Annotated in this window: 50 protein-coding genes (1 of these 50 running past the window's edge); 30 read left to right on the top strand and 20 right to left on the bottom strand. The window is 62.4% G+C overall.

Features of this window, described 5'->3' with window-relative positions:
- The 3 genes from serS to purF form a co-directional block, all read left to right on the top strand.
- Positions 1–1,025 carry the 3' portion of a serine--tRNA ligase gene (gene serS / locus AB5Y51_RS02975; RefSeq protein ID WP_039039009.1) on the top strand. Its footprint begins 271 nt before the window's first position, so 1,025 of the gene's 1,296 nt are visible here — the last part of the coding sequence; its start codon lies off the left edge, out of view; it ends in the stop codon at positions 1,023–1,025.
- A 175-nt stretch (positions 1,026–1,200) separates the two neighbouring features.
- Positions 1,201–1,692 (top strand): CvpA family protein, encoded by a 492-nt coding sequence (locus AB5Y51_RS02970; protein WP_324049474.1) that lies wholly within the window; start codon positions 1,201–1,203, stop codon positions 1,690–1,692.
- Positions 1,693–1,710: 18 nt separating this feature from the next.
- Complete coding sequence (gene purF, locus AB5Y51_RS02965) at positions 1,711–3,231, top strand: amidophosphoribosyltransferase (protein ID WP_041215287.1); 1,521 nt, start codon at positions 1,711–1,713, stop codon at positions 3,229–3,231.
- 102 nt (positions 3,232–3,333) lie between these two features.
- On the opposite strand, the gene AB5Y51_RS02960 is transcribed toward purF, so the two are convergent.
- Positions 3,334–4,764 carry a 6-phospho-beta-glucosidase gene (locus AB5Y51_RS02960; protein WP_368178042.1) on the bottom strand — a complete coding sequence of 477 codons (1,431 nt, stop codon included), beginning with the start codon at positions 4,762–4,764 and terminating at the stop codon, positions 3,334–3,336.
- Between the two features lie 31 nt (positions 4,765–4,795).
- Positions 4,796–6,250, bottom strand: a complete 1,455-nt coding sequence (ascF, locus tag AB5Y51_RS02955) for a PTS cellobiose/arbutin/salicin transporter subunit IIBC (RefSeq protein WP_323893066.1) — start codon at positions 6,248–6,250, stop codon at positions 4,796–4,798.
- A gap of 253 nt (positions 6,251–6,503) precedes the next feature.
- Here ascF and AB5Y51_RS02950 point away from each other — a divergent pair, with 253 nt between their 5' ends.
- Positions 6,504–7,514, top strand: coding sequence for a LacI family DNA-binding transcriptional regulator (locus AB5Y51_RS02950; RefSeq protein ID WP_167825498.1), 1,011 nt, complete (start codon positions 6,504–6,506; stop codon positions 7,512–7,514).
- A 93-nt stretch (positions 7,515–7,607) separates the two neighbouring features.
- The gene (miaE, locus tag AB5Y51_RS02945; protein ID WP_042016277.1) at positions 7,608–8,366 is read left to right on the top strand and encodes a tRNA-(ms[2]io[6]A)-hydroxylase; all 759 of its coding nucleotides are present in this window, start codon (positions 7,608–7,610) and stop codon (positions 8,364–8,366) included.
- 138 nt (positions 8,367–8,504) lie between these two features.
- On the opposite strand, the gene AB5Y51_RS02940 is transcribed toward miaE, so the two are convergent.
- The 6 genes from AB5Y51_RS02940 to pspF form a co-directional block, all read right to left on the bottom strand.
- Entirely contained in the window at positions 8,505–9,290 is a 786-nt protein-coding gene (locus tag AB5Y51_RS02940) for an ATP-binding cassette domain-containing protein (RefSeq protein ID WP_201997397.1), read from the bottom strand.
- Between the two features lie 82 nt (positions 9,291–9,372).
- Complete coding sequence (locus AB5Y51_RS02935) at positions 9,373–10,371, bottom strand: oligopeptide/dipeptide ABC transporter ATP-binding protein (RefSeq protein WP_010674529.1); 999 nt, start codon at positions 10,369–10,371, stop codon at positions 9,373–9,375.
- Positions 10,372–10,450: 79 nt separating this feature from the next.
- A complete protein-coding gene (locus AB5Y51_RS02930) occupies positions 10,451–11,344 on the bottom strand; it encodes an ABC transporter permease subunit (RefSeq protein WP_010674530.1) in 894 nt (297 codons plus the stop codon).
- 89 nt (positions 11,345–11,433) lie between these two features.
- Positions 11,434–12,393, bottom strand: a complete 960-nt coding sequence (locus AB5Y51_RS02925) for an ABC transporter permease subunit (RefSeq protein ID WP_010674531.1) — start codon at positions 12,391–12,393, stop codon at positions 11,434–11,436.
- A 61-nt stretch (positions 12,394–12,454) separates the two neighbouring features.
- Positions 12,455–14,050 (bottom strand): ABC transporter substrate-binding protein SapA, encoded by a 1,596-nt coding sequence (gene sapA / locus AB5Y51_RS02920; protein ID WP_010674532.1) that lies wholly within the window; start codon positions 14,048–14,050, stop codon positions 12,455–12,457.
- A 136-nt stretch (positions 14,051–14,186) separates the two neighbouring features.
- Entirely contained in the window at positions 14,187–15,233 is a 1,047-nt protein-coding gene (gene pspF, locus AB5Y51_RS02915; protein ID WP_368178041.1) for a phage shock protein operon transcriptional activator, read from the bottom strand.
- A gap of 196 nt (positions 15,234–15,429) precedes the next feature.
- Between pspF and pspA the strand changes: the two genes are divergently transcribed.
- The 12 genes from pspA (at position 15,430) to hutW (ending at position 26,587) form a co-directional block, all read left to right on the top strand.
- On the top strand, positions 15,430–16,110 hold the full coding sequence (gene pspA, locus AB5Y51_RS02910; protein ID WP_010674534.1) for a phage shock protein PspA: 681 nt from the start codon (positions 15,430–15,432) through the stop codon (positions 16,108–16,110).
- Positions 16,111–16,113: 3 nt separating this feature from the next.
- The gene (gene pspB, locus AB5Y51_RS02905) at positions 16,114–16,350 is read left to right on the top strand and encodes an envelope stress response membrane protein PspB (protein ID WP_005300084.1); all 237 of its coding nucleotides are present in this window, start codon (positions 16,114–16,116) and stop codon (positions 16,348–16,350) included.
- Positions 16,351–16,456: 106 nt separating this feature from the next.
- Positions 16,457–16,861 (top strand): envelope stress response membrane protein PspC, encoded by a 405-nt coding sequence (pspC, locus tag AB5Y51_RS02900; protein WP_010674535.1) that lies wholly within the window; start codon positions 16,457–16,459, stop codon positions 16,859–16,861.
- A gap of 72 nt (positions 16,862–16,933) precedes the next feature.
- A complete protein-coding gene (locus AB5Y51_RS02895; protein WP_368178040.1) occupies positions 16,934–18,340 on the top strand; it encodes a YcjX family protein in 1,407 nt (468 codons plus the stop codon).
- A gap of 49 nt (positions 18,341–18,389) precedes the next feature.
- Complete coding sequence (locus AB5Y51_RS02890; protein ID WP_368178039.1) at positions 18,390–19,433, top strand: YcjF family protein; 1,044 nt, start codon at positions 18,390–18,392, stop codon at positions 19,431–19,433.
- 166 nt (positions 19,434–19,599) lie between these two features.
- Complete coding sequence (gene phhA, locus AB5Y51_RS02885; RefSeq protein WP_128314133.1) at positions 19,600–20,394, top strand: phenylalanine 4-monooxygenase; 795 nt, start codon at positions 19,600–19,602, stop codon at positions 20,392–20,394.
- A gap of 41 nt (positions 20,395–20,435) precedes the next feature.
- Complete coding sequence (locus AB5Y51_RS02880; RefSeq protein WP_010674539.1) at positions 20,436–20,774, top strand: 4a-hydroxytetrahydrobiopterin dehydratase; 339 nt, start codon at positions 20,436–20,438, stop codon at positions 20,772–20,774.
- A 142-nt stretch (positions 20,775–20,916) separates the two neighbouring features.
- Positions 20,917–22,464, top strand: coding sequence for a transcriptional regulator TyrR (gene tyrR / locus AB5Y51_RS02875; protein WP_049637169.1), 1,548 nt, complete (start codon positions 20,917–20,919; stop codon positions 22,462–22,464).
- 198 nt (positions 22,465–22,662) lie between these two features.
- On the top strand, positions 22,663–23,205 hold the full coding sequence (locus AB5Y51_RS02870; RefSeq protein ID WP_323135246.1) for a YfiR family protein: 543 nt from the start codon (positions 22,663–22,665) through the stop codon (positions 23,203–23,205).
- A complete protein-coding gene (locus AB5Y51_RS02865) occupies positions 23,202–24,443 on the top strand; it encodes a diguanylate cyclase (RefSeq protein ID WP_368178038.1) in 1,242 nt (413 codons plus the stop codon). Before AB5Y51_RS02870 ends, AB5Y51_RS02865 begins: the two co-directional genes overlap by 4 nt.
- A gap of 33 nt (positions 24,444–24,476) precedes the next feature.
- The gene (locus AB5Y51_RS02860) at positions 24,477–24,965 is read left to right on the top strand and encodes an OmpA family protein (protein WP_010674543.1); all 489 of its coding nucleotides are present in this window, start codon (positions 24,477–24,479) and stop codon (positions 24,963–24,965) included.
- A 275-nt stretch (positions 24,966–25,240) separates the two neighbouring features.
- The gene (hutW, locus tag AB5Y51_RS02855; protein ID WP_368178060.1) at positions 25,241–26,587 is read left to right on the top strand and encodes a heme anaerobic degradation radical SAM methyltransferase ChuW/HutW; all 1,347 of its coding nucleotides are present in this window, start codon (positions 25,241–25,243) and stop codon (positions 26,585–26,587) included.
- A 74-nt stretch (positions 26,588–26,661) separates the two neighbouring features.
- Here hutW and xseA read toward each other — a convergent pair whose 3' ends face one another.
- The 5 genes from xseA to AB5Y51_RS02830 all read right to left on the bottom strand — a co-directional run bounded on the left by xseA (position 26,662) and on the right by AB5Y51_RS02830 (position 31,145).
- On the bottom strand, positions 26,662–28,026 hold the full coding sequence (xseA, locus tag AB5Y51_RS02850; RefSeq protein ID WP_368178037.1) for an exodeoxyribonuclease VII large subunit: 1,365 nt from the start codon (positions 28,024–28,026) through the stop codon (positions 26,662–26,664).
- Between the two features lie 106 nt (positions 28,027–28,132).
- On the bottom strand, positions 28,133–29,041 hold the full coding sequence (locus AB5Y51_RS02845; RefSeq protein WP_368178036.1) for a DMT family transporter: 909 nt from the start codon (positions 29,039–29,041) through the stop codon (positions 28,133–28,135).
- Positions 29,042–29,179: 138 nt separating this feature from the next.
- Positions 29,180–29,602 (bottom strand): biopolymer transporter ExbD, encoded by a 423-nt coding sequence (locus tag AB5Y51_RS02840; RefSeq protein WP_042881928.1) that lies wholly within the window; start codon positions 29,600–29,602, stop codon positions 29,180–29,182.
- A complete protein-coding gene (locus AB5Y51_RS02835) occupies positions 29,602–30,357 on the bottom strand; it encodes a MotA/TolQ/ExbB proton channel family protein (protein WP_368178035.1) in 756 nt (251 codons plus the stop codon). The genes AB5Y51_RS02840 and AB5Y51_RS02835 overlap by 1 nt, the downstream gene beginning before the upstream one ends.
- Before the next feature lie 2 nt (positions 30,358–30,359).
- Positions 30,360–31,145 (bottom strand): energy transducer TonB, encoded by a 786-nt coding sequence (locus AB5Y51_RS02830; RefSeq protein ID WP_323902079.1) that lies wholly within the window; start codon positions 31,143–31,145, stop codon positions 30,360–30,362.
- 466 nt (positions 31,146–31,611) lie between these two features.
- Here AB5Y51_RS02830 and AB5Y51_RS02825 point away from each other — a divergent pair, with 466 nt between their 5' ends.
- From AB5Y51_RS02825 to AB5Y51_RS02800, 6 genes are all read left to right on the top strand, one after another.
- Complete coding sequence (locus tag AB5Y51_RS02825) at positions 31,612–34,818, top strand: alpha-amylase family glycosyl hydrolase (protein ID WP_368178034.1); 3,207 nt, start codon at positions 31,612–31,614, stop codon at positions 34,816–34,818.
- 816 nt (positions 34,819–35,634) lie between these two features.
- Positions 35,635–36,270, top strand: coding sequence for a YitT family protein (locus AB5Y51_RS02820; protein ID WP_010674548.1), 636 nt, complete (start codon positions 35,635–35,637; stop codon positions 36,268–36,270).
- A 264-nt stretch (positions 36,271–36,534) separates the two neighbouring features.
- Entirely contained in the window at positions 36,535–37,998 is a 1,464-nt protein-coding gene (gene guaB / locus AB5Y51_RS02815; protein WP_010674549.1) for an IMP dehydrogenase, read from the top strand.
- A gap of 84 nt (positions 37,999–38,082) precedes the next feature.
- A complete protein-coding gene (gene guaA / locus AB5Y51_RS02810) occupies positions 38,083–39,672 on the top strand; it encodes a glutamine-hydrolyzing GMP synthase (protein ID WP_010674550.1) in 1,590 nt (529 codons plus the stop codon).
- A gap of 728 nt (positions 39,673–40,400) precedes the next feature.
- Complete coding sequence (locus AB5Y51_RS02805; RefSeq protein WP_368178033.1) at positions 40,401–40,961, top strand: hypothetical protein; 561 nt, start codon at positions 40,401–40,403, stop codon at positions 40,959–40,961.
- A 113-nt stretch (positions 40,962–41,074) separates the two neighbouring features.
- Positions 41,075–42,775 carry an AIPR family protein gene (locus AB5Y51_RS02800; RefSeq protein WP_368178032.1) on the top strand — a complete coding sequence of 567 codons (1,701 nt, stop codon included), beginning with the start codon at positions 41,075–41,077 and terminating at the stop codon, positions 42,773–42,775.
- A 361-nt stretch (positions 42,776–43,136) separates the two neighbouring features.
- Here the strand turns inward: AB5Y51_RS02800 and AB5Y51_RS02795 are convergent, their stop codons facing one another.
- From AB5Y51_RS02795 to AB5Y51_RS02775, 5 genes are all read right to left on the bottom strand, one after another.
- Positions 43,137–43,964 carry a bifunctional transcriptional activator/DNA repair enzyme AdaA gene (locus AB5Y51_RS02795; protein WP_151028021.1) on the bottom strand — a complete coding sequence of 276 codons (828 nt, stop codon included), beginning with the start codon at positions 43,962–43,964 and terminating at the stop codon, positions 43,137–43,139.
- Positions 43,965–44,015: 51 nt separating this feature from the next.
- Positions 44,016–44,780, bottom strand: coding sequence for an SDR family oxidoreductase (locus AB5Y51_RS02790; protein WP_323897925.1), 765 nt, complete (start codon positions 44,778–44,780; stop codon positions 44,016–44,018).
- 391 nt (positions 44,781–45,171) lie between these two features.
- Positions 45,172–45,543, bottom strand: coding sequence for a DUF6616 family protein (locus AB5Y51_RS02785; protein WP_069651162.1), 372 nt, complete (start codon positions 45,541–45,543; stop codon positions 45,172–45,174).
- Positions 45,540–46,322, bottom strand: a complete 783-nt coding sequence (locus tag AB5Y51_RS02780; protein ID WP_368178031.1) for a HEAT repeat domain-containing protein — start codon at positions 46,320–46,322, stop codon at positions 45,540–45,542. Before AB5Y51_RS02780 ends, AB5Y51_RS02785 begins: the two co-directional genes overlap by 4 nt.
- The gene (locus tag AB5Y51_RS02775; RefSeq protein WP_045524764.1) at positions 46,319–46,849 is read right to left on the bottom strand and encodes a MarR family winged helix-turn-helix transcriptional regulator; all 531 of its coding nucleotides are present in this window, start codon (positions 46,847–46,849) and stop codon (positions 46,319–46,321) included. The genes AB5Y51_RS02780 and AB5Y51_RS02775 overlap by 4 nt, the downstream gene beginning before the upstream one ends.
- 260 nt (positions 46,850–47,109) lie before the next feature.
- Here AB5Y51_RS02775 and AB5Y51_RS02770 point away from each other — a divergent pair, with 260 nt between their 5' ends.
- A complete protein-coding gene (locus tag AB5Y51_RS02770; RefSeq protein ID WP_368178030.1) occupies positions 47,110–48,480 on the top strand; it encodes a leucine-rich repeat-containing protein kinase family protein in 1,371 nt (456 codons plus the stop codon).
- A 110-nt stretch (positions 48,481–48,590) separates the two neighbouring features.
- The gene (locus AB5Y51_RS02765; RefSeq protein ID WP_368178029.1) at positions 48,591–49,238 is read left to right on the top strand and encodes a thiopurine S-methyltransferase; all 648 of its coding nucleotides are present in this window, start codon (positions 48,591–48,593) and stop codon (positions 49,236–49,238) included.
- 284 nt (positions 49,239–49,522) lie between these two features.
- Here AB5Y51_RS02765 and AB5Y51_RS02760 read toward each other — a convergent pair whose 3' ends face one another.
- Positions 49,523–52,297, bottom strand: a complete 2,775-nt coding sequence (locus AB5Y51_RS02760; RefSeq protein ID WP_368178028.1) for an insulinase family protein — start codon at positions 52,295–52,297, stop codon at positions 49,523–49,525.
- A 162-nt stretch (positions 52,298–52,459) separates the two neighbouring features.
- Between AB5Y51_RS02760 and sixA the strand changes: the two genes are divergently transcribed.
- The 3 genes from sixA to AB5Y51_RS02745 all read left to right on the top strand — a co-directional run bounded on the left by sixA (position 52,460) and on the right by AB5Y51_RS02745 (position 54,373).
- The gene (gene sixA, locus AB5Y51_RS02755) at positions 52,460–52,927 is read left to right on the top strand and encodes a phosphohistidine phosphatase SixA (protein ID WP_041215262.1); all 468 of its coding nucleotides are present in this window, start codon (positions 52,460–52,462) and stop codon (positions 52,925–52,927) included.
- 133 nt (positions 52,928–53,060) lie between these two features.
- A complete protein-coding gene (locus tag AB5Y51_RS02750; RefSeq protein ID WP_005324080.1) occupies positions 53,061–53,267 on the top strand; it encodes a DUF1107 domain-containing protein in 207 nt (68 codons plus the stop codon).
- Between the two features lie 185 nt (positions 53,268–53,452).
- Complete coding sequence (locus AB5Y51_RS02745; RefSeq protein ID WP_041215261.1) at positions 53,453–54,373, top strand: DMT family transporter; 921 nt, start codon at positions 53,453–53,455, stop codon at positions 54,371–54,373.
- Positions 54,374–54,434: 61 nt separating this feature from the next.
- Here the strand turns inward: AB5Y51_RS02745 and AB5Y51_RS02740 are convergent, their stop codons facing one another.
- Positions 54,435–56,051 (bottom strand): peptide ABC transporter substrate-binding protein, encoded by a 1,617-nt coding sequence (locus AB5Y51_RS02740; protein ID WP_010674562.1) that lies wholly within the window; start codon positions 56,049–56,051, stop codon positions 54,435–54,437.
- Between the two features lie 145 nt (positions 56,052–56,196).
- On the opposite strand from AB5Y51_RS02740, the gene AB5Y51_RS02735 reads away from it, so the two are divergent.
- Together AB5Y51_RS02735 and fbp are read left to right on the top strand one after the other, a co-directional pair.
- Entirely contained in the window at positions 56,197–56,439 is a 243-nt protein-coding gene (locus tag AB5Y51_RS02735) for a hypothetical protein (protein WP_139739434.1), read from the top strand.
- Positions 56,427–57,461, top strand: a complete 1,035-nt coding sequence (gene fbp / locus AB5Y51_RS02730) for a class 1 fructose-bisphosphatase (RefSeq protein WP_029314452.1) — start codon at positions 56,427–56,429, stop codon at positions 57,459–57,461. Before AB5Y51_RS02735 ends, fbp begins: the two co-directional genes overlap by 13 nt.
- The last annotated feature ends 210 nt before the right edge of the window (positions 57,462–57,671 follow it).

Genomic DNA, 57,671 nt, shown 5'->3' with positions numbered 1-57,671 from the left:
CCCTGCTGGCCCAGCTCAAGGGGATCGCCGACGCCATCCCCAACCTGCCGAGCGAGACCACCCCGGTGGGCCGTGACGAGAACGACAACGTGGAGGTCCGCCGCTGGGGCACTCCCCGTGAGTTCGATTTCCCGGTACGCGATCACATCGATCTGGGTGAGGCGGCCAAGGGGGTCGACTTCAAGAACGGCGTCAAGCTCTCCGGCGCCCGTTTCGTGGTGATGAAGGGTCAGATTGCCCGTCTGCACCGCGCCCTGGCCCAGTTCATGCTGGACCTGCACACCCTGCAGCACGGCTACACCGAGTGCTACGTGCCCTATCTGGTCAACCCGGACAGCCTGTACGGCACCGGTCAGCTGCCCAAGTTCTCCCAGGATCTCTTCAATACCGGCATCGAAGGGGAAGGGGAAGACGAAGGCAAGGTGCGCAAGTTCTCCCTCATCCCGACCTCCGAAGTGCCGCTCACCAACATGGCCCGTGACGAGATCTTCGACGAGCAGGAGCTGCCCATCAAGATGACCGCCCACAGCCCCTGCTTCCGCTCCGAAGCGGGCTCCTACGGTCGTGATACCCGTGGCCTCATCCGTATGCACCAGTTCGACAAGGTCGAGATGGTGCAACTGGTGCACCCGGAAAAATCCTGGGATGCCCTGGAAGAGATGGTGGGTCACGCCGAGAAGGTGCTGCAACTGCTGGAGCTGCCGTATCGCGTGATGGCGCTTTCCACCGGTGACATGGGCTTCTGCGCTGCCAAGACCTACGATCTGGAAGTGTGGCTGCCGGCCCAGAACACCTATCGCGAGATCTCCTCCGTCTCCAACTGCACCGACTTCCAGGCGCGCCGTATGCAGGCTCGCGTGCGCATCGACGGCAAGCCGCAGCTCATTCACACCCTGAATGGTTCCGGTCTGGCGGTGGGTCGTACCCTGGTGGCCGTGCTCGAGAACTACCAGCAGGCAGATGGCCGCATCGCCATCCCGGCTGCGCTGCAATCCTACATGGGCGGCCTGACCCACATCGGGTAAGCGCTCGTTGCAGACGACAACGCCATGGCATGCCATGGCGTTGTGCATTCTGGGCCCGGGAAACCCGCCGCAAGGGGAAGGGATAGCTCCCTTCGGGCCTGTAACACAATTTTATCAAGCATTGCGCAATCGTTTTTGTTAGACTGCGCCGCAATTTCGCAGGACATCTTTTTCTATGGTCTGGATTGATTACGCCATCATCGGCATCGTCGGTTTCTCCGCCCTCATCAGCCTGGTGCGCGGCTTTCTCAAGGAGGCCATGTCTCTGGTCACCTGGTTCGTCGCCTTTTTCATTGCCAGCCATTTCTATCCCGATCTCGCCGTCTATTTCACTTCTTTCTCCGATGCCATGGTTCGCAACGGTCTGGCCATCGCCGCCCTGTTCGTGGCGACCCTGATCCTCGGCAGCGTGGTGAACTACGTGGTGGGCCTGCTGGTGGAAAAGACCGGGCTTTCCGGCACCGACAGGGTGCTCGGGGTCTGTTTTGGCGCCATTCGCGGGGTGCTGATCGTCAGCGCCCTGCTGTTTTTCATGGATACCTTCACCAGCCTCTCCCAGAGCGACTGGTGGGGGGCGTCCAGGCTGGTGCCGGAGTTCAAGCCGGTGATCCAGTGGTTTTTCGGGTTCATGATGAACTCGTCCAGTTTTCTTCAACAGGTACAGTGACTTCGAGGTAGCAAAGACATGTGCGGTATTGTCGGTATAGTTGGCACCACCCCCGTCAATCAGGCCCTCTACGACGCCTTGACGGTGTTGCAGCACAGGGGACAGGATGCCGCCGGGATCGTGACCATTGACAGTGGAAACTTCCGGCAACGCAAGGCCAACGGTCTGGTGAAGGATGTGTTTGAAGTGCGCCACATGCAGCGCCTGAAAGGGAATATCGGCATCGGACACGTCCGTTATCCCACCGCAGGCAGCTCCAGTGCGGCAGAGGCGCAGCCGTTTTACGTGAACTCCCCCTACGGCATGGTGCTGGCCCACAACGGCAACCTCACCAATGCCAAGGAGCTCAAGGAGCAGCAGTTCAAGGTGGCCCGCCGCCACATCAACACCACCTCGGACTCCGAAGTGCTGTTGAACGTGCTGGCCCACGAGCTGGACTTGTGCGACAAGATGGCGCTGCGCCCGGAAGATATCTTCTCGGCGGTGCGCAAGGTGCACCAGCAGATCCGCGGCGCCTATGCCGTGGTCTCTCTGGTGATCGGTCACGGCCTCATCGGCTTTCGCGACCCCAACGGCATTCGCCCGCTGATCCTGGGTCGCCGGGTCGACGAGCAGGGGCAGGTGGAGTACATGCTCGCCTCCGAGAGCGTGGCCCTCGACGCCATCGGCTTCGAGACGGTGCGTGACGTCGCCCCGGGCGAGGCCATCTACATCACCGAGCAGGGCCAGCTCTTCTCCGAGCAGTGTGCGGAAAGCCCGCAGATGAACCCCTGCATCTTCGAATACGTCTACTTCGCCCGTCCCGACTCCTTCATCGACAAGGTCTCCGTCTATGCCGCCCGCCTCAACATGGGTCGCAAGCTGGGCCAGAAGATCGCACGGGAGTGGGACGATCTCGACGTGGACGTGGTCATCCCCATCCCCGAGACCTCCTGCGACGTGGCGCTGGAAATCGCCCACACCCTGGGCCTGCCGTACCGTCAGGGCTTCGTGAAGAACCGCTACATCGGCCGTACCTTCATCATGCCGGGCCAGACCCAGCGCAAGAAGTCGGTGCGCCGCAAGCTCAACGCCATCAGCTCCGAATTCAAGGGCAAGAAGGTGTTGCTGGTGGACGACTCCATCGTGCGGGGCACCACCTCCGAGCAGATCATCCAGATGGCCCGTGAAGCGGGGGCCGCCAAGGTCTACTTCGCCTCGGCCGCGCCGGAAATTCGCTTCCCCAACGTCTACGGCATCGACATGCCCACCGCCAACGAGCTCATTGCCCATGGCCGTGAAGTGGAAGAGGTGTGCAAGCTTATCGGTGCCGACGGCCTCATCTTCCAGGATCTGGAAGATCTGGAAGAGGCGGTGCGGGAGATCAACCCCGAGCTGCGCCACTTCGAGACCTCGGTCTTCAACGGTCACTATGTGACCTCCGACGTGGATCAGGGGTATCTGGACCACCTCAATGCCCTGCGCAGCGACGACAACAAGGCGGTGCGCGAGTGGCAGGAAGGGACCAGCAACCTCGAGATCTTCAACGAAGGCAGTTAAACGTTTTCAGATTGCCAGCGCGATGAAAAAAGATGGGGGCCTAGGCCCCCATCTTGTATTCGTGCACTCGGCGCAGCGCCTGGACAACCCACACAAGGGTCCTCAGGCCAGATCCTCCCCGTTGCTCGCGATCACCTTTTGGTACCACCAGAACGACTTCTTGCGCCGGCGGGCCAGGGTGCCATGGCCGGCGTCGTCCCTGTCCACGTGGACGAAGCCATAGCGCTTGCTCATCTCGCCGGTGGAGGCGGAGACGAGATCGATGCAGCCCCAGCTGGTGTATCCCATCAGGGGCACGCCGTCCTCGATGGCATCCCCCATGGCCTCGATGTGGGCGCGCAGGTAGGCGATGCGGTAGTCGTCCTCTATCTCCCCTTGCTCGTTCACTTCGTCCACTGCACCCAGGCCGTTTTCCACCAGGAAGAGGGGCTTCTGGTAGCGATCGTGCAAGGTGTTGAGGGTGATGCGAAGGCCCAGGGGATCGATGCCCCAGCCCCACTCGCTCACCTCGATGTGGGGATTGCGCAGGGACTTGACCACGTTGGCCTCGCTGGTGTTGCCCGCATTCATGTCGGCGGCGGCGCAGCGGGAGGCGTAGTAGCTGAAGGAGACGAAATCTACGGTGTGCCTGAGGATCTCGTCATCTTCCGGCCCCTTCACCAGGGTGACCCCCTTGTCACGAAACACCCTCTGCGCATAGGCCGGATAGGCGCCCCTGGCTTGCACGTCGATGAAGAGGAGGTTCTCCCGATCTTTCTGGAGGGCGGTCCAGACGTCGGCGGGCTTGCAGGAGTAGGGGTAGAAGTTGCCCCCCGCCAGCATGCAGCCCACCTGGTTGGCCGGGTTCACCTCGTGGGCGATCCGGGTCGCCAGGGCGCTGGCCACCAGCTCGTGGTGGGCGGCCTGATACTTCACCTGATCCTGGTGCTCCCCTTGCTCGAACACCAGCCCCGCCCCGGAGAAGGGGCTGTGCAGCAGGATGTTGATCTCGTTGAAGGTGAGCCAGTACTTCACCAGGCCGTCGAACTGCTCGAAGCAGGTGCGGGCGTAGCGGGTGAAAAACTCCACCATCTGGCGGTTGCGCCAGGAGCCGTACTCGGTCACCAGGTGCATGGGCACATCGAAGTGGCACAGGGTCACCAGGGGCTCGATGTTGTACTTTCTGCACTCCTCGAACACCGCGCGGTAGAAGGCGATGCCCTCGGCATTGGGCTCGCGCTCGTCCCCCCTGGGGTAGAGACGGGCCCAGGCGATGGAGGTGCGAAACACGGTGAAGCCCATCTCGGCCATCAGGGCGATGTCCTCCCGATAGCGGTGATAGAAATCGATGGCTCCGTGGCTTGGGTAGAACTCGTCATCTTGCAGGGTGATGCGCTTCTCCTGGCCGAGTTTGACCGCCATGCGGCGCGGGCCATGGGGGATCATGTCTACCGTGGTCAGCCCCTTGCCCCCCTCGAGATAGCCGCCCTCCGCCTGATTGGCGGCCAGGGCACCGCCCCAGAGAAAGCCCTCGGGAAATCTTGTTAACGACATTGGTTACCTCTTGTCATGTCTGAATGGGGTGTCACAGTCCGGCCTGCGCCTGGCTGGTGGCGACGGGTTGCACGGGCTCGGCGCGGGGGGCCGGGCTCTCGACCGGAATGTCCTCGAACCCCATCACCAGGGTCAGCACGAAGGAGAGCACCACGGAGAGGGCCATCACGCCGAACACCCAGGCGATGGTCATGGGGTTGGCCGGATCGAAGAACTGCACGCTGGTAAAGAGCCCGGGGGCGGCCATGGAGTGGCTGGCGAGCCCCGCCATGCCGGCGACGGCGCCGCAGACAAAGCCGCTGATGAGGCTTGCGATGAGCGGACGCTTGAGGCGCAGGGCCACACCGTAGAGCGCGGGTTCGGAGATCCCCGCCATGATGGCGGAGGCGGCCGCCGCGAGCGCCGTCTGGCGCAGTTCCGGGTTACGGGTGCGCCAGGCCACCGCCAGGGACGAGCCGCCAAGAGAGAGATTGGCGCCGATTTCGGAGGGCATGACCATGCCTTCCTTGCCGGTCTCGGCGATGGTCTGGATGATGGTCGGGGTGAAGACGCGGTGCATGCCGGTCATCACCAGCAGGGGCCAGAGCGCCCCCATGATGGCCACCGACAGCCAGCCCAGGTAGTCGTGGACCGTGTAGACCAGGCCGGAGATGGCGGTGCCAATCCAGATGCCGACGGGGCCGATGAAGAGGATGGCGAGCGGTGCCGCGATCAGCACGATCAGCATGGGCTTGAGGAAGTTCTTGGTGACCGCCGGGGTGATGCGGTCGACCCAGCCCTCGATGTAGGAGAGGCACCAGGTCATCACCAGGGCCGGAATGACGGTGTAGGTGTATTTGACCGCGGTCACCGGGACCAGGGCGAAAGTCACCTGCTCCCCTTCGGCGGCTCTGGCCATCAGCTCGATGAAGCTGGGGTGCACCAGCACGCCTGCGATGGCGATGGCCAGGGACATGTTGGTCTTGAACTTGACGGCGGCGGAGGCGGCCACCATCAGGGGCAGGAAGAAGAAGGCCCCATCCCCGGCCACCGTGAGGATGGTGAGGGTCGAGGAGCCTTTCTCCAGCATGCCGGTCATCTCCAGCACCATGGCCAGCAGCTTGAGCATGGAACCGCCGATGATGGCCGGGATGAGGGGGGACATGGTGCCGATCAGGGCGTCGAGGATGGCGGCGCCCATGCGGCGCAGGCTCCAGCCAGCGGAAGCCTCCGCAAGCGGAGTCTGCCCGCCACCCTGGGGCAGCAGGGCCAGCACCTCGCGATAGGCGTGGGAGACGGTGTTGCCGATGATCACCTGACACTGGTTGTCCGCCTGCACCACCCCGAGCACGCCGGTGATCGCCTTGAGGGCAGGGCCATTGACCCGGGCGGGATCGCCGAGCACAAAGCGCAGCCGCGTCATGCAGTGGGTCACGGCGACGACGTTGTCGGCGCCGCCGAGTGCGGTGATGACGGTACCGGCCAGAGCCGCATAGTTTTTTGACATCGAGGTAGATCCTTTTAACCAAGTGGGCCTGCTCGCCCCCGCCGCCGCGAAGGGCGGGAACGCGCATGAAACTGAGTGTGGAACCGGTTCCACATAGAGTGCGCGGCCTGAGCGCGGGAGACAAGCATCTTGTGCAGCGAGCGTCCGGATCCGTGAATGGGATCACTGAACCCGGGCCTGCACGCCATTCGTGCGACGACAAGCCGGGGGCGGTGCAGTACACTGCGCCCCGTTACGAGCAAGGGAGAACACAATGACGACGATGCTGGAGGTGGCAAGGCGGGCAGGGGTGTCGAAGGCGACGGTCTCCCGGGTGTTGTCGGGCAATGGTTACACCAGCCAGGAGACCCGGGACCGGGTGCAGCAGGCCATCGAGGAGTGCGGCTATCGCCCCAACCTGGTGGCGAGGCAGCTGGCGACCAGGCATACCCGGACCCTGGGACTGGTGGTCACCAACACCCTCTACCACGGCGTCTACTTCGGCGAGCTGCTCTCCCAGGTGGCGCGGATGACCGAGGATCGCGGGCGCCAGCTCATACTGGCGGACGGCAAGCACAGCGCCGACGAGGAGCGCCAGGCCATCCAGTATCTGCTCGATTCCCGTTGCGATGGCGTCATCATCTATCCGCGTTTTCTTGGGGTGGAGGAGATGGACGAGATCATCGAGCAGCATGAGCAGCCCATCATGGTGCTCAACCGGCGTCTGAGCCGCCATCCGGCCCACTGCGTCTATGCGGATCAGCAGGCGGCGGCGGAGGCGGTGGTGGACAAGCTGGTGGCCATGGGGCACAGGGAGATCGCCTTCATCGCAGGCTCTGCGGATTCCCCCACCGGCGCCGAGCGCCTGGCTGGCTACCGGCAGGCGCTGATCCGGCACGGCATCCCCGTGCTGGAGACCTTGATCGCCCCCGGCAAATGGACCCCCGCCTGTGGCGCGGCCGCCGTCTCGACCTTGCTGGCGCGAGGCGCTCGCTTCAGCGCCCTGGTGGCCAGCAACGATGACATGGCGATCGGGGCCATCAAACGGCTGCACGAAGCCGGTGTGATGGTGCCTGACGAGGTTTCGGTGGTGGGGTTTGACGACATCCCCCTGGCCCCTTACGTCATTCCCGCGCTGTCGAGCGTCAAGATGCCGGTGAACGGGATGATCCAGGAGACCATCAACCGCCTGATCACCATGGTGGAGGAGGGGAGCCGGGACGCACTGCCCGCCTTCAGCGGCACCCTGATCCGCCGCGACTCCCTCAGGCGTCTGACGGGCTGAGCCATGATGGCGGTGGGCAGGCCGGGCGGGATCCGTTAGCATAGGCCCCCCGGCGCCAGGCGCCGCGTGTCGTATCAACAGATGAGAGTTCAGATGGATGACCTGTTAGCCCCCGTTCGCCAGTTCCTGCATTGCGAGACCCCGGATGAGTGGGTGGAAATGGCGCGGGATCCCGCCCAGTTGCCGACCCTGCTTATCGATCACGCCAACTGCGAGAACAAGGCGGCACTCACCGCCCACAGCCTGGTGCGCCGCTACTGCCTGCCCAAGGAGAAGCGTCACCTGCTGCCCAAGCTGACCTTCTACCGGGAGCTCGATGCCTTGCCGGAGAAGGCGGAGATCCTCGGCAAGCGCACCATGGGCGAATCAGACAGGAGCGTGTTTGCCGAGCTGGAGCGCAATCCCCTGCTGTTCCCCATGGTGCGCCTCATCCAGGAGGAGCTGCACCACTTCGAGCAGGTGCTGGAGATCATGGCCGCACGGGGCATCCCCTATGGTCCCGTCACCGCCTCCCGCTATGCCCGCAGCCTGCTGACCCATGTGCGCACCTACGAGCCGGCGGCCGTGGTGGACAAGATGATCATCGGTGCCTATATCGAAGCGCGATCCTGCGAGCGTTTTGCCAGGCTGGCCCCTCATCTGGACGAGGAGCTTGGCCGCTTCTATGTCTCCCTGCTGCGCTCGGAGGCGCGTCACTATCAGGACTACCTGGCCCTGGCACAGACGTTCGCAGACGAAGACATCAGCGAGCGGGTGGCCTTCTTCGGTCGCCTGGAGGCCGAGCTCATCTGTTCGCCGGATCCGCAATTCCGGTTCCATAGCGGACTGCCTGTCAGATCTGACAGTTGTTGAGGTGACGGGGGCTGCCTACCATTCCCCTGTTCCTACTACGAGCGACGCAATCACTTTTTGAGCGCAATCCCCCGGCGACTGATGAGACATCAGGCCGGGTTTTTTTATGTCTGGCGCAAGGGGAAACGCGCCGCGGGATCAGCGGCGGTATTCGTTGTTGTAGTTCTGAATGAGGCGGCGGGTGACGTCGTGCTGGGGATCGGCGAAGACCCGCAAGGTCTTGCCGCGCTCCACCACACGGCCTTCGTGCATCACCAGCACCTCGTCGCTGATGTGGCTCACGATCCCCAGATCGTTGGCCACCAGCACATAGCTCAGCCCCATGGTCTCCTGCATCTCCAGCAGCAGGTTGATGATCTGGGAGCGTACCGAAATATCCAGGGTCGAGAGCGCCTCGTCCGCCACCACTATCTTGGGATTGAGGATGAGCGCCCGCGCCAGCCCCACCCGCTGCTGCTGGCCGGCGGAGAGCATCTGGGGATAGAAGAGGGCGTGGTCGGGCAGCATGCCCACCATGCGCAGGGTCTGGATCACCTTCTCCCGGCGCTCCTCCTCGCTCAGGGCCGTGTTGAGGCGAAGGGGGGTCTCCAGGATCTGGCCGACCCGGATTTTCCGGTTAAGGGAGGTGTTGGGATCCTGGAAGATCATCCGCAGCAGCTTGCAGCGGGTCTGGTAATCGCCGTGGACCATGGGTTGCCCCTCGATGGCGATCTCCCCGCCGGTCGGTTCAATCATGCCTGCCAGAATGCGGGCCAGGGTGCTCTTGCCCGAGCCCGCCTCCCCGACGATGGCCAGGGTCTGGCCCACCTCGAGATCGAACGAGAGGGGCTTTATCGCCTCCACCGCGCGGCGCCTGAACAGGCCGGTGCGGTTCTGGTAGGTCTTGCACAGGCCCCTGACCTGCAACAGGGAAGGTTCGGTCACGACGTGGTCTCCTTGGGTGTGCTCGCCGGATAGAGGGGCTGACGGGGCGGGCAGGTGCCCCGGATCAGGGTCTGGTGCCGGTTCATTTCTTCGGTTCTTCCATGTTGAGGGGGAAGTGGCAACTGAACTGATGCCCCTTGACCTTGCTCATCAGCGGCGTCTGCACGCACTGCTTCTGGGCGTAGGGGCAGCGTGGGCCGAGGCGGCAGCCGATGGGCAGATGCTGCAGCGGCGGTATCACCCCGGGCAGGGTCTCGAGCCGGGACTTGTGGCGCACCAGCTTGTCAAAGTCCGGGATGGACTTGAGCAGGGCATCCGTATAGGGGTGGTGAGGGGATTCCAGGATCTGGTCCCGGGTCCCCACTTCCACCATCTGGCCGCAATACATGATGTTGAGGGTGTCGGTCAGGTTCGCGATGGCAGCGATGTCGTTGCTGATGATGAGGATGGTGGTATTGCCCAGCTTGTTCATCTTGTCCAGCAACCGCAGGATCTGGGAGTGGGTGGTGGACTCCATGGCGCTGGTGGGCTCGTCCGCCACCAGCAGGCGCGGCTGGTTGGCGATGGCCATGGCGATCATCACCTTCTGGCACATGCCGTCCGACAGTTCGTGGGGATAGGCCCGCATCACCTTGCGGTGATCCTTGACCCCGACCCGGTGCAGCAGGGCGATGGCCCGCTTCTTGCGCCACTGGAAGCGCTGCCAGAACTTGCCGGTGAAGGCGCTGGTGGGGATGGCCTCCTCGAGCTGGGTGCCTATTTCCTCGGAGGGGTCGAGGCAGCTGATGGGGTCCTGGAAGATCATCGCTATCTCCCGCCCCATGATGCGGCGCCGTTCCTTGGGCGCCATGGTCAGCAGATCCATGTCGTTGAAGCGCATCCGGTCGGCGCGCACCGTCCAGTTGTCCTTCTGGATGCCGACGATCACCTTGGCCACCAGGCTCTTGCCCGAGCCGGATTCCCCCACCAGCCCGCGGATCTCCCCCTCGTTCAGGGTCAGGCTGACTCTGTCCACCGCCTTGACCTTGCCCTGGGGGGTGTCGATTTCGATGGTGAGGTTGCGTATGTCGAGCAGGGGCATCAGCAATGTCTCCCGTTTAGGGCGCAGCCAGGTCGCTCAGGGCGTCCGTGGGCGGGGATAGATAACAAGGCTGGCAACATCAGTCGTTCCCCTCTTTGAGTGCTTCGCGAATGCCTTCGCCCACCAGGTTGGTCACCAGCACGCTGAACAGGATGGCCATCCCGGGCAGGGTCACCGTCCAGGGGGCCAGATAGATAAGATCGCTCGAATCGGCCAGCATGGCACCCCACTCCGGCTGGGGAGACTGGGCCCCGAGGCCGAGGAAGCCCACCGCCGAGATGTCCAGAATGGCGGCGGAGAGGGTGCGGGTGGTCTGGGTCACCAGGGTCTCGACGATGTTCGGCAAGATGGCCAGACGCATGATCCGCTGGGGCGGAGAGCCGTCGAGGCGGCTGGCGATGATGTACTCCTTCTGCATCTCGGCGTGGACCGCGTTGTAGGTGGCCCGGATGAAAGGCGGTATCAACGCGAGCGTGATGGCGATCAGGGTGTTGAACAGACCCGGCCCCAGGATAGCCACGACGATGATGGCCAGCAGCAGGGACGGGATGGAGAGCAGGGTATCGAGCAGGTGATGGAGCACGCTCGACTTCACCCCCTTGCTCATGCCGCCGAGGATGCCGATGGCCGAGCCGATGACCAGCGCGATGAGCACCACCAGCAGGGCGTTGCCGAAGGTGAGTCTGGCCCCGGCCACCAGACGGGAGAGGATGTCGCGCCCCAGATCGTCGGTACCCAGGAAGTAATCGATGTTGCCGCTGTTGGCCCAGGAGGGGGCGAGCAGCAGGTGGTTGCTGTGCTGATCGTCGATGCCGTAGGGGATCACCAGGGGGCCGATGAGGGTCACCAGCAGCAGCAGCCCGAAGCACCAGAGCCCCGCCATGGCCAGCGGGTTGCGCCGGTAGGAAGCCCAGGTCTGCTCCAGGGGGGAGAGGATCTTGAGCTCCGGATAGATGTTCGATTTATCGTGCATGATGCAGGCTCCCGTGCTGGTCGCAAGGGGATGGGCACGTCTGTGCACCGGCGGCCCATGGGCCGCCGTGGTTCATCCACAGACCGCAATCAATCTTGTCTTGCATAGAGTTCTTTACGCCGTGCCGGATACATGATGGTGGTCAGCAGATCGGTGCTGACGCTGATGAAGATGACGAAGCTCGCCACCACCAGGAAGGCGCCGCGGATGGCGGCATAGTCCTGCAGCGCGATGCTGCTCACCAGCCAGCGGCCGATGCCGGGCCAGTCGAACACCACCTCGGTGATCATGGCGGAGGTGAGCACGCTGCCAAGTTGCAGCCCCAGCAGCGGCAACACCGGGGGCAGGGCGTTCTTGAGCCCGTGACGCCAGACGATCTGGCGGCGGGAGAGTCCGCGGCTGGCGGCGGCCTTGATGTAGTTCTGTTTCATCACGTCGATGAGGGAGCTGCGCACGTGGCGGATCACCTCGGTGGTGGGCACCACGGCCAGCACCAGGGAAGGCAGTACCAGATGGCGCAGGGCGTCGTGCAGGGCCGCCTCCCGCCAGGGCTCCTGGCTCATCAGCACATCGACAATGGCGATCCCGGTGATGGAGGGCACGTCGTAGAGCAGGCTGATCTGGCCAGAGGAGGGGAGCCAGCCAAGATCCAGGGAGAAGAACATCACCATCAGCAGCCCCAGCCAGAAGACCGGGATGGCATAGCCGACGAGGCCGGCGGCCATGATGGAGAGGTCCGGGCTGCGCCCCTGATAGAGGGCCGCCAGGGTGCCCAGAGGGATGCCCACCAGCAACGAGATGGCGAAGGCGGCGAGGCAGAGGGTCAGGGTCGCTGGGAAGTAGTGACGGATCTCGTCGAGGACCGGCTGGCCGGAGACGCTGGAGAGCCCGAAATCCCCGGCGGCGATGCGCTGGAGGAAGTCAGGATAGCCGTGCCAGAAATCCAGCACCTGGGTGATGAGGCGAAACTCCAGGAGGTAGGCCCCCAGAGTCAGCACCAGGAGGGTGATCACCAGCAGGGTGATGCGGCGCAGGATATAGAAAAACATGCTTATGCCTCCTGGGGACGGTGCGCCGATGGCCCGACGATGGAGTGGTTATCTGTCATGGTCACTCCCGATGGGCCTGGTTGAAGGTGGTGCCGCCAAAGGGCATCAGGGTCAGCCCCTGAATGTCGCTGCGACTCACCTGGGTTCTCAGGGCATGGGCCAGGGGAATGAGCGGCAACTGCTCGTTGAGCAGGGACTGGGCATAGTAATAGTTGCGCAGGCGGAAGGCGAGCTGCGGGGTGGTCACCGCATCGTCCAGCAGCTGATCGAAGGCGGGGCTGCACCAGCGGCTGTAGTTGTTGCCCCGCTCGACGGCGGCGCAGCTCAGCAACTGGCGGAAGAAGTTGTCCGGATCCGCGTTGTCGGCGATCCAGCCCGAGAGCAGGCTGTCATATTGTCCATGGGCGAGCCGGGTCTCGATGACCGGCCAGGCCTGCTGCACTATCTTGAGGCTCACCCCAATCTTGGCGAAATCGCTGCGCATCAGTTGCGCCGTCTTGAGGCCGTCCGGGTTGTAGGGACGGGCGCCGGGTTGCACCAGCACCTGCATCTCGAAGCCGTTGGGGTAGCCCGCGTCCTTGAGCAACTGGCGAGCGAGCTTGAGATCCGGCTTGCGTTGGGGCAGGGAGGGATTGTAGCCCCAGGATAGGGGCGGCAGCAGGCTGGCGGCGCTCTGGCCGGTCTCGAAATAGACCGCCTGCAGCAGATTCTGCACATTGATGGCGCTGGCGAGGGCCTGGCGCACCTGCACCTTGTTGAAAGGGGCCTTGCGGGTATTGAGGGCGAGGAAGGCGACGTTCATCCCCGACTGCACCGACAGATCCAGGTGGGAGTCTTTGTCTATCACCGACAGCTGGCTGGCAGAGGGGGTGCTCATCACGTCGCACTCGCCGGTCAGCAGCTTGGCAAGGCGCTTGGAGGACTTGGGCGTGATGTCGTAGATGAGCTGCTCCATTCTGGCCTCGCCGCCCCAGTAGCCGGGGTGGCGCAGGTAGCGCACGAACTCGTTGTGGCGATACTCCTTGAAGCTGAAGGGGCCGGTGCCGATGGGGCGGCTGTCCAGCAGCGCCGGGGTGCCGGCCTTTAGCATCTGCTCCCCGTACTCGGCGGAGAGCACGATGGCGTAGTCGCTGGCCAGGGTGGCGAGGAAGGAGGCATCGGGGCGGTTCAGCTCGAACACCACCTCATAGGGCCCCTTCTTGTAGACCCGCTTGATGAGGTTGCCGAGCCCCAGGCTGTAAAAATAGGGGTACTCGCCGCCGGAGACGGCGTGGAAGGGGTGGTGTTCGTCCAGCAGACGCTGCCAGGTGAACAGGACGTCGTCGGCATTGAAGTGACGGGTCGGGCTGAACCAGGGGGTACGGTGGAAGGTCACTCCCTTGCGCAGGGTCAGGGTATAGGAGAGGCCGTCCTCGCTGCTTTGCCAGCGGGTGGCGAGCCCCCCTTCGATGCCGAGGGTGTTGGCATTGACCTCGAGCAGGCGATCGTAGATGGGACGTGCACTGGCATCCAGGGTCGCATCCGAATTGGCAAGCTGCGGGTTGAAGGTTCGGGGTGCCCCTTCGGCACAATAGATGAGCCCGGTTTTGGAGGCTTCATCGCGTTTCTGACAGCCGCTGACCAGGACCAGGAGACCAAGCAGCAGGGGGGTGAGCATTCTCATGTTGGAACCATGTTTTCAGACAAAGTTGCCCGCCAGGGGGCGGGCGCGTTGCGGGGGGCGGCCGGGCAGGCGCTCCCGTCGGGGGTGACGTGCGCCGCGTTATCCGCGCGCACAGACCCGGTGCCAGGCATCAGCCCGCCTCCTGGTTGCCACTGTTGTCATCCCCGTCCAGCAATTGATATTTGCGCAGCATCCCCCGGAACTGGTGATAGCTCAGGGCCAGCAACTGGGCTGCTTTGCGCTGATTATACTGGGATTGCTGCATCGCTTGCTTGAGTAAATTAATCTCGTACTCCGCCACCGCCCCTTTGAGATCCAGCGGCAGGGTCGGGGTCGGGGCCATCTCTGCCGAGGTCGGCGCGTCCGTAGAAGGGGCGGCGTCACCTCGGGCACGGGGGCGCCAGGGGGAGTCAAAGGGATTGAGCACCAGCTCCGCCAGCGGCAGCTGGGGGTTGCCCTGGCGATAGAGGCTGCGCTCCACCACGTTCTTGAGCTCCCGCACGTTGCCCGGCCAGGGGTAATCTTGTAGCAGCTGGGTCGCCTTGCGCGAGAAGCCGGCAAAGAGCGGATACCCCAGCTCCCGGGTCATGCCGTGGGCGAAGTGCTCCGCCAGCATCAGGATGTCCTCGCGCCGCTCCCGCAGGGGGGGCAGGGTGATGACATCAAAGGCGAGCCGGTCCAGCAGGTCGTGGCGAAACCGTCCTTTCTGTGCCAGTGCAGGCAGATCCTCGTTGGTGGCGCACACCAGCCGCACATCCACCTTGAGGGGCTTGGCACCGCCCACCCGTTCGAACTCCCCGTACTCGATGACCCGCAGCAGTTTTTCCTGCACCCGGGCGCTGGTGGTGGCCAGTTCGTCGAGGAACAGGGTGCCGCCGTCGGCCCGCTCGAAGCGCCCCTGATGGCGCTTGGCGGCGCCAGTGAAGGAGCCCGCCTCGTGGCCAAACAGCTCGGTCTCCAGCAGGCTCTCGCTCAAGGTGGCGCAGTTGATGGTGACAAAGCTTTGATCCCAGCGATCCGAGAGATAATGTAGGCGGTGGGCGATGAGCTCCTTGCCGGTCCCCCGCTCGCCGATGATGAGTACGGGCTTGCGCAGCGGCGCGAGGCGCGATGCCTGCTCGATGATTTCTAGAAATGCGTTGGATTCACCCAACAGACTTTCCGTGGCCGTGGTCATCCCTGCCCCTGTGAGTTGAAAAATCTGGTTAATCTTACCAAAAGTTGGTTATTTTAATCATCACTTGTTTCCCCGGGACTTGAACTGCATTCTGAGTGCCCATATAAATCAACAAGTTAAATATTGTTCCAGATTGGCACACAAGTTGCCATTGTCAATGGAGACACAACCCGATGCCTATCACAGGAGTACAATCATGAGCATTTTTTCTCGCCTGGCCGACATCATCAATTCCAATCTGACGGCCCTGCTCGACAAGGCGGAAGATCCCCAGAAGATGGTGCGTCTGATCATCCAGGAAATGGAAGATGAACTGGTGAAGGAGCGCTCCAATCTGGCCCGCTTCCTCGCGAATCAAAAAGAGATCGGCCGTCAGGTGAGCCGCCATCAGGAGCGGGTCGCCGAGTGGCAGGGCAAGGCCGAGCTGGCCCTGACCAAAGGGCGCGAAGATCTGGCCCGGGCTGCCCTCATCGAGAAGAGCAAGCAGGCGGAGCTTGCCGACGCCCTGTCTCGGGAACAGCAGGCGGTGGACAGCGGCATCGAGAAGCTGGGGGAGGAGATCCGCCAGCTGGAAGCCAAGCTGGAAGACGCCCGTGCCCGCCAGAAGGCGATGGCCATTCGCAGCGAAGCCGCCAGCAGCCGTCTCAACGTGCAAAGCCAGGTGGCCCGTGGCGACAGTCAGGCCGTGGTGAGCAAGTTCGAGCGCATGGAGCGCCGCATCGACGAGATGGAAGCCCGCGCCGATCTGGGGCAGTCCGACAAGGCGCTCGCCCAGCAGTTTGCCGAGCTGGAAGCGGACGACCAGATCAGCCGCGAGCTGGAAGCCATGCGCCAGAAGCTGGGCCAGCACAATCCGGCACCGAAACAGGGAGAGTAACAGATGGAAGATCTGCTGGGTGTATTGATGGTTCCCATGGTGGTCTTCATGGTGGTGGTGGCCCCCATCTGGCTGGTGCTGCACTACCGCGCCAAGGGACGCATTGGCGCCGGTCTTGCCGATGGTGAGCGTGAACAGCTGCAGGGCTTGCTGGTGCGTGCCGAGAAGATGCAGGAACGGGTCGGCGCCCTGGAGTCGATTCTGGATGCCGAGGTTCCTGGTTGGAGAAACAAGGTATGACGGTTTTCAATGAGAGATGTCATGACTGTGGCAAAAAGCCGGAGCGGGCCGGAACCCTATTGGCGTCGATTCTGGATGCGGAAGTCCCCGGTTGGAGGAACAAGGTATGAACAGTGTCAGTCGTGAAGGGCGCAACCTGTACCGGGATCCCCAGCGGGGCAAGATTGCCGGGGTCTGTGCCGGTCTGGCAGAGTACTTCGGGGTGGAGACCTGGATCGTGCGGCTGCTGGCCATCAGTGGTCTCATCTTCGCCGGTTTCATCACCTTCACTGCCTATATTGCCGCCTGGTTCCTGCTCGACAAGAAGCCGGTCACCCTCTACTCCCAGGAAGATGCCGAGTTCGCCGAGGTGCGGATGAAGGCGCGCAGCTGGCAGGCTGGCGTCACACCTCATCAGGCCCTTGCCCGCATCGGCCAGGAGCTGGATGCACTGGAGCCCAGGGTGCAGCGCATCGAGAAGCTGGTGACCTCCAAGGAGTTCACCCTGCAACGGGAGTTCAGCAAGCTCTAATCGTGCCGGGCCGCGAGGATACCGCCTCGCGGCCGTCTCTCTGATGTGATCACAAGGAGAAGAAGACCCGCCTTGATACGCAACAAACTCGAACACTCCTGGTCGGTGCTCCAGCACAAGGCCGTTGACGCGGTGAACCGGGCCCGGGATCGCCACATCCGGCTGGCGGTCACCGGCCTCTCTCGCAGCGGCAAGACCGCGTTTATCACGGCGCTGATCAATCAACTGGAGCACGCGGCCATCGACGGCCGTCTGCCACTCTGGGACGCCCAGCGCCAGGGACGCATCCTCGGTGCTCGCCGGGTGCCCCAGCAAAACGCCCACATTCCCACCTTTCCCTATGAACGGGGCCTCGATGCCCTGTTTGGCGATCCGCCCGCCTGGCCCGCGCCGACCCGGGGGGTGGCCGAGGTACGCCTCGAGATCCGCTATCGCACCCGCCATCCGCTGCGTCGGCACCTGGGGGAGATCTCCACCCTCTATGTGGATCTGGTGGATTATCCCGGGGAGTGGCTGCTGGATTTGCCGCTGCTGGATCTGAACTACGAGCAGTGGAGCGAGCAGGTGCGGGAGCAACTGCGCCGTCCCGAGCTGCAAGCCCTGGCGGCAGGCTGGTTGACGCCGCACTGGCAGGCGGATCAAGCCTTCGAGGAGCGGACCGCCAGCGAACTGGCCGCCCGCTACACCGATTATCTGCACGCCTGCAAGCAGGCGCTCGGGCTTCACCTCATCCAGCCCGGGCGTTTCGTGTTGCCCGGCGAGTATGCCGGTGCGCCGCTGCTGCAATTCGTGCCCTGGGTGTGGGAGATGCCCACACACTCCCCCGAAGACGGCACCCTCTACGCCACCTTCAAGCAGCGCTTCGAGCAGTACAAGCAGCATCTGGTACAGGGCTTCTATGAGCAGCACTTTGCAGGCTTTGATCGCCAGATCGTGCTGGTGGACTGCCTGGCGCCCCTCAATGCCGGTGCCGCGAGCTTTGGTGACATGCAGCAGGCCATCGCCCGCATCATGGAAAGCTTCGCCTACGGCAAGAGCAACTGGTGGCGCCGCCTCTTCTCCCCGCGCATCGACAAGCTGCTGTTTGTGGCGAGCAAGGCCGATCACGTCACGCCGGAGCAGCACGGGCCTCTGGTGTCGCTCCTGCAGCACCTGGTGAGCCGTGGCCGGGGTCAGGCCCGCTTCGAGGGGATAGAGACAGAATGCCTGGCGCTCGCCGCCATCAAGGCCACTGAGGTGGGCAAGGGGGTGGCAGACGGACGGGAATTTCCCGCCATTCGTGGCACTACCCTCTCGGGCGAGCCCTTGCTGCTCTTCCCGGGGGAGGTGCCTGCCCAGATCCCGCCTGCGCAGTGGTGGAAAACTCAAGGGTTTGATTTTCAGGCCTTTCGCCCGCTGCCTATGAGCGCCCATCAGGCGCTCCCCCATATCCGGCTCGATGCGGCGCTGGAGTTCCTGCTCGGGGATCACCTCGAATAACGGGTGGGTGACCCGCTGTGCTCGAGGGGCGCCCACAGGAGAGAATGCGATGAACGATCAGACAAGATGGCGCACCGATGACGCCGCTCCCCTGCAAGGCAAGGTGACGCTGGAGCCCGCGCCCTCGGTGGCAAGCGAAGTGCAGCCACCGGCCCCGGCCCGGCGGCTGGAAGAGGAGAGCTTCGAGCCTCTGGAGGCGCTGGACGAGCTCACCGAGGTGGAACCCGCGCTTAACGTCAGGCCTCGGCGCCGCCATCGTCTGCTGGCCTGGGGGCTGGGCGGGGTGGGGCTGCTGTCGCTTGGCCAGTTTGGCGCTTTTCTGGTGGATCAGTTTGCCGCCTCCCCCTTCTGGGGCGGGGCCTGGCTGCTCGCCTCCGGCCTGGTGGCGGTGGGCACCGCCGGGGTGGTGGGGCGCGAATGGCTGCGGCTGCGCACCTTGAAGCGACGCCAGGATGTGCGCTCAAGAGCCGAGGATCTGCTGGCCCATCAGGGGGTCGGTCAGGGGCAGGCCTTCTGCGAGGCCCTTGCCGAGAAGAGCGGTGACAAGGGACGGGAAGGGTATCGCACCTGGCTATCCCAGCTTGACGAGAGCCACAGCGATCGGGAAGTGCTGACCCTCTACAGCCAGCTGGTGCTCACCGAGCGGGACAAGCTGGCCCAGGCCCGCGTCGCCAAATGGTCAGGGGAGGCCGCCGTGCTGGTGGCCCTGAGCCCGCTCGCCACCGTCGACATGATGCTGATGCTCTGGCGCAACCTGCGGATGATCGAGGACATCGCCGATGTCTATGCCATCGAGCTCGGCTACTGGAGCCGCATCCGCCTCATTCGTCAGGTGTTTCGCAACATGCTCTATGCGGGGGCCACCGAGCTGGTGACCGAGGTAGGGATGGATCTGCTGGGCGCCGAGCTGACCGCCAAGCTCTCCGCCCGCGCCGCCCAAGGGGTCGGGGCCGGGTTGCTCACCGCGCGCCTCGGGATGCGTACCATGGAAGCCTGTCGTCCGCTCCCCTGGTGTGCCGACGAGAAGCCGAAACTGGGCGAGCTGCGCAAGCGGCTGATCGGCCAGTTGGCGGGTTATCTCAACAAGTCGTGAGGTGGCTGGCACCCGACATGGATGTCACAAATTATTTACAATTGTCAAAAGCAGCCGACCCCGGGGTCGGCTGCTTTTTTGAGGGGCAAACCGTTACAGTGATCCCATGACTCAACGGCCAGTGACCGCCCGGATGGCGGCTGGCACCCGAAGGATGGGAGCACTCATGGCAAGTCTCTACACGGCCCGCCAACCGGATGGGCAGGGCAGGATCCACTACACGGACAAGGAGCACGGCACCTGGCGGATCCTGATTGCACGCCAGCTTGCGGCGCTCGATGGCAAGGCCTGCGACGAATACCAGGCCGGATTGGCACGCCTCGGCCTGCCTCTGGACCGCATCCCCCAGCTGGGCGAGATCAATGCCGCCCTGATGCCCGCCACCGGCTGGTCGGTGGCAGCGGTGCCGGCCCTCATCTCCTTTGATCACTTCTTCGCGCTGCTCGCTGATCGCCGTTTTCCCGTCGCCACCTTCATTCGCCGCCGGGACGAGCTCGACTACCTGCAAGAGCCCGACATCTTCCACGAGATCTTCGGCCACTGCGCCATGCTGACCAACCCGGCCTTTGCCCACTTCACCCACCTGTATGGTCGGCTCGGACTCCATGCCAGCAAGGAGGAGCGGGTCTATCTGGCGCGGCTCTACTGGTTCACGGTGGAGTTCGGTCTCCTGCAAGGGGAGGAGGGGCTGCGCATCTACGGCGGCGGCATTCTCTCCTCCATCGGCGAGACCGCCTATGCCCTCTCGGGCAAGCCCGAGCTGCAACCCTTCGATCTGCTGGAGATCCTGCGTACCCCCTATCGCATCGACATCATGCAGCCGACCTATTTCGTGCTGCCTCGTCTCGATACCCTCTATGGTCTGGAGGGGCAGGGGATCATGGCGGCCGTGGCCGAGGCCCGTCGTCTTGGCCTGCGTCCACCCCGCTTTGCCCCCGTTGCCGGCAAGCAGGCGAGCTGACCCGTATTCATTCCCACGATGTTTCATGAAAGGAGTCCCGAATGACTGAACTGGCGAGTCAACGATGCGAGGCGTGCCGCGCCGATGCCCCCAGGGTGAGCGATCAGGAGCTGGGGGAGCTGATGCACCTCATCCCCGACTGGCAGCCCCTGGTGGTCAACGGCGAGCTGCAACTGCGTCGTGAATTTGTGTTTCGCAACTTCAAGGAGGGGCTGGCGTTCACCAACCGCCTCGGAGAACTGGCGGAGGCGGAGTTCCATCATCCGGCGATCTTGCTTGAATGGGGCAAGGTGACCGTGAGCTGGTGGACCCACAAGATAGGCGGCTTGCATCGCAACGACTTCATCATGGCAGCCCGCACCGACGGTCTGATGAAGTAACCGCCGTCTGGCGCCAACGCAGACAGGGCCTGTCCGGTGAAAGCGGGGCAGGCCCGCATTTTTGTGGGGGAGCGCTCGCACTGGCGGGATCGAGTCTGTATTATCCCGTTATTCAGAATGTTAGCTAGGAAGTGTGTGCCGAATGCGTCTTGAAGTCAGCTGTGAAGACCGTCTGGGCCTGACCCGGGAATTGCTCGACCGACTGGTGGAGCACAACATCGATCTGCGCGGCATCGAAATCGATACCTCAGGCATCATCTATCTCAATTTTCCCGAGCTGGAGTTCCGTGACTTTCAGCATCTGATGCCGGAAATTCGCCGCATTCCCGGCGTCTATGACGTCAAGACCATCCCCTACATGCCCTCCGAGCGGGAGCACCACGAGATAGAGGCCCTGCTCAAGGCGCTGCCGGACCTGGTCTTCTCCCTCGACAGCAAGGGGCGGGTGACCCAGGCCAACCAGGCCGCCCTCACCACCCTTGCGTTGCCACCGGACGAGGTGCGCGGCGTGGCGATCTCCTCCCTGGTCAAGGGCTTCTCGTTTGGCCGCTGGCTGGAGTCGGGGGAGATCAAGCCCCAGACCTGCAAGCTGAGCCTCGGTGGCGAAGAGTACCTGGGCGATCTGATGCCGCTGTTCGTGGCCGAAGAGAAGGGCAAGCAGGCTCTGGCCGGCGCCGTGGTGGTGCTCAAATCCGCCCGCCGGGTCGGCATGCACTTCAGTGCCCTGCACGCGGTGGAAGTGGGGGGCTTTGAGCACCTCCAGGCCGAGAGCCAGAAGATGAAAGAGGTGCTGGTCCAGGCAGCCAAGCTCGCGATGCAGGACGCTCCCTTGCTCATCGTGGGGGAGACCGGCACCGGCAAAGAATTGCTGGCCCGGGCCTGCCACGGCGCCAGCCTGCGCTCCAGCCACCCCTTCATGGCGCTCAACTGCGCGGCCATGCCGGACAACGTGGCCGAGAGCGAGCTGTTCGGCTATGCCCCCGGCGCCTTTGGCAACAACACCGAGGGCAAGCGCGGGGTGCTGGAGCTGGCCAGCGGCGGCACCCTGATGCTGGACGAGATCGGCGACATGTCCCCCCATCTGCAGACCAAGTTCCTGCGGGTGCTGCAAGATGGCGTGTTTCGCCGGGTCGGTGACGAGCAGGAGGTGAGGGTCAACGTGCGCTTCATCTGCACCACCCAGAAGCAGTTGCTGGATCTGGTCCATGAAGGGAAGTTTCGCGAAGATCTCTACTACCGCCTCAATGTGCTTAGCCTCAATCTGCCGCCGCTGCGCGAGCGCAAGGCGGACATCATGGCCCTGGCCCAGCAGTTCGTGTCGCGCTTTGCGAGCGAACTGCAGCGCCCGCGTCCGCGCTTTACCCGCAACATGGCCGAGTACCTCACCGCCTACCGCTGGCCCGGCAACGTGCGCCAGTTGCGCAACTGCCTCTATCGGGCCATGACCCTGCTGGAAGGGGACGAGATTGGACCCGAGCACGTGGACTTGCCGGTGGCGGCCGATGCCATGCCGCTCATCGACGAGTGGTTCGAAGGGGGGCTCGACGAGGCGGTGAAGCGTTTCGAGAGCCGCCTGCTGGAGCGGCTCTACCCGGCGTTCCCCTCCACCCGCCAACTGGCCAAACGGCTCGGTGTCTCCCATACCGCCATCGCCAACAAGTTGCGCGAATATGGGATTGGCAAGAAGTAGTGTCGATGGACAGTGTCTGCCTGGGGCATTGAGCGCCTTGCAGGCACGGCTGCGACACCCGGTGACGCAACCGTGCCACTTGCCTCTGGGGGCTGACCACCTGGCTGGTAAGCTCGGTGCGGTGCCATGCAGGCACTCTCATCATGGGCGTCGGGTGACCCCGGCGCCGACCTTGACACTCTCGCGGGCACCATGCAGATGTTTTGTTACCTCCGGTTACTGATGTGGCTGGCGCCACTGTGCTGCATGCTGATGCTGGCAAACCAGGCCATGGCGGCAACCTCCGCCGAGGCGCGCAGCGACATGGTGCGCCAGACCGTGCTCGATATCCTCAGTTACACCCGCTGGCCTAGCGAGCCCGCCAGACTTCGGCTCTGCATCACGGCACCGACGGAATATGCGTCATCCCTTCTGACCATCGAACGGCAGGCCAATGGCCGACCGGTGGAGGTCCATCACTACGACATGGACGACGAGGCGCTGATCCAGCGCTGTGACGTCATCTATCTGGGGGGGCTGGCACCGGCGCAGCGCCTCTCCCTGTTCGAGCGCCTGCGCGGTCACGCCATCCTCAGCATCAGCGAGCAGAGCCGCGAGTGCATCGCCGATGCGGTCTTCTGTCTGCAGGCCGGGGAGGAGAGGGTGCGTTTTCGGGTCAATCTGGATGCGCTGGCCCGCAGCGGTGTGCGAGTGCACCCGGCCGTGCTCAAGCTCGCGCGAGCCGATGAGGAGCTGCGATGATGGTCCATCACGCCACTCCCCGGCTTACCCTGCGACAGAGTCTGGGGCGCACCCACATGATGATCTCCCTGACTGCCGTCTGCATGGCCGGGCTGTTTCTGACCGTCACGGCGCTGCTGGCGCTGCGCCTTTATGCGGATCACAACCTCAAGCTGGTGGCGCGGGCCATCAGCTACACCACTGAGGCGGCCGTGGTCTTCCATGACAAGGAGGCGGCACTGGATGCCCTGGAGACCATCACCTCCCGGGAAGACATAGCCAGCGCCAGCATAGTGCTGCCGGACGGCCAGGTGCTGGCGAGCTGGCGCCGGGACATCACTACCCCCTGGACCACCCTGGAGCAGCATCTGGCCCGCCTGATCCTGCCGGGGCCCGTGGTGCTCCCCATGGTGCGCGAGCACAAGGAGATAGCCAGGGTGCATCTGGTCGGTCACGGCCAGTACCTGTTGCGATTCCTGTTGCAGACCTTGCTGGCTACCCTGGTGTGCCTGCTCATCAGTATTCTCGGGGCACTCCATGTGGCGCGCCGGATGCAGCGCTCCATCACGGCACCCCTCAAGGCCCTGACCGAGGTGGCTTACAACGTCAGCCGCCAGCGGGCTCTCAAGGAGCGGGTGCCGGCGGCCAATATCGCCGAGCTGCACGAGCTGGGTGAGGATTTCAATTCGCTGCTCGATGAGCTGGAAGCCTGGCAGGCCCACCAGAAGCGGGAGAACGCCAGCCTGCTGCATCAGGCAACCCATGATCCCCTGACCGGTCTGCCCAACCGCGCTCTGTTCGAGGCTCGCATGGAGCAGGCCATCCTGGCAGGCAACAAGGGGCATGAAGGTTTTGCCCTGCTCTATCTGGATTGCGATCGTTTCAAGCAGATCAATGACAACCTGGGCCACAGCATCGGCGACGAAGTGCTGATCTCCGTGGCGCGGCGGGTGCAGCATCAGCTCAGGCCCCTGGATCTGGTCTGCCGGCTGGGGGGAGATGAGTTCGTCATCCTCCTGACCCCGATCCATGGGGAGGACGAGGTGCGCGAGGTGATAGGGCGAGTGCAGCAGGCCATGAACACCCCCGTGGTATTGAGTGACGGTCGCCATCTCGGGGTGGGGATCAGCATCGGCTCTGCCCGCTATCCCGAGCAGGGGAAGACGGCGGATGCCCTGCTGCAATGGGCAGACGACGCCATGTATCAAGCCAAACGACAACGCAGGGAGGAGAGAGAAACACGAAAAACGAGCACGTGAAGTTGAACCGGAAATAGTGAAAGGATGATAAGAATGCGCATGTTGAACCCGATCAAAGCGGGCCTGGTGGCACTGTTGCTGAGTGTGCTGGCGGCGTGCCAGAGCCCTCCCCAGGGGCTCACGGCGGAGCAGATCGCCGCCTTGAAGGAGCAGGGCTTTCACCTGACCGACGAGGGATGGACCCTGGATATCTCCAACAAGGTGCTGTTCGCCAACAATGTGGGGGCCCTCAACCCCGAGACCCGCCAGGTGGTGGAGAAACTCGGCAAGGCCCTGATTGAGGTAGGACTGAACCGGGCCCGGGTGGACGGTCATACCGACTCCAACGGTGATGAGGCCTACAACCAGCAACTCTCCCTCAAGCGGGCACGGTCGGTGGCCGATGTCCTGGTGTCGGTGGGCATGCCCCAGGGGAACCTGGATATCCGCGGCCGCGGAGAAGAGGCGCCCATCGCCGACAACGCGACCGCTGCCGGACGAGCGGAAAATCGCCGGGTTGCCATCATCATCGGCAATGGCTGACCCCGTCAGCCGGTATCGGCGCGGCGCTCCCGTCGGGAGCCTTGAATCAACCGCCTGATCCTGTGTGTGCCACCACTCTCCAGTGGGAGAGTGGCTCTCTTCCCTTGTTGTTTCACGCCTTCCTTGCCTGACGCGCTGCTGCCCTGATGGGGACAGAGTGACGGCTCAATCCTTCCCGACTTGATCCAGCACAAATACCTGCAACTGATATTCGTTATCATTTGCGTTATTTACGCAGGGTAACCCCAGTGACGACTCTCCAGCTTTCTTCGACCATGACAGGGCTTTGTACCCCGGATCCCCTTAAATTCGCCTTCACCGCCAAGACGTCGGCCCATGCCAGCCGGGGAGGGGCCGCCCCCCTGATGCTGGACGATGCCGGCTGGCAAGCCTGGTGGCAGCATGAGAGCGAGGCCAAGGCCCGAGCGCTCTATATCCATATCCCGTTTTGCCGCAAGCGCTGCAGTTTTTGCAACTTCTTCGAAAACGGCGCCAATCCGGCGCGCATGAGCCGCTACATGGAGGCACTCTGCGGGTCGCTGCACCAGGCAGCCGAGACGCCGCTCGTCCAGAGCCGGCCTTTTTCGGCGGTCTATGTGGGGGGCGGCACGCCAACCGACATGGCGGCGGGCGATCTCGCCCGCCTGGCCAGCGCCATCCGCCGTTTTCCCCTGACCGTGGATGCGGAGCTGACCCTGGAGGGGCGGCTCAACGGCTTTGATGACGAGAAGTGGCAGACGGCCCTGGCGGGCGGTTTCAACCGCTTCTCGTTCGGCGTGCAGAGTTTTGATACCCGCGTGCGCCAGCAGGCGGCCCGCTTCGATGACAGGGAGACCTTGCTGTCCCGGCTGGCGGCGCTGACCCGCCACAACGAGGCGGTGATCGTGGCGGATCTCATCTTCGGTCTGCCGGGGCAAGATGAGGCCGTGTGGCGCCAGGATATCGCGGATGTGATGGCGAGCGGGGTGCACGGGGTGGATCTCTATCAACTTATCTCCATGGCGGGCACCAACCTGGCGCGCGCCGACGAGAAAGGCACCCTGGGCTGGGCCGCCGATGGCCAGCAGCGGGCAGTCATGTATGCCGACGGGGCACGGACGCTGGAGGCGGGGGGCTGGGATCGGCTCTCCTGCAGCCACTGGCGGCGCACCGATGCCGAGCAGAGCCGCTACAACCAGATGGCCAAGTGGGGCGCCGAGATCCTGCCCTTCGGCGCAGGGGCGGGGGGCAACATTCACGGCCACGGCCTCATGTATGGCCGGGATCTGGCGCCCTGGCATGAGGCGCAGGCGAAGGGCGTGCGTGCTCCCGGCATGGTGATGAGGCCCAATCCTGATGCCCGTCTCGACGGCCTGCTGCGAGGAGGGCTCGACACCGGATGGTTGGCGTTGTCTCAATTGCCACAGGGGCTGGTCTCCCACTTGATGCCGCTCTTTGAGGCCTGGCAGCGACACGGGTTGGCACGGCTCTCGGCCGAGCGTCTCGCCCTCACCCTGGCGGGGCGTTTCTGGAACGTGAATTTGCAGGCCGGGTTGTTTGAATACTTACAGACCAACCCGCTGGCGGGGTCGGATACGGCGTCTGCCGATCCGGCGCAGGCGGTGCGCCATTCACTGGTGTGAGTGCGCTGGCCGAGAGGGCCGGGCAAAGAGGGGATGATAGACAAGGGGGGCACTTGATGTGCCCCCCTTGTTCGTTATGGCTGGTGGACCTCGTCCACCCGCACTCGCAGCGCTCCCTCTGCGAGGGTGGTGATCAGGGTCTGGCCTGCATTGACCTGGGATGCGCGGCGGATCACCTCCCCGGAGGGGGTGCGCACGATGGCGTAACCGCGCCCCAGGGTGGCCAGCGGGCTGATACCGTCGAGGCGGGCTCCCAGCATGGCGAGGCGGTGGCGGGCGAGATCCTGGCGTTTTGCGATGAGGGCATGGAGGCGCTCCTCGGCAAGCTGGTGGCGGCGCTTCCCGGCGGCCAGCGCCTTCTCGGGGCTCTGGGCTTGTAAGCGCAGCTCGAGGTTGGCGAGGCGCCGCTCCCCCTGGTGCAGGCGATCACGCAGGTGCTGCTGCAAGCGGCGGTCGAGCTCGTCGAGGCGCTGGGACTGCTGCTCCAGCCGTCGCTTGGGATCCTGATGATCGAGCCGCTTCTGCAGCAGGACGAAGCCATGGCGGGCGGCGACCTGGTGACGGCTCATGGCCTGGGTGAGCCGCTGGCGCAGGTGCACGAGGCGCTGGGCGCGGGTGCTCCTGTCAGGCGCCACCAGCTCGGCGGCGGCAGAGGGGGTGGGGGCACGAAGGTCGGCGGCAAAGTCGCTGATGGTGACGTCCACCTCGTGTCCTACGGCGCTCACCACGGGGATGGCGGAGCCTGCGATGGCCCGTGCCACCGCCTCTTCGTTGAAGCACCAGAGATCTTCAAGGGAACCGCCGCCGCGTCCGACGATGAGCACATCCACCTCGGCGCGGCGATTGGCAAGCATGATGGCCGAGACGATCTGGGCGGTGGCGGCGCTCCCCTGCACCTGGGTCGGGTAGATGAAAACGGGCAAGTCCGGGGCGCGGCGGCGCAAGACGGTCAGCATGTCGTGCAGGGCGGCGCCGGTGGCGGAGGTGACCAGCCCCACGGCGCGGGGTTCCCGGGGCAAGGGGCGCTTGCGCCCTTCGTCAAAGAGCCCTTCGGCACCGAGGCGGCGCTTGAGCTCCTCGAAGCGCAGGGCCAGCATGCCATCCCCGGCGGGCTGCATGGACTCGATGATGAGCTGGTAGTCGCCCCGGGGTTCATAGAGGGAGACTCGCGCCTGCACCAGCACCTGCATGCCATCCTGGGGACGGAACGGCACCCGGCGGTTGTTGCCCTTGAACATGGCGCAGCGCACCTGGGCCGACATGTCCTTGAGGGAGAAGTACCAGTGGCCGGAACTTGGCATCGCGAGGTTCGAGAGCTCCCCGGTCAGCCACACCAGCCCCAGATCCTGCTCCAGGATCATGCGCACGGCGCTGTTGAGGCGGGTGACGGTGAAGATCTGCTGTTGTCTGCTCTGACTGGCGGGTTCGAGGTGATTCAAGGCTGGCCCTGCTGTGGTGTCCGCCGGGGCGGGAGAAACGATGGGGGTCATCTTACCCCAGTTGCGCCCATCTGCCGAGCCATGGGCCCGGCAGATGACGCGGAGCCTAGGCTTGTGCCTTGGCCGACTTGACGGCTTTGGCGGGGCTGGTGACCAGCCAGACCGCGAGGCAGACTACGGCGCCGCCGAACACGAAGCCGCCGGTGAGGGTTTCCCCCAGCACCAGATAGCCCCAGAGGATGCCGAAGGGCGGAATGAGGAAGGTGACAGTGAGGCTTCGCAGGGGGCCGATATCGGCGATCAGCCTGAAATAGAGCAGATAGGCGAAGGCGGTGCAGAGGAAGCCGACCGCCAGCACGCTGGCCCAGACGTCAGGTTGGGCCCAGTCGACGGCGGGGCCGGTCGCCAGGGTGTAGCCGAAGAAGGGAAGCAGGAAGAGGACGGCCCCTATCTGGCTGCCAAAGGCCACCAGTTTGGCGTCCAGGCCTCCCCGCTCGGTGACCCAGCGCCTCGTCAGAAAGCCGGCGCAGCCATAGCAGGCGGTGGCGATGAGGCAGGCCAGCACCCCGATGGCCAGTTGGCCGCTCAGGTCGACCTCCCCGGTGGTGGTGATGAGCCCGATGCCCACCAGCCCCAGCATCACCCCGGCCCACTTGCGCAAGGTCAGCGCCTCGTGAAAGAAGGAGAAGCCGATGAGGGCGCCCATCAGGGGCGTGGTGGCGTTGAGGATGGCGGAATACCCTGCGGGCAGCCAGAGGGCCGCCACGGCATACATCAGGAAGGGGACGCCGGAGTTGATGATGCCAAGCACCATGATGGATTTGAGCTTGCCCTGAAACTGCATGGGAGTGCACAGCAGCAGGAGCATGGCGGCGAGCCCGACGAGGGCGAAGAAGACCCGCAGGAAGGTGGTGTTGACCGAGCCAAAGGCGGGCGCCGCGATGCGCATGAACAAAAAGCTGGCGCCCCAGATGGCCGCCAGCACCAGCAGCCTCAGGTAATCCGATGGTCTCATCTTCTCTCCTTGAAATGGCGGGGCGGCCTTGCATCATGCAGGGCAGTCCCGCCGCTGGCAACCGGGTATAGGGGGGGCCAATAAACAAGGCACCACCTGGGTGATGCCTTGTTACACGAGTTGCTCTCTTCCTGGCCATCACTCGCTTTCAGGCTGGCTGACGAACGCTATCTTGTGTAACCCGTGCTGGGAGGCCTGTGCCATCACCTTGGCGATGGCGCCGTACTCCACGCGCTTGTCGATGCGCAGCTGGATCTCGGGGATCTCCGGCTTGGCCTCGCTGGCCTTGACCATCTCGGCGAGCAGCGCCGTCTCATCGACCTGCTTGTCGTTCCAGTAGATCTTGCCGGCACCGTCGATGGAGAGGATCACATCCTCCTGCTTGGGCTGATTGACCTGGCTGCTGGCCTCGGGCAACTCGAGCTTGACCGCGTTGGTGAGCAGGGGGGCGGTGATCATGAAGACGATGAGCAACACCAGCATGACGTCGATCATCGGGATCATGTTGATCTCACAGAGGGGCTGCTCGTCCGATTCCCCGGGAAGTTTGCCGAAAGCCATTACATCTGCCCCTGCTTGGCGCTGTCGACGGCGGCCAGTGGCGTCACCCTGGAGGCGCTCTGCTCCACGCCGGTCACCAGCAGGGCGAACAGGTCGTAGGCAAACTCGTCCAGCGCCGCGAGTTTGAGGCGGTTGCGGCGCACGAAGAAGTTGTAGATAAGCACCGCCGGCAGGGCGACGGCGAGACCGAAGCCGGTCATGATGAGGGCCTCACCGACCGGGCCTGCGACCTTGTCCAGGCTGCTCTGGCCCGCGGCCCCTATGGCCAGCAGGGCGTGATAGATGCCCCAGACGGTGCCAAAGAGCCCGATGAAGGGGGCCGCGGAGCCGACGGAGGCGAGGAAGGCCAAGCCGTGCTCGAGGCGGATCCGCTCCGCGCTGATGGTCTGGCGCAGGGCGCGCAGCAAGAAGTCGTCGGGGGAACCCAGCTTGAGGGAGGCGGCCCGTCCCTGGGATCGCTCAATCTGGGCAACCGCCGTCAGTGCCGCACTCGTTATCCTGCCGCAGGCTTCTTCAGGGGGCGTCTGGGCGAGCTGGTTCGTCATCGCCTGCACGCTCTCATGGTGCCAGAAGGCCCCCAGGAAACGGGCGTTCAGGCGCTGCTCGCGATGGTCAAGCCAGAGCTTGAGCAACCCGTAGTAGCAGGTGCCGAGCGACATCAGTACCAGCAGGATCAGCGGGATCAGGCCCACCCCGGTGTTTTGGCTGAGCAGATGCGTTATGCCCATCCCGCTCGTTTCGATTTCCGGATTCATGGTTAGTTTCCTAGCTTGAAAATAATGGTAACCCCTGTCCAGGCTGGGACGGCGGTATTGTTCTGTTTGGCTGGAATGAAGCGCCAACGGCTGACGGTCTTGCGGGCGACCATGTCCAGGCGTCGATGACCACTGCTCTGCTCCACGTCGACCGACTCGGCGGTGCCCTCCTTGCTGACTCGGACCTTCAATACCACGCGCCCCTCTTCTCCCCGTCGGCGTGACTCCGGAGGGTAGGGAGGCTCGGGGTTGTTCAGCCTGGCATCCCGTGCGATGGGGGCACTGCTGCCGGCCCCGGCCCCAGTCTGGCGGGACTTGGTCGGCGGCGCACTGGCGCCACTCGCGCTCTGGGTATTGGCCGCCGTCTGCGGGGTAGCAGGCGCAGAGGGCTCGACCACCGGCTCGGCCCTGGCCAATGGCGCTGGTTTGGTCATCGGTACTGGCTTGGGCTTTGGCGGAGTGGGCGCCGGTTTGGGAGCCGGTTTCTTGACGACCGGCTTGACCACTTTCGGCGGCACAGGTGCCGGTTTCTTCACCTCCCGAGGGGGAGCCGGAGTGGCCGCTGGCGCCGCCGGCTTGGCCGGTGCGTCATCTTTGTCCGACTCGCCGGCCCAGCGGGCAGACAAGGTGATGGGCTCGGGGGGCGTGACGGGGGCGGGGCGGCTGCCTTGCATCAGCCAGAGGAGGGCGAGATGCAGGGCAAGGGCGACGGCCAGGCAGGCAAGGTGAACCGGGCCAAATGCCGGCTTGTCGCGGCCAAAGGTCGGCCTCATTGCGCAGGCGTCCATCAGCCTGCCTTCTCGCTGGTCGTCATATTCGTACTCGAATGTCGATGGGATTGGCCCCGAAACCGGGCCTCGGCGCCCAGCATGCGCCATCGGATAGCCTGCAAACAAGAAACATTATCAATCGCGTTTTAATCAGGTGCGTCAGCGCCAGGGCCGCCCCGAGCCATGATTGGAGGCGAGAAAGGGAGCGCCTTCGGGGCAGACACGCCCAGGGACTGTCCATGTCAGGGGGGCGCCACAGCGGGTCGCGCCGCTCTCTCCCTCGCTCAAGCAGAAATGAAAGCGCTATCAATCACATCTGCATTATCCACGGAGCGATTTCGGTCACATTTCATACGTATTGGCCATGAATCGACCAGTGCACGCCCTAGACTGGCGTGACTCATTCGAAGGCGGGACGTTGCGGATGGGGGAATGCCGGGACACACCGGCATCACACACAAACAATGAAAATAAAGGACTATCAATGGCTAGATGGATACTCGCGGCCGGATTGTTGGGAACCCTGATCACGGCGCCGAGCACGGCGGCGGAGTGGTTCTTCCGGGGCACCGCGAATGGATGGGCGGCGACCGCCATGACGTCGACGGACGGCGTCAATTTTGATACCTGCCAGCGCTTCGTGAGCGGGGATGCCAGCGGCGGCCCGCGCTTCAAGATAGACAGGTACGGCAACTGGCAGCAGAGCTACCCGGCGGCCGACTACGGGGTCAATGCCAACACGGCGTACCAGATCCGCATCAACGCGAGCACCCAGGCGGTGAGCGCGACGGCGGTGGCCAGTTGCGAGGCCTCGGGGTTTGCCAGCACCTTGCCGCAGCTCAACGTGCGCGGCACCTTCAACGGCTGGGCCAGCCTCCCCATGACCCTGGTAGGGGATCACCTGTGGCAGGTGGAAGCCTACCTGGATGGCAAGGCGAGCCAGCGCCTCAAGTTTGATCAGGCTGGCGACTGGGCCGTCAACTTTGGCGACAGCAACGGCGACGGCGTGCTGGAGAAAAGTGGCGGCGACATCTTCTGGAGCACCGTGGGCACGGTGCGCATCCAGGTCAACGATCAGACCCTGGCCTACAGCATCACCCCCCTTGGGGATGACAACCAGCCGCCGCTCGCGGTCATCACCCCGGGGGGGACGGTGAACGTGACCCAGGGGGCGTCGCTCACCTTGAGCGGCAGCGACTCCACGGATCCCGACGGCCAGATCGCGAGCTATCTGTGGAGCAGCGGCGAAACCACGGAGAGCATCGTCGTCAACACCACCCAGACCGGCACCTTCACCTATGGCCTCACGGTCACCGACGATCAGGGCGCCAAGGGCAGCAGCAGCGTGAGCGTGGTGGTCGGGGTAGGACAGAGCAGCGATAGCTGGTACTTCCGGGGCACGGCCAACAACTGGGGGCTCACCCCCATGACCAGCGAGGATGGCACCATCTTCTGCACCGAGCAGGCCTTTGGCAGCAACAACCCCCGCTTCAAGATTGACCACAAGGGGGACTGGACCGAGGCGTATCCGGCCCAGGATTACCTGGTCAGCGCCAACACCAGTTATCGCATCTGTTTTGACAGCCTGCGCAAGGCCATCGAGGTGGAGACGCTGGCCGGGGCCGATCTGCAGGCCCCCACGGTGACGGCCACCCCGTCCCCGGGGAGTTATGTGGACAGCCAGTCCATCACCCTGGGAGTGAGCGACGATCAGGACAGCGCCCCCGCCGTGCATTTCACGACGGACGGCAGCCAGCCCACCACGGCATCGGCCCGCTATGCAGGCCAGCCCCTGCTGGCGAGTGACAAGGGGAGCGGCACCGATCTGGTGATCCGCACCCTTGCCATCGACGCCAGCGGCAATCAGCGCGAGCAACGCTTCGAGTACCGCATCGGCGAGCAGGGAGTGGCGAGCGGCGATTTTCGTGCCGAGAGCATCTACTTCCTGCTGACTGCCCGCTTCTATGATGGCGATGCCAGCAACAACTACTACAACCGGGATCGCTACAAGGCGGGGGATCCCCAGTGGCGTGGCGACTTCAAGGGGTTGATCGCCAAGCTCGACTACATCAAGGATCTCGGCTTCACCGCCATCTGGGTGACGCCGCCGGTGGAGAACCGCTCCGGCCTCGACTACCACGGCTACCATGCCTACGATTTCTACCGGGTCGATCCCCGTCTGGAGTCGCCGGGGGCGGGTTACCGGGAGTTCATCCAGGCGGCCCACGCCAAGGGGCTCAAGGTGATCCAGGATGTGGTGCTCAACCACTCGAGCCAGTACGGTCTGCGCGGCAAGACCTGGATCGATCGCCTGCCCGTCAAATACTACGTACCGGCGGGGTCGAGCCAGGGACTCATCAACAATGGCCCCTATCAGGGCAATCTCGGGGACTACGCCAGCGCCAACCGCTGTGACGACGACAACCCGGTGGCTCCCGACTGGTACAAGGCTCGCTGCCAGTCCGATCCGGCGGGCACCCAGCCCCTGGTAGACCCCAAGACCGGCGCCACCGTGCCGAGCGCAGGCTACAACCCCAACCGCTTCTTCGGCATCGACGCCCAGACCCTGGATCCCGCCTGGTATCACCTGGACGGTTTCATGTCCGGCGGTGACTGGGAGAGCCCGCTCGCCCTGCAGCGCAAGCACATGGCGGGGGACTGCATCGATCTCGCCACCGGCAACCAGAACGTTAAGGACTACCTCAACGGCGCCATTCGTCAGTACCTCGACATGGGGGTGGATGCGATTCGCATCGATACCTTGAAACACATCGAGCGGGACGAACTGCTGACCTATGTCCATGACTGGCAGGCCCACAAGCCGGGGCTGTTCGTCTTTGGCGAAAACCTGGTCAAGGGCACCGGATGGGGCTCTGAGCTGGCCAACGACAATGCCTCGGCGGTGATCCGCCCCTGGTGGTATACCCGCACCACGCCGAACCCGGCCAATCCCCGTGCAGGGGGCGATTCCGGCCTCTCTGTGCTGGACTTCTCGCTGTTCTCCACCTTCCGTGACAACGTCACCCGGGGGAACTTTGGCGGGGTAGGGGGGATCTTCGCCATGGATTGGGTCTATGGGGATGCCACCAAGCTCATCACCTTCTTCCAGAACCACGACGTGGGGCCGGACAATGACTTCAAGTACCGCTACGGCGGGGAAGAGGGGAATGCGGCCATGACCTACAACCTGCTCTGGACGGCGCGGGGGATCCCGACCCTCTACTACGGGGAGGAGGTGATGTTCCAGGCGGGCAAGCCCCAGGACATCGACGGGGCCACCATGACGGTGGATCAGACCGGTCGTGCCTACTACGGGGAGGTGCTGGACAACCCCGCCACCCCGAGCCACCCGCTCTATCAGCACATCAAGCGCCTGAACCAGATCCGCAAGGCGGTGCCCGCCCTGCAAAAGGCGCCCATGAGCCAGGTGAACGAGTGGGGGAGCGGCATCAGCTTCGTGCGTGATCTGAGCGCCCAAGGGAGCTACGCTGCCGTGGGCCTTGCGGCCAACTCGGCCCAGCAGATAAACCTGAGTGGCCTGAAGAACGGCACCTACACGGACGCGGTAACCGGTGCGAGCCAGAGCGTCAGCAACGGCAGCCTGAGCTTTGCGGTGCCCGCCTATTCGGCGCGGGTCTGGGTACTGAACGGCCCAGGCAAGGTGGGCGCGGACGGCAAATACCTCAAGTAAGGAAGCCCTGTCACAGGGTGCAGCGAGTCGGCCTTCGGGCCGACTTTTTTATTCTGCCTTCTGCCTTCTGCCTTCTGCCTTCTGCCTGAATGGATGCCCCATCCTGATGGGACTCTGGCTGCGGAGGGGCTGATGGATGGACAGACCTGTGGACTCGCGACCAGCACGCTCATGGGCAGGGGGCTAGAGGGAAGGGGAGTGGTGCATCCGCCGCCCGAGTCACTCCATGCTCTGCATATTGCAGTGCTCATGGCAGTGAGCAAAGCGGTGCCCATGTCGCCTTTGCACCGCGGTGCAAGGCAAACCGTGCCACTCGGTTGCTCTATATTGGTGCAACTGCACTTTATTGGTGCGTAATGTCCACATCCGCCCCTGGAGCCCGCCCCGAAGAAACACACCGTTTGGCCCCCGGATTTCCCCCATGACAAGCATCATCCATGCTGAAAAGCGGCATCGTATCGACATGATCTGCCGAAAAACCGGGCTGTGAAGGGGATAGCACGAGGCCTTTTTCGGTGACTCGGGTAAACATGCTGCGCCACTGTGATGGCCGATCACGGAAGTGGTGCATTCGACCTGCATATTGCGCATTTATCGGAATTTAAATCCGATTATTTATGTTATCGCGGACTCTTGTTTTGATTGGCGCTCTTTTTGCTGTGCCTTGTCATCCCCATGATGGCGACATTAGGGGGCGGGGGAGCGCAAGATTGGGGGGGTGGGGACGGCAAGGTGATCGGGTCGCCGCCATCAGCCCCAATGCGGCCTGGTTGTCGGGCAACGGATGCCACCATCACATCGGATCTAAGGAGTCATATGGAAGGTGAAATGACCATGCAGCCAGCGGCTGCGGGCAGGGGGCTGGCCCATACCCTCAAGGACGATGTCTACGGCATGGTGCTCGGGGTCATGTTCATCGCCGTGGGGCTCAATCTGCTCAAGTGTTCCGGCATGATCACCGGCGGCATCGCGGGCATCGCCCTGCTGATCGCCCATGTCAGCACCCTGCCCATCGGCGTGCTCTTCTTTCTGGTGAACCTGCCCTTCATGGTGTTCTGCTACGTCACCATGGGGCGCGCCTTCACCCTCAAGACGCTGATCGTCAACGTCGCCCTCTCGGCGGCCACCCAGGCGGTGCCGCTGCTACTGACGGTGAGCTATGTCCATCCCCTGTTTGCCGCCCTGGTGGGGGGAACCTTCCTCGGCATGGGGGTCTTGTCTCTGGCGCGCCACAATGCCTCCGTGGGGGGCACCGGCGTGGTGACGCTCTGGCTGCAACGGCGCACCGGCATCAATGCGGGAAAGAGCCAGATGGTGCTGGATGTGCTGGTGTTTGCGCTCTCTCTGCTCACCCTGCCGCTTCCCCTGCTGCTCTGGTCAACCCTGAGTGCGCTGGCCATGAACGCCATGCTGATGAACTGGCACAAGCCGGGCCGCTATCAGGGGAACTGACCGCCGGTCTGGCTGACGGCTGAGAGGGAAAAAAGGTCGTTCCGGGAGACTGGCGGCAGAAAGGGGCTCAACGGCAAAAAAGATCATCTTGTCGGGAAAAACGGCATGGTTACGGCTGAATTTATTGGTTTTTTGCCCTGTTGGTGGCGTTAAATCGGGCTACGCCATAAAAAATTCAAAAAACTTCTTTACCACTGCCCAATGCATGAGTAAAATTTGTCGGCAATATTTTACACCCCCACTCCTCAACGGTGAGATATTGCCATGCTCAGGATTGCCAAAGAAGCGCTGACCTTCGACGATGTACTGTTGGTTCCAGCCCACTCCACTGTTCTCCCCAATACCGCCGACCTGCGTACCAAGCTCACGTCTGCGATCACGCTGAATATTCCGATGATCTCCGCTGCCATGGACACAGTGACCGAAGCCCGTCTGGCTATCGCACTGGCCCAGGAAGGCGGTATCGGCTTCATTCACAAGAACATGTCCATCGAGCAGCAGGCTGCCGAAGTGCGCAAGGTCAAGAAGTACGAGAGCGGCGTGGTCAGCGACCCCGTTACCGTGCGCCCTGACATGACCATCGCCCAGATCAAGGAGCTGAGCCACAAGAACGGTTTCGCCGGTTACCCCGTGGTGACTGACGGCAACCAGCTGGTGGGTATCATCACCGGCCGTGACGTGCGCTTCGTCATCGATCTCTCCCAGACCGTCGAACAGATCATGACCCAGAAAGATCGTCTGGTGACCGTGCGTGAAGGGGCCCCTCGTGAAGAGGTGGTGGCTCTGATGCAAAAGCACCGCATCGAGAAGGTGCTGGTGGTCAACGGCGACTTCAAGCTCAAGGGCATGATCACCGTGAAGGACTTCCAGAAAGCCGAGCGCAAGCCCAACGCCTGCAAAGACGAGCGTGGCCGTCTGCGGGTCGGTGCCGCCGTCGGTGCCGGCGCAGGCAACGAAGAGCGCGTCGCCGCCCTGGTGGAAGCCGGTGTGGACGTGCTGCTGATTGACTCCTCCCACGGCCACTCCCAGGGCGTGCTGGATCGCATCAAGGCGACCCGTGAAGCCTATCCTGACCTGCAAATCATCGGCGGCAACGTCGCCACCGCCGCTGGCGCCAAGGCGCTGGTGGAAGCGGGTGTCAACGCCGTCAAGGTCGGTATCGGCCCGGGCTCCATCTGTACTACCCGTATCGTGACCGGCGTGGGCGTGCCCCAGATCACCGCCATCTCCGACGCCGTCGACGCCCTGGAAGGCACCGGCGTGCCGGTGATTGCCGATGGTGGCATCCGCTTCTCCGGCGACGTGGCCAAGGCCATCGCCGCGGGCGCAAGCTGCGTCATGGTGGGCTCCATGTTTGCCGGTACCGAAGAGGCGCCGGGCGAGATCGAGCTCTATCAGGGCCGCTCCTTCAAGTCCTACCGCGGCATGGGCTCTCTGGGTGCCATGTCCAAGGGCTCCAGCGACCGTTACTTCCAGACCGACAACGCCGCCGACAAGCTGGTGCCGGAAGGGATCGAAGGGCGCGTGCCGTACAAGGGCCGCCTCAAAGAGATCATCCACCAGCAGATGGGCGGCCTGCGCTCCTCCATGGGCCTGACCGGCAGCGCGACCATCGACGACATGCGCACCAAGGCCGAGTTCGTGCGCATCTCTGGCGCCGGGATGAAAGAGTCCCACGTTCACGACGTGACCATTACCAAAGAAGCCCCCAACTACCGGATGGGCTGATGAAACGGGGCTCTGCGCCCCGTTTTTCCACCCTTTTTTTATCCCGTGCTTTTTGTGACAACATCAGCCTGATGCAGGAATAAAATGACTAAAGACATTCACGCCCACCGTATCCTTATCCTGGATTTCGGTTCCCAGTACACCCAGCTCATCGCCCGTCGCGTCCGTGAAATCGGCGTCTACTGCGAGCTGTGGGCCTGGGATGTAACCGAAGAGCAGATCCGCGAGTTCAACCCGAGCGGCATCATCCTCTCCGGCGGCCCGGAATCCGTGACCGAGGCGGGCAGCCCGCGCGCCCCCGAGTACGTATTCAACGCCGGTGTGCCGGTGTTCGGTATCTGCTACGGCATGCAGACCATGTCCGAGCAGCTCGGCGGCAAGGTGCAGTCCTCCAACCTGCGTGAATTCGGCTACGCCCAGGTCGAAGTGCTGGGCCAGTCCGGCAAGACCAGCGCTCTCTTGCGCAACATCGAAGACGCCATTGCCGACAACGGCAATGCCCTGCTGGATGTCTGGATGAGCCACGGCGACAAGGTCACCGAGATCCCCGCCGGTTTCACCACCATCGCCCAGACCGCGACCTGCCCCCATGCCGCCATGGCCGACGAAGCCAAGCGCTTCTACGGCGTGCAGTTCCACCCGGAAGTGACCCACACCCGTCAGGGTGCCCGTATGCTGGAGCACTTCGTCAAGGACATCTGCGGCTGCGAATGCCTCTGGACCCCGGCCACCATCATCGACGACGCCGTTGCCCGCATCCGCGAGCAGGTGGGTGACGACGAGGTGATCCTGGGCCTCTCCGGCGGCGTGGACTCCTCCGTGGTCGCCATGCTGGTGCACCGCGCCATCGGCGATCGCCTGACCTGCGTCTTCGTCGACAACGGCCTGCTGCGCCTGAACGAAGGCCAGCAGGTGATGGACATGTTCGGCGATCACTTCGGCCTGAACATCATCAAGGTCGATGCCGAAGAGCGCTTCCTCTCCGCTCTCGCGGGCATCGACGAGCCGGAAGCCAAGCGCAAGACCATCGGCCGCGTCTTCGTCGAAGTGTTCGACGACGAGTCCAAGAAGCTCAAGAACGCCAAGTGGCTGGCCCAGGGCACCATCTACCCGGACGTCATCGAATCCGCTGCCAGCAAGACCGGCAAGGCCCACGTCATCAAGTCCCACCACAACGTCGGCGGCCTGCCGGAAGAGATGAAGATGGGGCTGGTGGAGCCGCTGCGCGAGCTGTTCAAGGACGAAGTGCGCCGCGTCGGCCTCGAACTCGGCCTGCCCTACGACATGCTCTACCGTCACCCCTTCCCGGGTCCGGGCCTGGGCGTGCGCGTGCTTGGCGAAGTGAAGAAAGAGTACTGCGACTTGCTGCGCAAGGCTGACGCCATCTTCATCGAAGAGCTGCGCAAGGCCGACCTCTACAACCAGGTCAGCCAGGCGTTCGCCGTCTTCCTGCCGGTGCGCTCCGTCGGCGTCATGGGTGATGGCCGCAAGTACGACTGGGTCATTGCCCTGCGCGCCGTCGAGACCATCGACTTCATGACCGCCCACTGGGCCCACCTGCCGTACGACTTCCTCGGCCACGTGTCGAATCGCATCATCAACGAGATCAACGGCATCTCCCGCGTGGTGTACGACGTCTCCGGCAAGCCGCCCGCAACCATCGAATGGGAATAAGCGGTTAACGCCTCTCCCAGCGGTAACGCAAAACTGTCAAAAAGGCGCCCTTGAGGCGCCTTTTCTTTTTCCAATCGTTTGCGAGAAAATTTTGCTCCTGGCGAAGGAGGTAAGGGCTCTGTTGCCAATGTTGTCGTGGTGAGTGCCTGGGGCGATCGGCAGAGCGTCATCTATCGCGTCCACATAGGGCGGCAGACTACGGTTTCTCCAGACGGGGGAGGGGGGAGCAACCCCTGTCCACCAGGTGCCATGTGGGCAATGGAGCCGGATACCCGCCGTATCGATGCCCCATCTTGATGCAAGAGGGTGATGCGAGCGGCTGATACGTCCCCCAAGATGGGGTAATTTCTTGATCTGGCTTGGGAAACGCCCACCTTCTGCTTTTTCTTGTCTCTCATGCTCGCTAGGATAGCCGTCTGGGTATGTCCTCTTTGTCGTCACCGATGAACCAGGCCAGAGACACCGAGTGGGTCAAAGGCAGCAAACTGGAGGCCGCAGGGCGGTAGCTTGGGTGTAATTTGGCAATGACACGAGCAGACCGAACGCAAGTGGGTGCCGCAACTGATGAAAGCATATGTACTCAAATACTAGGGACAGTTTACTAATATCATGATTTAAAATGATCTTTTATGTGGTTATGAAGATGAAACGGAGTTATATGGAAGGCTCTGCTATTGAATTAGTACCGCCTTCAATTTAATCCCTGTTTGGGCCAACAAGGAAATCGCATGAGCTTCGTAATTGAAACTGCAGCAGGTGCCTCGGCAGTTGCAATTGCCGATCTAATAAAGGAATGGTCGGCTCTTCGCGACGCAAAGAAAGAAGAAGAACTGAAAACGCCAGAGTGGCAAAAACTCGAAAAAGCTTATATCAACCATCTAATGTGGCGCTTCGAGTATCCGAAGAGAGTTTTCGATCAACAAATACTAGCCAATTGGATAATAACATTTGTTGTTTTAGCTCTTGTTGTCTCAGGATTGGTATTTTCATTTCTCCAACTACACTACGCCATAACCCTTGGTGACATGTCATCTCTAAATACAAACATTAAAATAGAAACCGCTGGGAGATTATCTATTAGTTCATCAATACTCGGAGCTATTACATTAGTAATTTCTCTAGCCTTTTTCGCCTTGTACCTCAAATATGTTTTCCAAATAAAGCACACCCATCCACCGCATGTGAGCTTTTCAGAAACAGATGCAGGGTCAATTTTGCGCGGTTCCAAATCAAATCCCGAAAAAACAAGCGAAGATGATGTGCATATTGTCAGCATACGAAATGGTTGAACCACTAACTAGTGGTTCACACCATTCGCTCTGTTCACCTGGGTGGGCTATATTTCGCCCCATTAATCAAATGCTAGCCTTACGGAAAAATATTTTTATCGGAGAAAATCAACATGGATAGAATTATAAACTCTCACCTAAATCAGTTTTCTCAGGAGCACGCAGTTGAATCTGAGACTGAAGATGTTCGATTTGAAAAATTTGTTAATTTTGCTGTTTTGCAATCCCAGATCGCAAAACGGCTTGATCTTGAGCTCGTTACCACCGGAGACGGTGAGGATGGGATTGACGGCGTCGCGGTAATAATCAATGAAGAATTAGTGATTGGCAAAGAAGAGGCCAGAGCGGCGCTTAACAATCAGAGAAAAAATAACGATGTACAAGTCATATTTATTCAATCAAAGACCTCCACCTCGATAGAGCTAGGAGATTTTTTGAAGTTTAAGGAGGCTACTATTCGTCTCATTAGTGAGGACGATTACTGTTCAGAATGCGCTGTTCAATTGGAGGCAAGGGAGGCACTCGATGTAGTTATTGAGAACGTCGCGAAGATTAAAAATGGGCGTCCTAATATTAGAGCCGTGTATGCTACTGCTGGAAGTAACGAGCCACAGGAGCCTCACTGCCAGGCGAGAAAAAAGATGACGTCAGAGATCTATAGTACAAAATGCTTTGACCAGATATTGGTAGAATTCGTCAATGCAGACTATCTAGTTTCAGAGTGGGTTTCATCATACAGTGGTATTGAGGTCGATCTAGAGATGCATTCACATGCAGGACTCCCTCAAATTAAAGGAATAGAAGAGTCATATTTAGCTGTAATTAGGGCTAAAGAGTTCGTCGAAAAACTATTAATTTCAGCCGATGGAAATATTCGTTCACAACTCTTCGAGGACAATGTTAGGCATTATCTGGGAAGTACGAATGACGTAAACTCATCGATTGCCGAAACGATCAGCGATCCACAAAAACGTACACGCTTCCCCGTTTTAAACAATGGGATTACGATTGTAAGCCCTGATGTTGTCGTTCGGACAAATAAATTACATATTCGCGATCCACAGATCGTAAATGGTTGTCAAACATCCCATGTGCTTTTTGAAAACCGAAGTGCCATTTCTGATGAAATGATGCTCACTGTGAAAGTTGTTGAAGCGGAAGATGAGGATGTATATACAGAGCTCGTTCAAGCCACCAATTCTCAAAGCAAGGTGGAAGGACGCCAGTTTTTATCACTAAGCCCAATGGCTAGAGAAATTGAGGCCTATTTTAATACTTTTGAAGGGGAGGAAGGACGGCTTTATTTTGAACGCCGACTTCGCCAGTACACCGGAAAGAATGTGCCTGCACTGCGTATTATTGATTTAGATACGGTTGCTAGAGCTTTTGCAGCTATGTATTTAAAACGTCCGGATTTGGCCTTTAAGTACCCTAAGGCAATGTATGACCAACTCGGAAGTCAGCTGTTTTCTGATAACAATAAGGCAGCTTTGTACTATGCAGGTGCTCTTGTCATTTATAGGATTCATCTCCTCACGTCGAATGGAGCTATCCCAAGCACGGTACGCAAATACAAATGGCACATTCTTCCACTTGTTTGTGCAAAAATTGCTGGAACTGATATCCCAAAGCTCAATAGTAAAAAGGCTGAAACTTACGCAAATAAGATTACAACGGTCTTCAAAACACAGTCACAAAAGATAAATGATGTGTTATCAGAATGTGTAGGCGTAATTCTTTCACTCGATGACCTCAGCACGGATAAGCTTAAGAGGCAAGCAACACTAAGTGAACTTTTGGCGTTGATACGCTAACAAGTTGCAGCACCCGGACCGAGCTACGCGCTGCTGGTGTGCCTGGCGTTATTCAAGTGCCGTAGGGTGCAATGAAATTGCACCTCTACTTTTGTTCCTCATATCTTGCATAAAGCAGCTCAGCAAATGGTGCAATGCGCTGCGCTTATTGCACCCTACGTGTCTCTTTGTCAATTCGATAGGGGGTGACATAGCTGAGCACCATGCCTTGCCAAAGCAATAAAAGGGGGTGATCTGCACCCCGATTTTTCTGATCTCCTCGCTGTATATCGCCGCACGCTTGTCTGGCGCGGCCTGATTGTCTACTGACTCATAATCAACAGCTTTGTTTTTCCCTATAAGGAGAGCAGAAAGGCCAACCTCACTCATACCTCGCCGCTTCCCAGGCATGTATCGCCTGTTTGCGGGTCTCGCCCCAGTGATAGCCGCCGAGTTTGCCGTTTTGCTGAATGACTCTGTGGCAGGGGATCATCAAGGCGACGGGGTTGGCCCCCACCGCCAGGCCCACGGCGCGGGCGGCCTTGGGGTTGCCGACGGCGCTTGCCACCTGGGCGTAGCTCACCACCTTGGCGGGCGGGATCGCGAGCAGCGCCCGCCAGACGCTGATCTGAAAGTTGGTGCCGCTCACGTGCAAGGAGAGGGGGCGATCCGGCGCCTTGCTGCCATCGAACATGGTGTGGATGACCACCTGGGTGCGTGATGGCGCTTCTCGCAGTTCTGCCTCAGGCCAACGCTGGGCGAGGGCACTCAGCGGCGTTTGTGGGGCCTGGTCATCGAGAAACGAGAAGTTGCACACCCCCCGTGGGGTCAGGGCGACGAACGCCTGGCCGAAGGGGGTGTCGTGCACCCCGTGATCGATCACCAGCCCGGCCCCGCGCTGCTTGTACTCGCCCGGCGTCACCGCTTCGAGCTGTACGAAGTGATCGTAGAGCCGCGAGCCGCTGCTAAGGCCCAGGGTATCGGCCACCTCCAGCAGCGGGCGCGACTCCTGCAACAGCGCCTTGGCCCGCTCCAGGGTCAGCACCTGCAAATAGCGCTTGGGCGTCACCCCGGCCCAGCGGCTGAACAGCCGCTGGAAGTGAAAGGGGCTTAAGTGCACGTGCGCCGCTATCTCGTCCAGGGTGGGCTGGCGCGCCACCTGGCTTGCGATAAAACGGATGGCATCGGCGATGCGGGCATAATCGGACATAAGGCGCTCTCACGATAGGTTTGCAGCCGCAGGATCTTGGGTGCGACAAGGTCATGTGCGACAAATAGATACCCCACCATCGGCCAGCAGGGCAATGCCGGTGGTAAAGCTCGATGCATCGGACGCGAGATAAAGGGCCGAGCGGGCGATCTCCTCTGGTTGGGCCAGCCGTTTGAGGGCATGCATATGCTGCACAAAGGCGAGACTCTCCGGTGTATCGGTAAAGGCCCGCCCCATGGGGGTGTCGGTGCCCCCCGGCAGCAGGGCGTTGACCCGCACCCCTTGTGCCCCATATTCGGCGGCCAGCACCTGGGTCAGGCCGATGAGGCCTGCTTTGCTCGCAGCATAGGCCGCCATGCCGGGCAGCCCCAGGGTATGGCCGACGAAGGTGGAGGTAAAGATAAGGGAGCCGCCCCCGCGTGCCTGCATGGCGGGGATCTGGTACTTGGCCCCCACAAAGGCGCTGGTGAGGTTGGTATCCAGGGTTTCCTGCCACTGCGCCAGTTCAAGCCCCGGCACGCTGCCCGGTGTCCCCGTGGTGCCGGCGTTGTTGAAGGCGATATCGAGTCCGCCGAAACGGGTCAGCGCAAGATCCACCAGGGCGCGGGCATAGGTTTCGCTTTTCACATCTCCCGCCAGGCTCACTGCCTGGCCCCCCTCGTGGCGGATCTCCTCCACCAGCAGATCCAGCTCGGTCTGGCGGCGGGCGCCGACGACGACGCTGGCCCCCTCCCTTGCAAACAGGATGGCGCTGGCGCGACCAATACCGGAGCTGGCTCCCGTGATGATGGCGACCTTGTTGGACAGTAATGACATGGCAGTTCCCTCGCGAGATGTGCATGGCGCCAGGTGGCGACGCTCATGCAGGGTTGGCAGACAAGTGGATGGGTTCAACCCCCTCCTGGTTCAAACCTCTTTTGGTTCAACCCCTTGGGGGTCGAAAGCACAGTTGGTTTGAAAGCACTATGGCGGCGAACCTTTGTCACGACGACCCGGATCTTGCTCACTTTTCCCATCGGCGATGGCCCATCAGGGCATCGGGAAATATCAGCGTTTTATGAAGGGAGTGGGAAGGGAGCGGGGCTGTGGCGCCGCTTTCCCAGGTGGTGGTGACCTGGGTTTGCAAGGGCAGGGCATGGAAAACAGTGCCACCGGTGTCGGTGGCACTGACGCAAAGCCTGGTGGGATAACGCTCTTTTAGGGGTTATCAGGCCAGGGCGGGGCTGGATGTAGCTGCGCAGGGCAGGGCGGCCAACTGTGCAAGGTGCTGGCCCAGGGAGACCCCGGCGCCGGTGGCGTTGACCGTCTCGAAATAGTCGTGCCAGCCCGATGCGGCTATTCCCTGGACGAGGGCCTCGATGGCTGCGGCATCCGGCCCGCGCCAGATGGCGAAGAAGGGGTGGGGCGCACCATGGAGGGTGGCAGCATCGGTCTCGCCCAGGGCGATGGGCTCCACCCCGAGGGCGGCGAGGTTGGCCATCCCTGTGCCAATGGCCTCGAAGAACTGCTGACGGGCCGTCTGGCTCAATGCCAGCCAGGCGGGAGTGGGGGTGTAGAGCTCTGCCAGATAGTGGGTCATAGGGGTTCCTTCGGGAGTTGGCCCTTGCGCAAGGTGCGCAAGGCGCGTTGACAAATCCGGGTTGTCGCGGGACTGGAGCTTTCGCGAGACCAGCGCGCGCAGAGGTCAGTGACCCACTGTGGCCTGTCTTTGCTCGCATCGTTCAGCCAGTTGGCAACGGAGTCCTGCACATAGGGGGCGGGATCGGCCTTGAGGGGCTCGAGCAGCATCAGGGCCTGCTCCGGCGCTTGTCGCAGGGACGCAAGATGGGTACACCAGACGCCGCGGGGCCGGGTCGCTTCGCTGGCAAAGCGTCGCAGCCGCTCGGACGGCTCCGCCGTCCAGGGCACCAGGGCGGCAATGGCCGCCTCCAGCTGCGCGGCAATGGTCGTTCGCATTGCGAGCCAGGCCCACTCGCGCACCCCAAAGTGCGGGTCATCGGCGAGGGGGCGAATGAGGGCCAGGCGGTCGCTGAGCGACAGTCCCTCGCTCGCGCCCACCATGAAACAGGCCCAGCCCCGCACGGTATCGGAGGGATGACGGCTGAGCGCCGCAAGATCCCTCATGCCGTTCTCGGCCAGGAGCAGCCTGGCGGCCAGCGCCATGCGCCGGGTAATGCCCTCCCCGGATGCGGCGTGCATCGACGCCAGCGCCTGGGGCCCGAGCGAAGGCAGGGTACACTGCATCAGGGCGGCAAAATCCACCGCCAGACATTCGGTCAGGTTGCTTGCCTCAGCCTCTCCCCGGTTGAGCTGGGCGAGGCGTGAGGGGGCGATATCCGTGATGCGGCTGCGTGTCATGGGTGCTCCTCTGTGGCGGCCTCAGTGCAGCCTGCCCGGGATGAGATGACGTTGAGCCAGGCCCGCTTGAGCAGGGCACTCAGGGTCTCTCGCTCTGCCTGATCGAACCCGGCAAACAGGGAGCCTATCCACTGGCTGTGCTCATCGAGCAGGTGCTGCGCCAGGGCCTGGCCCTGCTCTGTCAGGCGCACCGAGATCTTCCGCCTGTCCTGGCTGTCGCTGTGGCGAGCCAACAGGCCGTCCCGTTGCAGCCCGTCGAGCAGGCCGGTGATGGTGGCCCGTGTGACCCCCGCTTTGTCGGCAAGCTCGTGGGGGGCCAGCCCTTGTGGCAGGTCGCGCAGCAAAAACAGCAGCACGAACTTGCCTTCGGAGAGGCGGTGAGGGGCCAGGCGCGCCGCGCACGCCTGATCGATGGCAGCGGCGAGGGTCAACACCTCAAAGCAGACGCGTATGTTTTGGGTGTCCGCGTGTCCGCGGCGCTCTGCATCTTCGAGCAGGGCGAGGTGTTTCTGTTCCAACGTGATCATGATAGTGAGTCTCGAATGACTTTGTATGGCACCATACTATATGGTGCCAACCAAATGTTCAACCTCCCAAGCGCGCAACCGGAATGGTTCATGGCAACGGGGAGCGGGAGTGTGGCGATGGGGGGCTTTTGCAAGAGAAGGCGTTGCAAGAAAATCGGCCATCTTTGGCCGTCATTCCCTATAATGCCCCTCCTTAGTGGTCTGGGGGGAGTGCCCCGCAGTGAGCCACCGCAAGCCCGAATGTTGATAGAGACGATCCCATGCATACCTTGGAACAGCTTCGCGCAGGCGAACTCTGCGGCGCCCGCCACCTCAAACTTACTGAAAACCTCGCGGTGTTCCCTCCCGAGATCCTGAGCCTCAAGGAGACCCTGGAGGTGCTGGATCTCACCGGCAACCAACTGAGCGAGTTGCCTGACGCGCTGGCCGAATGCAAGAAACTGCGCATCCTCTTCTGCTCCGAGAACAACTTCACCGAACTGCCAGAGGTGCTGGGGCGCTGCCCTGCGCTCACCATGGTGGGCTTCAAGGCCAACCGCATCGCGACCGTCCCGGCCGCCTCCCTGCCCGCCAGATTGCGCTGGTTGATCCTGACCGACAACGAGATAGAGACACTGCCCGGAGAATTGGGGCGCTGCATTGATCTGCAAAAGCTGATGCTCTCTGGCAACCGGCTACATGAGCTTCCCGAGACGCTTGCCGGTTGCCACCGTTTGGAGCTTTTGCGCATCGCCGCCAACCGCCTGCCAGCGCTGCCGAGTTGGCTGCCCTCGATGCCGCGTCTGTCCTGGCTGGCCTTTGCGGGCAACCCTTTCTGTGATGAACAGGCGTGTCTGAACGGCACATCGGAGTTCACTACCGAGATCCCCTGGCAGGCGCTCTCACCGGGGGATGTGCTCGGGGAGGGGGCATCCGGCGTCATTTATCGCGCCGAGTGGGCGAGGGCCGAAGGGCTCGGGGCGGTGGCGGTCAAGCTCTTCAAGGGGGCCGTCACCAGCGATGGCTTGCCCCTGAGCGAGATGACTGCGTCCCTGGCCGCCGGTCGTCATCCAAACCTGGTCGGTGTGATGGGGCGAGTGAGCGATCATCCCTCCGGCATCCCGGCACTGGTGATGCCCCTGATAGACCCCGCCTTCGCCACCCTGGCGGGCCCCCCGAGCCTGGACTCCTGCACCCGGGATGTCTATGGGGCGGATCTGCACTTCACCCCGGCCCAGGTGATGGCCATGGTGCAGGGGGTGGCTGCGGCCGCCCGGCACCTGCACGAGCGGGGCATCCTCCACGGCGATCTCTACGCACACAACCTGCTGTACTCCTTGCAGCCCGCGATGCCTCACTCGTCGCAGGAGGCGCCGGGCCGGGTGCTGCTCGGGGACTTTGGCGCCGCCTCCTGTTACGAGCGCGCCGATGAGGTGCTGGCCGGGCGGCTCGAGCGCCTGGAAGTGCGGGCCTTTGGCTGCCTGCTGGCCGAGCTGCTGGCGCGCTGTGATGGGGGGGACGCCGACCTCGACCCCCTTCATCGACTGGCCGGGGAGTGCGGCTTTGAAGTGCCTTCCCGGCGACCCACCTTCGCGCAGATCCTGACCCGGCTGGCTGCGATGGCGACAAGCCTGCCTGGGGTCGTGGCCTGAGGCCTGCCCATCGTGGGCCTTCTCTTGCACAGGGGCGGGATCATGGGGCTTGCGCCACTTCGGTGAAGTTGTGATAGTGATGCACCATTGCAGATGACGAGAGGAAGATGATGGAAGCGGTATTTTGGCACCAGAAGTGGAAAGAGAACCGGATTGGCTTTCATCAGGCAGATTTCAACCGCTGGCTGCAATCCTGGTGGTCGGCCCAGCAAGGGAGCGACCCCGTGCTGGTGCCCCTTTGCGGCAAGTCCCGGGACATGCTCTGGCTGCGTGAGCAGGGGCATCCGGTGGATGGCTTCGAGCTCTCCGAGCTCGCCATTACCCAGTTTTTTGACGAGAACAACCTGAGTGCAGAGAGAAGCGAGGTGGGTCCCTATCAGTGCCACCGGCACGCCGATCTGCGCATCTATCAGGGGGACTTCTTCGCCGCTCCGGAGCTTGGTCAGCGTTATCGCCTGGTCTATGACAGGGCGGCCCTTATCGCCTTGCCGGGCGCCATGCGCCGCCAGTATGCCGCCCTGATGAGCCGCCTGGTGGAGGCGGGGGGGCAGGTGTTGCTGGTGACCCTCGAGTATCAGCCCGAGCAGCAGCAACAGCCGCCGTTCTCGGTGGGGGAGATGGAGGTGCGCACCCTGTTTGAGCGCGACTTTGGTGTCGAGGTGCTGGGGCGTGGCGCCGAGCTGGATCACCCCAGGGTGCTCTCGGGGCAGCTCTCCTATTTCGACGAGGTGGCTTACCGGCTGATCCGCCGGGGTTGAGAGGGCGCGAGGCCGCTGCCAAGGATGGAAGTGGCGCTTGTTTTACCTCCTTTGACATAGATCAACGTGGAAAATCAGGGAAATGCCTAAGATGAGGCTGTTTCTCAATCACTGCTGGTGCCGACCGATGAGCTCTGGTTTGAACGCCGGTCGAACATCAACCCAGTGTCTGATTTTCACGCTCATGTTCACTTTTGGCGGCTCTGGTCGCAATTAATTATGGTTTTTCCAGCCGACCCCACAGGGTCGGCTTTTTATTGCCTGCGCGTGGCCAACAGGGGAGGTCAGCCTTCGAAGGTGGCGGCGTTGAGCCGAAACGCCCTGGGATCGTCGACAAACTGGCCGGTGATCCGCTCGTCGTGCTCGTGGCCCAGGCCATAGCTGCAGAGGATGAGGCGATCCGAGGTACGGGATCTCAGCTGGGTGATGAAGCGCACCAGATCGGCACGGCGGAGCCTGCCCACCTCCTCGCGTACCCGTTCGCGCTGATCAAAACCCAGATCTTTGTTGCCGATGCTGACCCAGAGCCGCTGGCCGCGGCTGCGCAGGTTGGCATCCCGCTCGCTGAGCTGGGCCTGCAACCCCGCCTTGCTCTCCTGCCACTGCTGCTCGGTGAACTCCAACATGGCCAGCGGGAAGAGATCGATGAACTCCTCCACCGCATCCAGCAGGATCTGCGGCCCCGCTACCGGCGACTGGATATAGAAGATGAGACCGGGATGGCGGTTGAGGGGCAGGTTGCCGGCTCCCACCACGTAACCGAGCTGCTGGCGGGTGCGCAGCTCGTGGAAGAAGGTGGATGACATGATGTGGTTGGCCAGGGTGAAGCAGGCGAGATCCCGCGCCTGGGTGGTGCGCGACTGGTAGTAGACCAGCAGCGCCGAGTCCTCGTGATCGCACCCCTGTTCGCGAATGAGGGTACCTCTGTCCTGGATGGAGATGAGGGGGCGGCGGGTCTCGGCGCTGGGCTGGCTGTTGGCACCGAGGTGGCGCTCCAGCAGGGCCGCGAGTTCGAGGGCCTCGGCGGCCGTCCAGTCTCCGTGTACCAGGGCCTCCAGATGCACCCTGGCAAAGAGCTCGGAGACGAAGCCGGGCATCTCCCCGAGTTCGACGGTGCGCAGGTGGCGCAACAGCTGCTCGAAGGGCGGGTTGTTGGGTTGCAGCAAACTGGTGAGCTGGTTGAACAACTGGGAGATGGGGCGGGTCTTGGACTGGTTCTCCCAGTTGCGGATAAGCTGCTCCTTGATCTCGCTAAAGCGGGCCGGATCCGGATACCCCAGGGTGCGGTTGCCGAGGATCATGTCGAGCAGCAGCGGTTGCTTGTCGGCAAAGCCGCTGAGGTTGATGGTAAAGCCCCCCTGATGGGCATAAATCTGGTAGCCAAGGCCCGCGAGCTCCGCCGGGTAGGTGAGGGCGTTGAGGTGATCCGTGAGCAGTTCCACGGCCAGACGCGCCATGGCGATGTGACGCGGGCTCTTGACCGCATGTTCGCTGTCGACGGAGATATAAAGGCTGCCCTTGGGCACGCTGAACTGATGCTCGTGCAGGTGCCAGAGCCGGAAACCGGGCCTGTCGATGAGGCAGGACGGCATGTCGGCGGGCAGCGCCGGCAGACGGGCGTCGAGGCGGGTGCTGATGAAGGGGTTGGGCGCCGGCAGGTGCAGGGCGGGATCCGGTTCACTCTGCTGCCAGCGGATCTTTTCGGCCTCGCTGATGCTCTGGACGCTGTAGGGTGTCTGGTACCAGCGGGCGAGGCGATCCGTGCTCACTTCCGGGGCCTGGATGGTCACCCGCAGGTTGTGGGGGGTCAGCTTGGCGAGGAAGCGCCGGATCAGCGGCTCATCGAACTCGCGCATCATGTAGTCGCCGTAGAGCAGATCGTCCGGCCCGTAGCTGAACAGGTTGAGCACGAGGCCGGAGACGGTGTCGAGGGCCCGGCCCCGCTCCTGGAAGCGGAAGGCGGATTCCAGCACGCTGCGCTTCTCCTCATAGCGCCAGGCCTGCACCCCGCCCCGCTCGATGAGCTTCAGATAGCCAAACAGGGCGGCGATGATCTCGTCCACATGCTCAAGCCCAAGGGGGGTGAGGCCAAAGCTCACGCCAAAGTCCTTGAAGTTGGCGCCGCTGATGCCGCCGCCGGCGGCGAGCTGATTGACCCAGCCTCGCCCCTTGAGCAGAGAGAGCAGGCTGCCTTCCCCCTCATAGCCGATGAGGTGGCTCAGGAAGGTGAGGGGTTTTTTGTCGTAATACTCATCCACGCACGGCAGCGGGAAGGTCAGCGCCAGCTTGCGGGTCTCCTTGACCGGGGTCAGCTGGATGCGAATGCCGAGATCATCGAGCCGGTAGAGAGGATGGCTCAGTACCGGAGGCCCGAGGTGGCGATCCGGAATGGCACCAAAGAAGCGATCACACCAGGCTAGCTGGGTCTCGATGGGTGCCGGTGAAAGCATGACCAGCGCCATGCGATCCGCACTGTAGTGGGTTTCGTAGAACGCAATGAGGTCCGAGCGCAGATCTCGGCCGGGGAGATCCGCCAGGGTGTCGAGGTTGCCCACCGAGAATTTGGAGAAGGGGTGGTCCGGATTGACCGTCTCCTTGTGCACCTGGTAGCCGCGGCGCACGTCGTCCTGCAGCTTGAGGCGGTACTCGGAGTCTACCGCGTTGCGCTCCTTGTCGACCCACTCCGGTGCAAAGGTGGGGCAGATGAAGAACTGGGAGAACCGGTCGAGCCCCGCCTCGAAGAAGCCGTTGTCGATGTCGAAGAAGAAGTTGGTGAACTCGGTACCGGTCCAGGCGTTGTTGCTGCCACCGTGGCGGCTCATGAATTGCTGGTATTCACCGGGTTTGGGGTAGGTGCGGGTACCGAGAAACAGCATATGCTCGAGGAAATGGGCCATGCCCTGGCGATCCGCAGGATCGTCGAAGTGGCCGGTATTCACCGCCAGGGAGGCGGCGGATTTGTCGGTCTCGGGATCACAGATCAGCAAGACCCTGAGCCGGTTTGCCAGCTCCAGATAGTGATACCGCCGATGGTCATTGGGACTGGCATATGGGCTCATTGGGGAGGGGCTCGCGGTGAATTTATTTGAATTTAAACATGATTATCGACCCCGCTATCTTGCGAGGCAAACCCTTTTCTGAGAGGTGGCGCAATTGTTTCCCCCGGCATGGCGGGGTAAGATCCCCCCGCTATTTAAACAGGCCCCCTGGGCGAGGTTGTAATGAAAATCTACATCATGCGTCATGGCCAGGCTGGCATGAACGCAAAGACTGATGAACAGCGTCCACTGACCGAGCAAGGCATCGAAGAGTCCATCCACATGGCGGGCTGGCTGGCTCCCCAATTGGCAGGCTCCCTGAACCTGGTGATCCACAGCAACTACCTGCGTGCCAGACAGACTTGGCAGGCCATCGCCCCCGTGTTGCCCAAGGCCCTCAAGGTCGAGGAGAGCGGCGACATCACCCCCTACGGGGATCCGGCTTTCGTGGCGAGCTACCTCACTGCGCTGGCGGCGGAGCATGACAACATCCTGATGGTCAGTCACCTGCCGCTGGTGGGATATCTGGTTCAGAGTCTCTGCCCGGCGGCAGGGGCCCCCATGTTCGCGACGTCCGGGCTGGCCTGCATCGAATGGCAAGATGGCAAAGGAGTCTTGCTCTGGCTGGAAGGACCGCATACAATACGGTAAAAGTTAATAATAAGTTACAGTTTGGTTTTTTGGGGAAGAGAGAGTCGATTTTTCCGGTTTTTTATATAAATTTAACGGAATTATTTCGCATAAGCTGCTGTCATACGGATACAACTTCAAGAGGTTGCAAACGATGAGAGTGTTCAAGAAGTACCTGCCACTGATGGTGGCAAAACATGTCAAAACCTTCTTCAAGGGGCGGATTTACATCCACGGCAGGGGGCGCTTCGATTTCCAGTCGGGCTTGCTGATGATGCCATTGCAAGCCGACATTCCCCATCGCCAGACGGTGCTCGAGGTCAATGAACTGATTTCAAGGCTCCACATGGATGCCGCCTGAGGCGCCTCAGGCTGACCCTGGTCCCCCTCATGCCCGCCCCTGTGCGGGCATGATTGTTGATGGCGCCTGGGCGCGGCGCCAACCGTTCGCGTCATGGCGCTTCTTCCTGCGTTGGCAGGCTTGCTTATCCTGATTGCCTCTCTATACTCGCGCGCAATACCCGCCTTTTTATTCTGGATATCGCAATGCCCCTTGCCTTCCTGTTTCCCTTCTCCTGCATGGCCATCTGGGCCGGTAATGGCATCGTCAGCAAGCTGGCGGTCGGGGTGTTGTCTCCTGCGGCGCTCGCCTGGTCGCGCTGGATGGTGGCGGCCCTGGTGCTGACCCCGTTTCTGGCTCACCGGGCCTGGCGCGAGCGCCGCAAGCTGCGGGCCGGTTTCTCGAAGCTGGCGATGCTGGCCCTGCTCGGCATGGTCTTGAACCAGACCTTTGGCTATTACGCGGCCCAGACCCTGGGGGCCACCGAGATTGGCCTGATGATGGGGCTGACCCCCTTGATGACAGTGCTGCTCAGCATCTGGTTGCTGCGCGAGCGGCCCACCTGGGGGGCGCTGCTGGGAGGCGCCATCTCCATTCTGGGGCTGGCGATTTTGCTGGGGCAGGGGGATCCGGCCCGGCTGCTGACCCAGGGCATCCATATCGGTTCCGTTTACATGCTGCTGTCGGCGGCCACCTATGCGCTCTACAGCGTGCTGCTCAAGCGCTGGGATCTGGGGCTGGACAACTGGTCCATGCTCTACGGCCAGGTGCTGTGCAGCCTCCTGTTCCTCACCCCCTTCTATCTGCTGGTGGACGGGCACTGGCCCGATGGCAGCGCCCTCTGGCTCATCCTCTATGCGGGGATCCCGACCTCGGCCCTCTCGCCCTGGCTCTGGATGCAGGGCATTGCCCTGCTCGGGGCGAGCCGCACCGCCATCTTCATGAACCTGTTGCCGGTCATGACGGCCGCTCTTGCCATCAGCTGGCTCGGGGAGCGGCTCACCAGCTATCACCTCATCGGTGGCGGCATGACCCTGATGGGGGTGCTGCTGGCGCAGTTGCTGGTGAGGCCCGTGACGGTGCGAAGACGCGCCCGGCTCGCGGTGGCGGGCTGTCAGGAGAAGTAGGATAAAGAAGTAGGATAAAAAAGACCGCCCTCGAGGCGGTCTTTTGGTTCGGTGCCCAGCGTCACTGCGCCGTCAGATAGAGATCCTTGGCATAGACCAGGTCTTGTGGGTTCTGGTAGGGGTAGCCCTTGACGTTGGGTTTGAGCAGCCGTGATTTCACGTAGAAGTAGACAGGGGCGATGGGGGCTTCCTCGTCGATCAGCACCTCGGCCTGCTGATAGAGGCGGTTGCGCTCGGCCGGATCCTTGGCGTCATGGGCCTTGGCCAGGAGGGCGTCGTACTCCTTGTTGAACCACTTGCCGCTGTTGGCGCTGCTGCTGGAGGTCATGATGTCGAGGAAGGTGGAGGCATCGTTGTAGTCTCCGTTCCAGGAGTAGCGGCTCACCCCGAAGTCACCCTCGTTCAGGGCCGACACCATGGTCTTCCACTCCATGTTGTTGAGCTCCGCCTTGACCCCCAGGTTGTGCTTCCACATGGAGGAGATGGCGAGCGCTATCTTCTTGTGCCCCTCGTTGGTGTTGTAGAGGATGTCCACCGTCAGCGGCTTGTCAGGGCCGTAACCCGCCTCGCCAAGCAGCGCCTTGGCCTGCTTGATGCGCTCTTCCTTGCTCATCAGCTCGCTGGCGGGGCGTTTGAGCTCGAAGCCGTCCACGCTCGGCGGGGTCAGGCTGAAGGCGGAGAGCTGCCCCTGTCCCAGGATCTTCTCTGTGATGGTGTCCCGGTCGATGGCAAGAGACAGTGCCTTGCGCACCCTGACGTCGTCAAAGGGCTTGCGTTGGGTGTTGAAGACGTAGTAGTAGGTGGCGAGCATGGGGGCGCTCACCAGCTCCTCCGGGCTCTGGCGCTTGATCTGCTGATACTGCTCCAGGGGATAGGTGGTGTAGTGCAGCTCGCTCGCACGATAGCGGTTGTAGGCCGCGGTATCGGAGACGATCTCCAGATAGATCACCTTGTTCAGCACGGTGTGCTCGTTGTCCCAGTAGTGGGGGTTGCGCTCGGCGATGAGGCGCTCGTTCGGGGTCCACTCCTTGAGGGCGAAGGCGCCGTTGGAGACGATGTTGGCCGGTTTGACCCACTCATGACCGAACTTCTCGATGGTGGCCTTGGGCGCCGGGAAGGTGGTGTAGTGGGAGAGGGTCTTGAGGAAGAAGGGGACCGGGTTTTTCAGGGTGATCTGCAGGGTGTAGTCATCGAGCGCCTTGATCCCCAGGGCATCCGGGCTCTGCTTGCCCTGCACCACGTCGCTGGCATTGGCGACGCCGGTCAGCTCGATGAACCAGGCGTAGTTGGAGGCGTTCTTGGGGTCCGCCGCCCGCTGCCAGCCATATACGTAGTCCGCCGCCGTCACCGGCTCGCCGTTGGACCATTTGGCATCGGGTCTGAGCTTGAAGGTGTAGACGGTGCCCGTGGCATCGAGCTCGTAGCCAAGGGCGCCCGCCGCCTGCAGCTTGCCGTTGCCATCCAGGGTATAGAGCCCCTCGAACAGATCGTTGACGACGTCGCTGCCCGCGCTCTCTTCCACCATCTGGGGATCGATGGAGGCAGGCTCGGTGCCGATGTTGCGCACGAACACTTGCTGGGCGGCTGGCAGAAGCTGGGTGCCTTCAGGCACCTGGGCGGCGAGGACGGGGAGGGTGAGCAGAGCGGCAACCGCCCCGGCGATAAGCGACTTTTTCATTGAATATCCTTATGTTTTTTTTGCTTCCAAAGCGCAGCCAGTGTGCGGGATTGGGGGGCAGATCTCAAGAGGGGATCCTCTGGCGCAACATTGCCGGGCGCCAGGGGGGAGCAGGGCGGGCAGCCGCGTCGGCCCGGATGCATTCTTGTCACGAATTAACCCCCCAAAAGATGCCGGATGGCACCCTTGTTTCACGGCGAAAGCCCGTGGTGGCGCGGCTTTCTGGCGATTTAAAGAACGGCTTAATTCGCTGCAAAAACAAAAAACAGGCGTTACATTGGGTTACAAAACAACGCTGCCGGGGATCGGCACTTTTTTTGCCGACACTTGCAAACGTTTTCAACGGCCAACGGAAACGATCTTAAAGGAACAAGAATGCGAAACATGATCACCATGGGCGAGTTCATCGTCAAAAAGCAGGCGGACTACCCGACCGCGACCGGCGAGCTGACCTCCTTGCTCAGCTCCATCCGCCTGGCCGCCAAGGTGGTGAACCGGGAGATCAACAAGGCGGGTCTGGCGGACATCATCGGCTCCATCGGCGCCGAAAACGTGCAGGGCGAGGTGCAGCAGAAGCTGGACGTCTACGCCAACGAGCGCTTCAAGGCGGCGTTGGAGGCCCGTGGCGAGGTGTGCGGCATGGCCTCTGAGGAGGAGGAGGACTTCGTCTCCTTCGATTCCGAGCTCTCCCGTCACTCCAAGTACGTGGTGCTGATAGACCCCCTCGACGGCTCCTCCAACATCGACGTCAACGTCTCGGTCGGGACCATCTTCTCCATCTATCGCCGGGTCAGCAAACCGGGTGCCGGGGTCACTCTGGAGGACTTCCTGCAGCCGGGCCACCGTCAGGTCGCGGCGGGCTACGTGGTCTACGGCTCCTCCACCATGCTGGTCTACACCACCGGCTTTGGGGTCAACGGCTTCACCTATGACCCCTCCATCGGCTGCTTCTGCCTCTCCCACGAGAACATCCGCATTCCGGAGGAGGGCAAGATCTACTCCATCAACGAGGGCAACTACATCAAGTTCCCGGACGGGGTGAAGAAGTACCTGAAATACTGCCAGGAGCGTGACGAGGCGACTCACAGGCCCTACACCTCCCGCTACATCGGCTCCCTGGTGTCGGATTTCCACCGCAACCTGCTCAAGGGGGGCATCTACATCTACCCGTCCGGCACCAACTCCCCGAACGGCAAGCTGCGCCTGCTCTATGAGTGCAACCCCATGGCCTTCCTGGTGGAGCAGGCCGGTGGCAAGGCGTCCGACGGCTTTGGCCGCATCATGGACATCCAGCCTACCGCTCTGCACCAGCGGACCCCCTACTTCGTCGGGTCCACCAGGATGGTGGAGCGGGCCGAGGCCTTCATGCGGGAGTTCTCCGCCCACGAGGATCCGGCCAACCAGGGCTGAGCCCGGGCCAGCGTCCCTTCGTCACGGGAGCCGTCAAGGCTCCCGTTTTTATTGGCGTGCTGGCGGGTTGAACCAGGTTGATATGCTGGCGGACTGGATTGGATTGGATTGGACTGGACTGACGGACTGACGGACTGACGGACTGACGGACTGACGGACTGACGGACTGACGGACTGACGGACTGACGGACTGACGGACTGACGGACTGA

The organism is Aeromonas sp. R7-1 (assembly GCF_040908115.1).
Lineage (GTDB): Bacteria > Pseudomonadota > Gammaproteobacteria > Enterobacterales > Aeromonadaceae > Aeromonas > Aeromonas caviae.
This window is presented reverse-complemented; position numbering and strand designations above follow the sequence as displayed.

Coding starts and splice junctions, on each gene's coding strand:
- AB5Y51_RS02825 (WP_368178034.1), top strand. CDS start 31,612: ATGGCTAGATGGATACTCGCGGCCGGATTGTTGGGAACCCTGATCACG.
- pspA (WP_010674534.1), top strand. CDS start 15,430: ATGAGCATTTTTTCTCGCCTGGCCGACATCATCAATTCCAATCTGACG.
- AB5Y51_RS02780 (WP_368178031.1), bottom strand. CDS start 46,322: ATGACACGCAGCCGCATCACGGATATCGCCCCCTCACGCCTCGCCCAG.
- pspC (WP_010674535.1), top strand. CDS start 16,457: ATGAACAGTGTCAGTCGTGAAGGGCGCAACCTGTACCGGGATCCCCAG.
- tyrR (WP_049637169.1), top strand. CDS start 20,917: ATGCGTCTTGAAGTCAGCTGTGAAGACCGTCTGGGCCTGACCCGGGAA.
- AB5Y51_RS02795 (WP_151028021.1), bottom strand. CDS start 43,964: ATGTCCGATTATGCCCGCATCGCCGATGCCATCCGTTTTATCGCAAGC.
- AB5Y51_RS02865 (WP_368178038.1), top strand. CDS start 23,202: ATGATGGTCCATCACGCCACTCCCCGGCTTACCCTGCGACAGAGTCTG.
- AB5Y51_RS02750 (WP_005324080.1), top strand. CDS start 53,061: ATGAGAGTGTTCAAGAAGTACCTGCCACTGATGGTGGCAAAACATGTC.
- AB5Y51_RS02800 (WP_368178032.1), top strand. CDS start 41,075: ATGGATAGAATTATAAACTCTCACCTAAATCAGTTTTCTCAGGAGCAC.
- AB5Y51_RS02790 (WP_323897925.1), bottom strand. CDS start 44,780: ATGTCATTACTGTCCAACAAGGTCGCCATCATCACGGGAGCCAGCTCC.
- AB5Y51_RS02835 (WP_368178035.1), bottom strand. CDS start 30,357: ATGAATCCGGAAATCGAAACGAGCGGGATGGGCATAACGCATCTGCTC.
- AB5Y51_RS02840 (WP_042881928.1), bottom strand. CDS start 29,602: ATGGCTTTCGGCAAACTTCCCGGGGAATCGGACGAGCAGCCCCTCTGT.
- AB5Y51_RS02830 (WP_323902079.1), bottom strand. CDS start 31,145: ATGGACGCCTGCGCAATGAGGCCGACCTTTGGCCGCGACAAGCCGGCA.
- purF (WP_041215287.1), top strand. CDS start 1,711: ATGTGCGGTATTGTCGGTATAGTTGGCACCACCCCCGTCAATCAGGCC.
- fbp (WP_029314452.1), top strand. CDS start 56,427: ATGCGAAACATGATCACCATGGGCGAGTTCATCGTCAAAAAGCAGGCG.
- AB5Y51_RS02845 (WP_368178036.1), bottom strand. CDS start 29,041: ATGAGACCATCGGATTACCTGAGGCTGCTGGTGCTGGCGGCCATCTGG.
- AB5Y51_RS02770 (WP_368178030.1), top strand. CDS start 47,110: ATGCATACCTTGGAACAGCTTCGCGCAGGCGAACTCTGCGGCGCCCGC.
- AB5Y51_RS02960 (WP_368178042.1), bottom strand. CDS start 4,764: ATGTCGTTAACAAGATTTCCCGAGGGCTTTCTCTGGGGCGGTGCCCTG.
- AB5Y51_RS02950 (WP_167825498.1), top strand. CDS start 6,504: ATGACGACGATGCTGGAGGTGGCAAGGCGGGCAGGGGTGTCGAAGGCG.
- ascF (WP_323893066.1), bottom strand. CDS start 6,250: ATGTCAAAAAACTATGCGGCTCTGGCCGGTACCGTCATCACCGCACTC.
- pspF (WP_368178041.1), bottom strand. CDS start 15,233: ATGACCACGGCCACGGAAAGTCTGTTGGGTGAATCCAACGCATTTCTA.
- AB5Y51_RS02970 (WP_324049474.1), top strand. CDS start 1,201: ATGGTCTGGATTGATTACGCCATCATCGGCATCGTCGGTTTCTCCGCC.
- AB5Y51_RS02775 (WP_045524764.1), bottom strand. CDS start 46,849: ATGATCACGTTGGAACAGAAACACCTCGCCCTGCTCGAAGATGCAGAG.
- AB5Y51_RS02930 (WP_010674530.1), bottom strand. CDS start 11,344: ATGCACGATAAATCGAACATCTATCCGGAGCTCAAGATCCTCTCCCCC.
- AB5Y51_RS02890 (WP_368178039.1), top strand. CDS start 18,390: ATGAACGATCAGACAAGATGGCGCACCGATGACGCCGCTCCCCTGCAA.
- AB5Y51_RS02935 (WP_010674529.1), bottom strand. CDS start 10,371: ATGCCCCTGCTCGACATACGCAACCTCACCATCGAAATCGACACCCCC.
- AB5Y51_RS02765 (WP_368178029.1), top strand. CDS start 48,591: ATGGAAGCGGTATTTTGGCACCAGAAGTGGAAAGAGAACCGGATTGGC.
- hutW (WP_368178060.1), top strand. CDS start 25,241: ATGACAGGGCTTTGTACCCCGGATCCCCTTAAATTCGCCTTCACCGCC.
- AB5Y51_RS02820 (WP_010674548.1), top strand. CDS start 35,635: ATGGAAGGTGAAATGACCATGCAGCCAGCGGCTGCGGGCAGGGGGCTG.
- guaB (WP_010674549.1), top strand. CDS start 36,535: ATGCTCAGGATTGCCAAAGAAGCGCTGACCTTCGACGATGTACTGTTG.
- sapA (WP_010674532.1), bottom strand. CDS start 14,050: ATGCTCACCCCCCTGCTGCTTGGTCTCCTGGTCCTGGTCAGCGGCTGT.
- AB5Y51_RS02860 (WP_010674543.1), top strand. CDS start 24,477: ATGCGCATGTTGAACCCGATCAAAGCGGGCCTGGTGGCACTGTTGCTG.
- AB5Y51_RS02760 (WP_368178028.1), bottom strand. CDS start 52,297: ATGAGCCCATATGCCAGTCCCAATGACCATCGGCGGTATCACTATCTG.
- phhA (WP_128314133.1), top strand. CDS start 19,600: ATGGCAAGTCTCTACACGGCCCGCCAACCGGATGGGCAGGGCAGGATC.
- AB5Y51_RS02785 (WP_069651162.1), bottom strand. CDS start 45,543: ATGACCCACTATCTGGCAGAGCTCTACACCCCCACTCCCGCCTGGCTG.
- AB5Y51_RS02880 (WP_010674539.1), top strand. CDS start 20,436: ATGACTGAACTGGCGAGTCAACGATGCGAGGCGTGCCGCGCCGATGCC.
- AB5Y51_RS02740 (WP_010674562.1), bottom strand. CDS start 56,051: ATGAAAAAGTCGCTTATCGCCGGGGCGGTTGCCGCTCTGCTCACCCTC.
- miaE (WP_042016277.1), top strand. CDS start 7,608: ATGGATGACCTGTTAGCCCCCGTTCGCCAGTTCCTGCATTGCGAGACC.
- AB5Y51_RS02870 (WP_323135246.1), top strand. CDS start 22,663: ATGTTTTGTTACCTCCGGTTACTGATGTGGCTGGCGCCACTGTGCTGC.
- AB5Y51_RS02925 (WP_010674531.1), bottom strand. CDS start 12,393: ATGTTTTTCTATATCCTGCGCCGCATCACCCTGCTGGTGATCACCCTC.
- AB5Y51_RS02745 (WP_041215261.1), top strand. CDS start 53,453: ATGCCCCTTGCCTTCCTGTTTCCCTTCTCCTGCATGGCCATCTGGGCC.
- AB5Y51_RS02805 (WP_368178033.1), top strand. CDS start 40,401: ATGAGCTTCGTAATTGAAACTGCAGCAGGTGCCTCGGCAGTTGCAATT.
- guaA (WP_010674550.1), top strand. CDS start 38,083: ATGACTAAAGACATTCACGCCCACCGTATCCTTATCCTGGATTTCGGT.
- pspB (WP_005300084.1), top strand. CDS start 16,114: ATGGAAGATCTGCTGGGTGTATTGATGGTTCCCATGGTGGTCTTCATG.
- sixA (WP_041215262.1), top strand. CDS start 52,460: ATGAAAATCTACATCATGCGTCATGGCCAGGCTGGCATGAACGCAAAG.